At 69.9% G+C, this 56,299-nt stretch carries 52 protein-coding genes and 4 pseudogenes (2 of these 56 only partly in view); 39 read left to right on the top strand and 17 right to left on the bottom strand.

The features are described from left to right. Together OG331_RS47030 and OG331_RS47025 are read left to right on the top strand one after the other, a co-directional pair. Positions 1-389: the 3' portion of an isoprenylcysteine carboxyl methyltransferase family protein gene (locus OG331_RS47030; RefSeq protein ID WP_406209295.1), read on the top strand. 142 nt of this gene lie to the left of the window's left edge; 389 of the gene's 531 nt are visible here — the last part of the coding sequence; its start codon lies off the left edge, out of view; its stop codon occupies positions 387-389. Then, a complete protein-coding gene (locus OG331_RS47025; protein WP_406209292.1) occupies positions 386-1,399 on the top strand; it encodes an NAD(P)/FAD-dependent oxidoreductase in 1,014 nt (337 codons plus the stop codon). The genes OG331_RS47030 and OG331_RS47025 overlap by 4 nt, the downstream gene beginning before the upstream one ends. A 225-nt stretch (positions 1,400-1,624) precedes the next feature. On the opposite strand, the gene OG331_RS47020 is transcribed toward OG331_RS47025, so the two are convergent. The 3 genes from OG331_RS47020 to OG331_RS47010 all read right to left on the bottom strand — a co-directional run bounded on the left by OG331_RS47020 (position 1,625) and on the right by OG331_RS47010 (position 4,971). Beyond that, on the bottom strand, positions 1,625-2,590 hold the full coding sequence (locus OG331_RS47020; protein WP_406209289.1) for an SRPBCC family protein: 966 nt from the start codon (positions 2,588-2,590) through the stop codon (positions 1,625-1,627). A gap of 3 nt (positions 2,591-2,593) precedes the next feature. After that, positions 2,594-3,208 carry a hypothetical protein gene (locus OG331_RS47015; protein WP_406209287.1) on the bottom strand — a complete coding sequence of 205 codons (615 nt, stop codon included), beginning with the start codon at positions 3,206-3,208 and terminating at the stop codon, positions 2,594-2,596. A gap of 782 nt (positions 3,209-3,990) precedes the next feature. Further along, positions 3,991-4,971, bottom strand: a complete 981-nt coding sequence (locus OG331_RS47010) for a hypothetical protein (RefSeq protein WP_406209284.1) — start codon at positions 4,969-4,971, stop codon at positions 3,991-3,993. Positions 4,972-5,329: 358 nt separating this feature from the next. Between OG331_RS47010 and OG331_RS47005 the strand changes: the two genes are divergently transcribed. The 3 genes from OG331_RS47005 (at position 5,330) to OG331_RS46995 (ending at position 8,525) form a co-directional block, all read left to right on the top strand. After that, the gene (locus tag OG331_RS47005) at positions 5,330-6,004 is read left to right on the top strand and encodes a hypothetical protein (RefSeq protein ID WP_406209281.1); all 675 of its coding nucleotides are present in this window, start codon (positions 5,330-5,332) and stop codon (positions 6,002-6,004) included. 692 nt (positions 6,005-6,696) lie between these two features. Next, positions 6,697-7,620, top strand: a complete 924-nt coding sequence (locus OG331_RS47000) for an LLM class F420-dependent oxidoreductase (protein ID WP_406209278.1) — start codon at positions 6,697-6,699, stop codon at positions 7,618-7,620. Positions 7,621-7,700: 80 nt separating this feature from the next. Next, on the top strand, positions 7,701-8,525 hold the full coding sequence (locus tag OG331_RS46995; RefSeq protein ID WP_406209275.1) for a DUF1684 domain-containing protein: 825 nt from the start codon (positions 7,701-7,703) through the stop codon (positions 8,523-8,525). 92 nt (positions 8,526-8,617) lie between these two features. On the opposite strand, the pseudogene OG331_RS46990 reads toward OG331_RS46995, so the two are convergent. Then, positions 8,618-8,962 (bottom strand): annotated as a pseudogene (locus OG331_RS46990) (winged helix-turn-helix transcriptional regulator); the annotation flags it as partial. 7 nt (positions 8,963-8,969) lie between these two features. Here OG331_RS46990 and OG331_RS46985 point away from each other — a divergent pair. Further along, positions 8,970-9,254: pseudogene (locus tag OG331_RS46985) on the top strand (NAD(P)-binding domain-containing protein); the annotation flags it as partial. 310 nt (positions 9,255-9,564) lie between these two features. Here OG331_RS46985 and OG331_RS46980 read toward each other — a convergent pair. Next, positions 9,565-10,776 (bottom strand): RNA-guided endonuclease InsQ/TnpB family protein, encoded by a 1,212-nt coding sequence (locus OG331_RS46980; RefSeq protein ID WP_406209272.1) that lies wholly within the window; start codon positions 10,774-10,776, stop codon positions 9,565-9,567. A 67-nt stretch (positions 10,777-10,843) separates the two neighbouring features. Here OG331_RS46980 and OG331_RS46975 point away from each other — a divergent pair, with 67 nt between their 5' ends. From OG331_RS46975 to OG331_RS46965, 3 genes and pseudogenes are all read left to right on the top strand, one after another. Further along, on the top strand, positions 10,844-11,176 hold the full coding sequence (locus OG331_RS46975) for a transposase (protein ID WP_406209269.1): 333 nt from the start codon (positions 10,844-10,846) through the stop codon (positions 11,174-11,176). A 152-nt stretch (positions 11,177-11,328) separates the two neighbouring features. Beyond that, positions 11,329-11,460 (top strand): annotated as a pseudogene (locus OG331_RS46970) (NADP oxidoreductase); the annotation flags it as partial. A 159-nt stretch (positions 11,461-11,619) separates the two neighbouring features. Then, a complete protein-coding gene (locus OG331_RS46965) occupies positions 11,620-12,609 on the top strand; it encodes an ornithine cyclodeaminase family protein (RefSeq protein WP_406209266.1) in 990 nt (329 codons plus the stop codon). An 18-nt stretch (positions 12,610-12,627) separates the two neighbouring features. On the opposite strand, the gene OG331_RS46960 is transcribed toward OG331_RS46965, so the two are convergent. Then, on the bottom strand, positions 12,628-12,792 hold the full coding sequence (locus OG331_RS46960) for a hypothetical protein (RefSeq protein ID WP_406210949.1): 165 nt from the start codon (positions 12,790-12,792) through the stop codon (positions 12,628-12,630). Here OG331_RS46960 and OG331_RS46955 point away from each other — a divergent pair. Next, entirely contained in the window at positions 12,785-13,219 is a 435-nt protein-coding gene (locus OG331_RS46955; protein ID WP_406209263.1) for a hypothetical protein, read from the top strand. The two genes, OG331_RS46960 and OG331_RS46955, sit on opposite strands and share 8 nt — an antisense overlap. A gap of 241 nt (positions 13,220-13,460) precedes the next feature. Here OG331_RS46955 and OG331_RS46950 read toward each other — a convergent pair whose 3' ends face one another. Then, a complete protein-coding gene (locus tag OG331_RS46950) occupies positions 13,461-14,306 on the bottom strand; it encodes an RNA polymerase sigma factor SigF (RefSeq protein WP_406209260.1) in 846 nt (281 codons plus the stop codon). Positions 14,307-14,576: 270 nt separating this feature from the next. Between OG331_RS46950 and OG331_RS46945 the strand changes: the two genes are divergently transcribed. The 3 genes from OG331_RS46945 (at position 14,577) to OG331_RS46935 (ending at position 16,430) form a co-directional block, all read left to right on the top strand. Continuing rightward, a complete protein-coding gene (locus OG331_RS46945; RefSeq protein WP_406209258.1) occupies positions 14,577-15,011 on the top strand; it encodes an ATP-binding protein in 435 nt (144 codons plus the stop codon). A gap of 322 nt (positions 15,012-15,333) precedes the next feature. Next, a complete protein-coding gene (locus tag OG331_RS46940; protein WP_406209255.1) occupies positions 15,334-15,498 on the top strand; it encodes a hypothetical protein in 165 nt (54 codons plus the stop codon). Then, the gene (locus tag OG331_RS46935; protein ID WP_406209252.1) at positions 15,495-16,430 is read left to right on the top strand and encodes an anti-sigma factor RsbA family regulatory protein; all 936 of its coding nucleotides are present in this window, start codon (positions 15,495-15,497) and stop codon (positions 16,428-16,430) included. The genes OG331_RS46940 and OG331_RS46935 overlap by 4 nt, the downstream gene beginning before the upstream one ends. Positions 16,431-16,582: 152 nt before the next feature. Here the strand turns inward: OG331_RS46935 and OG331_RS46930 are convergent, their stop codons facing one another. Next, positions 16,583-16,753 carry a hypothetical protein gene (locus OG331_RS46930; RefSeq protein ID WP_406209250.1) on the bottom strand — a complete coding sequence of 57 codons (171 nt, stop codon included), beginning with the start codon at positions 16,751-16,753 and terminating at the stop codon, positions 16,583-16,585. A gap of 824 nt (positions 16,754-17,577) precedes the next feature. Between OG331_RS46930 and OG331_RS46925 the strand changes: the two are divergent. From OG331_RS46925 to OG331_RS46880, 10 genes and pseudogenes are all read left to right on the top strand, one after another. Beyond that, positions 17,578-19,481: pseudogene (locus tag OG331_RS46925) on the top strand (BTAD domain-containing putative transcriptional regulator). Positions 19,482-19,553: 72 nt separating this feature from the next. After that, complete coding sequence (locus OG331_RS46920; RefSeq protein WP_406209248.1) at positions 19,554-21,737, top strand: TOMM precursor leader peptide-binding protein; 2,184 nt, start codon at positions 19,554-19,556, stop codon at positions 21,735-21,737. A 43-nt stretch (positions 21,738-21,780) separates the two neighbouring features. Continuing rightward, positions 21,781-23,640: a TOMM precursor leader peptide-binding protein gene (locus tag OG331_RS46915; protein WP_406210803.1), complete on the top strand. Its 1,860-nt coding sequence runs from the start codon at positions 21,781-21,783 to the stop codon at positions 23,638-23,640. Positions 23,641-23,696: 56 nt separating this feature from the next. Continuing rightward, positions 23,697-25,280, top strand: a complete 1,584-nt coding sequence (locus OG331_RS46910) for a nitroreductase family protein (RefSeq protein ID WP_406209245.1) — start codon at positions 23,697-23,699, stop codon at positions 25,278-25,280. A 12-nt stretch (positions 25,281-25,292) separates the two neighbouring features. After that, positions 25,293-27,998, top strand: coding sequence for a lantibiotic dehydratase (locus OG331_RS46905; protein ID WP_406209242.1), 2,706 nt, complete (start codon positions 25,293-25,295; stop codon positions 27,996-27,998). After that, positions 27,995-29,050 (top strand): lantibiotic dehydratase C-terminal domain-containing protein, encoded by a 1,056-nt coding sequence (locus OG331_RS46900; protein WP_406209239.1) that lies wholly within the window; start codon positions 27,995-27,997, stop codon positions 29,048-29,050. Before OG331_RS46905 ends, OG331_RS46900 begins: the two co-directional genes overlap by 4 nt. After that, complete coding sequence (locus OG331_RS46895; RefSeq protein ID WP_406209236.1) at positions 29,047-30,150, top strand: peptidase M50; 1,104 nt, start codon at positions 29,047-29,049, stop codon at positions 30,148-30,150. The genes OG331_RS46900 and OG331_RS46895 overlap by 4 nt, the downstream gene beginning before the upstream one ends. A 24-nt stretch (positions 30,151-30,174) precedes the next feature. Then, complete coding sequence (locus tag OG331_RS46890) at positions 30,175-31,158, top strand: ABC transporter ATP-binding protein (RefSeq protein WP_406209234.1); 984 nt, start codon at positions 30,175-30,177, stop codon at positions 31,156-31,158. Continuing rightward, positions 31,155-31,910, top strand: a complete 756-nt coding sequence (locus OG331_RS46885) for an ABC transporter permease (RefSeq protein ID WP_406209231.1) — start codon at positions 31,155-31,157, stop codon at positions 31,908-31,910. The genes OG331_RS46890 and OG331_RS46885 overlap by 4 nt, the downstream gene beginning before the upstream one ends. Then, the gene (locus tag OG331_RS46880; protein ID WP_406209228.1) at positions 31,907-33,871 is read left to right on the top strand and encodes a TOMM precursor leader peptide-binding protein; all 1,965 of its coding nucleotides are present in this window, start codon (positions 31,907-31,909) and stop codon (positions 33,869-33,871) included. The genes OG331_RS46885 and OG331_RS46880 overlap by 4 nt, the downstream gene beginning before the upstream one ends. Before the next feature lie 32 nt (positions 33,872-33,903). Here OG331_RS46880 and OG331_RS46875 read toward each other — a convergent pair whose 3' ends face one another. Continuing rightward, positions 33,904-35,112, bottom strand: coding sequence for an RNA-guided endonuclease InsQ/TnpB family protein (locus tag OG331_RS46875; protein ID WP_406209225.1), 1,209 nt, complete (start codon positions 35,110-35,112; stop codon positions 33,904-33,906). A 78-nt stretch (positions 35,113-35,190) separates the two neighbouring features. Here OG331_RS46875 and OG331_RS46870 point away from each other — a divergent pair, with 78 nt between their 5' ends. Next, positions 35,191-35,523, top strand: a complete 333-nt coding sequence (locus OG331_RS46870; RefSeq protein ID WP_406209222.1) for a transposase — start codon at positions 35,191-35,193, stop codon at positions 35,521-35,523. A 42-nt stretch (positions 35,524-35,565) separates the two neighbouring features. Here the strand turns inward: OG331_RS46870 and OG331_RS46865 are convergent, their stop codons facing one another. Next, positions 35,566-35,742: a thiazolylpeptide-type bacteriocin gene (locus OG331_RS46865; RefSeq protein ID WP_053760578.1), complete on the bottom strand. Its 177-nt coding sequence runs from the start codon at positions 35,740-35,742 to the stop codon at positions 35,566-35,568. Positions 35,743-35,987: 245 nt separating this feature from the next. Here OG331_RS46865 and OG331_RS46860 point away from each other — a divergent pair, with 245 nt between their 5' ends. The 4 genes from OG331_RS46860 (at position 35,988) to OG331_RS46845 (ending at position 39,422) form a co-directional block, all read left to right on the top strand. Then, positions 35,988-37,277, top strand: coding sequence for an amidohydrolase (locus OG331_RS46860; protein ID WP_406209220.1), 1,290 nt, complete (start codon positions 35,988-35,990; stop codon positions 37,275-37,277). A gap of 80 nt (positions 37,278-37,357) precedes the next feature. Then, on the top strand, positions 37,358-37,732 hold the full coding sequence (locus tag OG331_RS46855; RefSeq protein WP_406209217.1) for a hypothetical protein: 375 nt from the start codon (positions 37,358-37,360) through the stop codon (positions 37,730-37,732). Positions 37,733-37,952: 220 nt separating this feature from the next. Next, the gene (locus OG331_RS46850; RefSeq protein ID WP_406209215.1) at positions 37,953-39,047 is read left to right on the top strand and encodes a DUF475 domain-containing protein; all 1,095 of its coding nucleotides are present in this window, start codon (positions 37,953-37,955) and stop codon (positions 39,045-39,047) included. Positions 39,048-39,221: 174 nt separating this feature from the next. Then, the gene (locus OG331_RS46845; protein WP_406209212.1) at positions 39,222-39,422 is read left to right on the top strand and encodes a hypothetical protein; all 201 of its coding nucleotides are present in this window, start codon (positions 39,222-39,224) and stop codon (positions 39,420-39,422) included. 67 nt (positions 39,423-39,489) lie between these two features. Here OG331_RS46845 and OG331_RS46840 read toward each other — a convergent pair whose 3' ends face one another. Next, complete coding sequence (locus tag OG331_RS46840) at positions 39,490-40,380, bottom strand: MBL fold metallo-hydrolase (RefSeq protein ID WP_406209210.1); 891 nt, start codon at positions 40,378-40,380, stop codon at positions 39,490-39,492. Here OG331_RS46840 and OG331_RS46835 point away from each other — a divergent pair. From OG331_RS46835 to OG331_RS46805, 7 genes are all read left to right on the top strand, one after another. Further along, a complete protein-coding gene (locus OG331_RS46835; protein ID WP_406209207.1) occupies positions 40,379-40,774 on the top strand; it encodes a hypothetical protein in 396 nt (131 codons plus the stop codon). The two genes, OG331_RS46840 and OG331_RS46835, sit on opposite strands and share 2 nt — an antisense overlap. A 431-nt stretch (positions 40,775-41,205) precedes the next feature. After that, on the top strand, positions 41,206-42,759 hold the full coding sequence (locus tag OG331_RS46830) for a GMC family oxidoreductase (protein WP_406209204.1): 1,554 nt from the start codon (positions 41,206-41,208) through the stop codon (positions 42,757-42,759). Beyond that, on the top strand, positions 42,759-42,959 hold the full coding sequence (locus OG331_RS46825; protein WP_406209202.1) for a hypothetical protein: 201 nt from the start codon (positions 42,759-42,761) through the stop codon (positions 42,957-42,959). The genes OG331_RS46830 and OG331_RS46825 overlap by 1 nt, the downstream gene beginning before the upstream one ends. 12 nt (positions 42,960-42,971) lie before the next feature. After that, a complete protein-coding gene (locus tag OG331_RS46820) occupies positions 42,972-43,652 on the top strand; it encodes a DUF1345 domain-containing protein (RefSeq protein ID WP_406209199.1) in 681 nt (226 codons plus the stop codon). Positions 43,653-43,773: 121 nt separating this feature from the next. Next, a complete protein-coding gene (locus OG331_RS46815) occupies positions 43,774-44,679 on the top strand; it encodes a LysR family transcriptional regulator (RefSeq protein ID WP_362385427.1) in 906 nt (301 codons plus the stop codon). 83 nt (positions 44,680-44,762) lie between these two features. Then, positions 44,763-45,338 carry a cysteine dioxygenase gene (locus OG331_RS46810; protein ID WP_406209196.1) on the top strand — a complete coding sequence of 192 codons (576 nt, stop codon included), beginning with the start codon at positions 44,763-44,765 and terminating at the stop codon, positions 45,336-45,338. Next, positions 45,338-46,390 carry a YeiH family protein gene (locus tag OG331_RS46805; RefSeq protein ID WP_406209193.1) on the top strand — a complete coding sequence of 351 codons (1,053 nt, stop codon included), beginning with the start codon at positions 45,338-45,340 and terminating at the stop codon, positions 46,388-46,390. Before OG331_RS46810 ends, OG331_RS46805 begins: the two co-directional genes overlap by 1 nt. A gap of 72 nt (positions 46,391-46,462) precedes the next feature. Here OG331_RS46805 and OG331_RS46800 read toward each other — a convergent pair whose 3' ends face one another. After that, on the bottom strand, positions 46,463-47,092 hold the full coding sequence (locus OG331_RS46800) for a hypothetical protein (protein ID WP_406209190.1): 630 nt from the start codon (positions 47,090-47,092) through the stop codon (positions 46,463-46,465). Between the two features lie 192 nt (positions 47,093-47,284). Here OG331_RS46800 and OG331_RS46795 point away from each other — a divergent pair, with 192 nt between their 5' ends. Beyond that, a complete protein-coding gene (locus OG331_RS46795; RefSeq protein ID WP_406209188.1) occupies positions 47,285-47,962 on the top strand; it encodes an alpha/beta hydrolase in 678 nt (225 codons plus the stop codon). A 58-nt stretch (positions 47,963-48,020) separates the two neighbouring features. Here OG331_RS46795 and OG331_RS46790 read toward each other — a convergent pair whose 3' ends face one another. Next, on the bottom strand, positions 48,021-49,487 hold the full coding sequence (locus OG331_RS46790) for a glycoside hydrolase family 43 protein (RefSeq protein ID WP_406209185.1): 1,467 nt from the start codon (positions 49,485-49,487) through the stop codon (positions 48,021-48,023). Positions 49,488-49,704: 217 nt separating this feature from the next. Here OG331_RS46790 and OG331_RS46785 point away from each other — a divergent pair, with 217 nt between their 5' ends. After that, complete coding sequence (locus OG331_RS46785; RefSeq protein ID WP_406209183.1) at positions 49,705-50,151, top strand: DUF6086 family protein; 447 nt, start codon at positions 49,705-49,707, stop codon at positions 50,149-50,151. Positions 50,152-50,476: 325 nt separating this feature from the next. On the opposite strand, the gene OG331_RS46780 is transcribed toward OG331_RS46785, so the two are convergent. The 4 genes from OG331_RS46780 to OG331_RS46765 all read right to left on the bottom strand — a co-directional run bounded on the left by OG331_RS46780 (position 50,477) and on the right by OG331_RS46765 (position 55,434). After that, a complete protein-coding gene (locus OG331_RS46780; protein WP_406209180.1) occupies positions 50,477-50,788 on the bottom strand; it encodes a hypothetical protein in 312 nt (103 codons plus the stop codon). Between the two features lie 124 nt (positions 50,789-50,912). Continuing rightward, positions 50,913-53,219, bottom strand: coding sequence for a protein translocase subunit SecD (gene secD, locus OG331_RS46775; protein WP_406209177.1), 2,307 nt, complete (start codon positions 53,217-53,219; stop codon positions 50,913-50,915). A 599-nt stretch (positions 53,220-53,818) separates the two neighbouring features. Beyond that, complete coding sequence (locus tag OG331_RS46770) at positions 53,819-54,484, bottom strand: response regulator (protein ID WP_406209175.1); 666 nt, start codon at positions 54,482-54,484, stop codon at positions 53,819-53,821. Further along, on the bottom strand, positions 54,481-55,434 hold the full coding sequence (locus tag OG331_RS46765) for a HAMP domain-containing sensor histidine kinase (RefSeq protein WP_406209172.1): 954 nt from the start codon (positions 55,432-55,434) through the stop codon (positions 54,481-54,483). The genes OG331_RS46770 and OG331_RS46765 overlap by 4 nt, the downstream gene beginning before the upstream one ends. A 355-nt stretch (positions 55,435-55,789) precedes the next feature. Here OG331_RS46765 and OG331_RS46760 point away from each other — a divergent pair, with 355 nt between their 5' ends. Both OG331_RS46760 and OG331_RS46755 read left to right on the top strand, forming a co-directional pair. Then, positions 55,790-56,116, top strand: a complete 327-nt coding sequence (locus OG331_RS46760) for a TraR/DksA C4-type zinc finger protein (protein ID WP_406209169.1) — start codon at positions 55,790-55,792, stop codon at positions 56,114-56,116. A 48-nt stretch (positions 56,117-56,164) separates the two neighbouring features. Further along, on the top strand, positions 56,165-56,299 hold the 5' end (the start) of the coding sequence (locus OG331_RS46755; RefSeq protein WP_406209166.1) for a TraR/DksA family transcriptional regulator. It continues 240 nt past the right edge of the window; 135 of the gene's 375 nt are visible here — the first part of the coding sequence; the start codon lies at positions 56,165-56,167; its stop codon lies beyond the right edge, outside the window.

The raw sequence follows: 56,299 nt of genomic DNA, 5'->3' as shown, positions 1-56,299 counted from the left end.
TGCACACCGGCCTGCTGATCGCCTGCCCGACCGAGGTATGGCTGGCCGACCGGCCCTTCGTACCCGCCCTGGCCTGGCCCATGCTGGCCGTGCTCGCGGGTGCCCAGGCACTGCGGTGGTGGTGCATCCACACCCTGGGCCCTCGATGGAACACCCGGGTGATCGTCGTACCCGGTCTACCGCTGGTGACGGGCGGCCCCTACCGGTGGCGGTGGCTGCGGCATCCGAATTACGTGGCCGTCGTCGCCGAGGGCGTGGCCCTGCCCCTCGTCCACACCGCCTGGGCCACCGCCGCCGCGTTCACGGCACTCAACGCCGCCCTGCTCACCGTGCGCATCCGCTGCGAGAACCAGGCACTGGCCACCGCGACCGTGCCCGCGTCGGCATGATCGACGTACTGGTGGCCGGCGGCGGCCCCGCCGGACTGGCTGCCGCCATCCACGCCGCGCTCGCCGGACTGGAGGCCACCGTCGTCGAACCCCGGACCACGCCTGTGGACAAGGCTTGCGGAGAAGGAGTCATGCCCGGCGGAGTCGCCGCGCTGCGAGCACTGGGCGTCGAGGTCACCGGCCGCGAACTGCGCGGCATCCGCTACGTGGACGGCACCACCCGCGCCGAAGCGTCCTTCCGCGGCCACGGTGGGCTGGGGATCCGCCGTACGACGCTGCACTCCGCGCTGCACCAGCGCGCGCTCGACCTCGGCGTACGGATACTGCCGGGCAAGGTCGGCGAGGTGCGCCAGAGCGCGGACACGGTCACCGCCGCGGGCACCACGGCCCGTTGGCTGATCGCCGCCGACGGCCTGCACTCCCCGGTGCGCCGCGGCCTGGGGCTGGAACTGCCGGCCCGCCCGCACGGCCGCTACGGACTGCGCCGCCACTACCGCATCGAACCGTGGACGGACTACGTGGAGGTCCACTGGTCCCGGCACGGCGAGGCCTACGTGACACCGATCGGCCACGACCTGGTCGGCGTCGCGGTCCTCAGCCGCAGCCGCCGGGGATACGACGCACACCTGGCCGACTTCCCGGCCCTCACCGCGTCGCTGCGCGGCCCGGCCGCGACGGAGGTACGCGGCGCCGGACCACTGCGACAGCGCGTGCGGCACAGAACCGCCGGCCGTGTCCTGCTCGTCGGCGACGCCGCGGGCTACCTGGACGCCCTCACCGGCGAAGGCATCGCCCTCGCGCTGGCAACCTCCGAGGCCGCAATCCGCTGCCTGGCCGCCGGACAACCGGCCGCATACGAGCGCGCCTGGACCCGGCTGACCCGGCGCCACCGGCTGCTGACCGGGGCCCTGTTGGCCGCGAGCCGTCGTCCTGGCACCGCCCGTCTCATCGTCCCTGCAGCATCCCGGATGCCCCCGGTGTTCTCGGCCGCGGTCCGCGCACTGCAGTAGGGGCCTGCCCTTTCACATGCCGACGGTGAACGAGGTCCGACGTATGGGCTCTCCGCGACAGTGACGGTGGGCTCGCGGCGTTCCTGGTGGTCGTCGCCCTGGGACTGGCCGGTCCGGTCATCGGCCACCTGGCGGGCCGCGACGCCCCCGGACAGGGCACCCACGCAGTGACCTCACCGCGTGTGACGTGGGCCGGTGCGGGGTGTCTCGCCGGTCCAGTTGCGTCTACCGGTTACCGGCCGCTTCGTCCTCCTCTTCGTATTCGTCTTCCTCTTCGTCTCCGTCCTCCAGTTCGTCTTCGTCTTCCTCCTCTTCCTCGTACCGGGCGTCGCCGTCGTCCACCTCACCCTCTTCGGGCTCGTCCTCCTCGGCGTCGTCCTCAAGACCTTCTTCGTGTGAACGGACCACTTCGCCGTCGCGGATCTCTCCGCGCCAGCCCTCCAGGTCCTCGTCGTCGGAAAGCGTGACGTACCGCATGAAGTGCTTGAGGTCGAGTCGCAGGCGACGTCCCTGCGCGCGCCAGATGTTGCCGGTCTTCTCGAAGAAGCCGGACGGGTAGTACTCGACCACGACGACGACGCGCGTGAGGTCCGGAGTCAGTTCGTGGAAGCTGACGGCACCGCGCGTGGTGCCCTTGGCCCCCTCGGAGTTCCAGACGATGCGCTCGTCGGGAATCTGCTCCTGCACGGTGGCTTTCCAACTACGGCTGGAAAAGGCGATCTTGGCCTTCCAGCCGCTCTCGATCTCGTCCGACTGAGAGACGCTCTCGACACCCTTGGCGAAGGAGCTGAACTCCTCGAGCTGGGTCCAGTGGTCATACACGGTGCGCAGTGGCTTGCCGACGTCGATGACCTCGACGATGTTCGTGACCTTCCCACTCCCCGCCTTGCCGCCGCCCCCGAAGGCACCCTTGACGGAGTCGACCACCTTGTCCTTCACGTTTCCTGCCTTCTCGCTGAGGAACGCCTTGACCGGTGACTCCCCGCCGCCCAGCACGCGCTTGCCGACGTTGAGCAACGTGGTGTTGCCGTCGCCGACGTCTCCCAGGCCCTGAGCGAGATCACTGATCTTGTCTCCGGCCTTGTCCACCATCCGCTGGCCCTGCGCCGCGGCGTACGCGGACAGCTGCTCCTTGAGCTGGTCCATGCCGGAGGTTCCGGTCGGAGTGCTCTTCTCCTCCGTCTTGGCCATGGCCTACCTCCTTCGGCTGCCGCGGGTGGGTGTCTTGCCGGCGGCGGCCTTCTTTCCCGTCGCCTTGGACGCGGCGGCCTTCTTCCCCGTCGGCTTCGACGCGGCGGCCTTCTTCCCAGCGGGAGCCTTCTTCCTTGGAGGTGTCTTGGCTGCGGACCGCTTTGCGGGAGTCTTCTTCTTCGCTCGGCTTCGAGGGGGCGGTGTCTCCTCCGGCTCTTCCCCTTCCTCCGGCTCCTCTTCCTCTGCTGCCTCGTCCTCGTCGTCCGGTTCCCTTTCGTCGAGCGGCTCTTCTTCCTCGTCGTCGGGCTTTTCCCCAAGAGAGCTCATGCGCTGTTGCAACGAGCCCGCCAGCGCTCCGAGGCGGCGGTCGGCGGTAGCGGACAGCGCGGTGCGGGCGGAGTCCATCAGCTCTCCGCGGACCTGGTCCAGCAGTTGGGCGGCCTGAGGGCTCTCGGACGCCATGCGCAGCGCTCGGCTGACCAACTCTTTCGGACTCAGTAGTCCTTGACCGGCGAGCACGGAGGCAACACCGATGGCGAGTTTGCCCTTCTTGGTGCGGCCCAGCACGTATCCGGTCGCGAGGGCTGCGGCCAAAGTGGCTTTTGTTTCGGTTTCCATGAATTGCCTCAAGTCAAGTCAGCGGAATCAGGCTGCTCAGGTCGCGCGCGGCCACGCCGTCCGGCCCCAGCGCCTGCCTACGCCCCCAGCTCCCCAGCGCCTGCCTTCGCCCCGGCGCCCCGTCTCGGAGGCTGCACCTCTCCCTCCACCCTCCTCCCACATTTGCGGGCGCGCATCTCCCCAGCGACCCAGCACTCGCCGCCCGTGTCGGTACGGGCACGCTGCGGAGCGGGGCTGCCCGGGTGCGTCCTCGAATACCGCGCGAGCGGTTGAGGCATTCCGCGCCAGCGGGTCGCGAAGTCCGCCATCGATACTTGAATAGCCAAGTGCTCCAGGCGCGTGGGTGAGCGCTTGGTAACTGTTCTCGGCGAACGGGATGGACTCGGGAAGGTGGTCCGGGCCGCGGCAAGGGCCACGCCGGTACCCAGGGCTTCGATGGCGGCCGCCACGGATCCGCCGGCCTCGTGAGGAACGGAGGCACCGACGGAGCGCATCCCCCCAGCGGGGCCAGTGCCCACAGCCAACGGTGAGGTCATCCCGGAGGAGCTTCTCGATCCGCTGCTGCTCGGTGTGGGATCGGAAGAGGTGATGTCGAAGTGCGACTCCCACCGCATACGTGCCAGGTCGGTCAGGCAAAGATGGTGGAGCCCCGGCCCTGCACGCGTTGAACGAGCCGTCGCAGGAGAGTCCGCCGGCCGGGTTCAGACATCCCGCACATCCAGCCCTCCCGGCTGGTGGCCACATCCCTCAGACGGCCCGACCGCGCCTTGCAGGATCATGCGTCAGACATGGATCGAGGTCAGACCCGGGTAGATCTTCTGCCAGCCATAGCGGGGGCTGCGGAAGTGCCAGTGGATGAACGCCTGCATGTAGCGGTCGAGATGACGGCGTTGCTCGTCGTCGGCCAGGGCCAGGACGCGGCGGTAGGCCGTCAGACCGCTCTCGAGGATCTCGCGGTAGACAGCCAGGTAGGGCACGTTCTCCTTGACCGAGCGGCGGTAGATCCGGCCGGCCACGAAGTCCCCGCCGTGCACCGCCTCCTTGTAGAAGGACAGGACGTCGTTGATGTCGTTGAGGAACGTGACACAGGGGCTCAGGGCCGCCGACCAGAACGCGCGCTGGGAGCATGCGTCGAGGCAGGGATCGGTGAACTGCAGTGAGGTGAACCAGAACTGGGAGAAGCCGTTGAAGATGCGGACGTAGTCGCTGTCGACGTCGTCTGAGGTCTGGGGTGTGAACTCCGCTTCCATGAGGACGCCGGTGATCGCTTGGTAGAAGAACGTCTTGTAGACCGCGAGGAACGTCGGTTCGCAGAAGGGGGCGATCTCGTTGAACATGTGCTGGATGAAGCGCGTGTTCGGCGATGATCCGGGCGGCGCGGTCAGCATGCCGGCCCGCATGATGGCTTCTGCTTCGGCGGGGTCGTGGCAGCACACGTCGTCGGTGTGGGTCGTGAACACCCAGATGCGATCGAGGGCGAGGGCGAGCGCGTCGTCGGCGATGGGCACCATCAGGGCCCGCATCAGCGTGATGTGACGCGTCGTGGCCGCGGGTACGGTGACGCCGTAGGCAGCGAATTCGGCCGCGAGCTGCTCTGCGTCGACTCGGGCCTGCTGAATGTCGACCGGCGGCTCGAAGCCTTCGGTGAAGGCGATCATCCGGTCGACGAGGCCGGAGGCCAGGACACTCGCGACCATCCTGCGGTGGCCCGGCTCGCGGATGGCCTCGAGGCCGCTGCGCGGGGTGTGGTGAAGGGTGTCCACGCCGGGCGGTCGAGGTGGCCTGACCCTGAGGCGGGATGCCTGATTCACTCCGTATCCTCCCCTTTGCCAGGTCTTCTTCCGCAAGGATGCCCGTCAGGTCTGGAGCGCATGCGGGGGGGCGTTGAGCGCCAGGGTGCACGAGCTGGAGCAGGAGAGGCCGGCATGCCGACCGCGTAGCGCCCAGGACAGCCGCACTGCTCCGCCTCGGTCAGGCCGGGGTCACCGACCGCCACGTCGGCATGCGGGTCCGGGCAGACTCCCGAAGCCAACGACATCGAGGGCTCTTCGTCGAACTCACCGCTGACACCACCGGCGGGCCCTTCGAACTCGTCGACCACTGAGGTCCCACACTCGGGGGATGAGAGAACTCAAGGGTGTTGATGCCGGGACGCCGCATGCGCAGTTTCTGGCGACCGAGCACTGGAGTCTGCTGGCGACGCGGAGCATGACGTGGCAGGAGATCTTCAGCCGGACCGGGACGTATCTGACGGTGCTGTCGGCCGTGGTGGTGGCGCTCTCGCTGGTGGCCAACGCGGCGGGGTTCGGGTCCGAGTTCACGACGTTCGCATTGCTGGTGCTGCCGGTCGTCCTGCTCGTCGGGTTCGGGACGTACTTCCGGCTGATCGAGGCGGACATCGAGGACGCCTGGCTGATCATCGGTATGAACCGGCTGCGGCACGCGTACGTCGAGCTCGCACCGGAGCTCGAGCCGTACTTCATCGCGAGCCACCATGACGACCCACCGGGGATCTGGACGACTTACAGCTTCCGCCGCCATATCGGGGTGACGCACTGGCTGTCCGGCTCACCTGTTGTCGTCGGCGTCATCAACTCCGTCGTCACCGCTGTTCTGGCCGCGGTGGTCTGCGAGGCCGCCGGCGCCGGGGACACCCTGCGGACCCTGGTCGCCTCCGCCACGGCCATCGTGACCGCGGTCGTCCTGGGGTTCCTCGGCCTGCGCAAGGTGCATGAGGTATCCCGCAGCTATCAGCCGCGCTTCCCCAGTGACAAAGCACGACGGTCGGCGGGCTGAGCCGGCCGCAGCCCTGGTCGTCGGCCGCATGGTGGATGTCCTGCAGATCGAAGCGCCGACCGTAGCGGGCGGTCAGGGACTCGACCAGCGGCTCGAGGTGCTGGTCGGCCGCCCAGGCACCTACGGCGGTGCTGAATACCACGCTGCCCGATCACGGTCCAGGAACGGGCCCTGGCCAACAGCGCATGCAGCGGCCAGCAGGATCATCACAAACAGGTGACGCGCTGCCGGCAGCCGCCGACGCGGATCGCTCAGCACCGTCAGGCGCGCGAGGCGACGGCAACGCGCGGTGCTGACGCGAAGACGAGGCCCGCGTGGCGATCCGGCCGAATGGGGCCGCCGGTTGTGCTCGGTCCCCGCACTCCTGCCCGGCGCGTCGGTAGGAGTGCGGGGCGGACGGGGTCGGCCGCGCGGGAGGAGCATCTTGACCAACGTCGACGTGCACCAGCATCGGTGGACCCCGTCGGTGGTGGCGGCCCTGCGGTCCTGCGATGAATGGGCGCTCACGCGAACTTCTCACCCACCGATCCGCGCCCGCCCGGCCTGGACGGGGGTCGGTCAAGGCGGTCCTGAAGGCTCTCCGCCGGTTTCCGGGACGTCGGTGTCCCACCCGACGCCTGTACACATGACTGACAAAAAGGTGTCACACACGGACCGGAATGCGGGTTCGGCCGGGGCCCGTTGTGACTGGCATGACTGTTGGAGTAGTGCTCAACGCGTCCGACGCGCAGAACCAGGTCGACGCCACCGTGCAGTTGGCCCAGGAGGCCGCGGCCGCTGGTCTGCGGTCGGCATGGTTCGGCCAGACCTTCGGCGCGGACTCACCCCAGCTCGCGGCGATCGTAGGGCGCGCGGTGACCGGACTTCAGGTGGGCACCTCCGCGATCCCCGTCTTCGGCCGCCACCCACTGATCGTCTCCAGCCAGGCCCAGACCGCCCAGGCGGCGACCCACGGCCGCTACCATCTCGGGCTGGCCCTGGGTACGAAACTGCTGACGGAGACCGGCTTCGGCCTGCCCTTCGAGCGCCCCATCGCCCGTCTGCGTGAATTCCTCACCGCACTACGGCAACTGACACAGACCGGCACGGCCGACTTCCACGGCGAGCTGCTCACCGCCGCCACCCCCATTTCGGCGCGCGTACCGGGCGCCGAGAGCGGCGTCCCCGTACTGGTCGCCGCAATGGGGCCGCAGGCGCTGCGGGTCAGCGGGGAGCTGGCGGACGGGATCCTGCCCTACCTGGCGGGACCGCGCGCCCTGGCGGAGCACATCGTTCCCGCCCTCACCGCCGCTGCCGAGGCCGCCGGCCGGCCCTCGCCCAGGATCGTGGCTCTGGTGCCCGGCGTGGTCACGGACGATGTGGATGCGGTACGGGCGAGGGCCACCGAGAGCCTCGCGTTCTACGAACAGATCCCGTCCTACGCAAGGGTCATCGAACTCTCCGGCGGCCGACGGGCCGCCGACCTGGCCGTGATCGGCGACGAGAAGGGGGTCGAAGCCGAGGTACGGCGATACCGCGACGCGGGTGCCACCGAGGTCGTGTTCTCGGGCACCGAGATCGCGGGAGAAGCGGACCGCCGGCGCACCTGGGCACTCCTCGGCGAACTGGCCGGCTGAGTACGCCCGTCGGGCCGAGGGCCCGACATCTTCCCGTACCCCCTGTGCGAGGCCGAACCTCGCGTGACGAAGGAGAACTCATGACCACCGGGACGACCGCGAAGGACCTCCATGCCTTCACCGTGGACTGGCTGGAGTGGCACCGCGCCCAAGAGGCGCGGCTCGCCGACCCGCACGGGTTCCTGGCGATCACGGGTCTGCACTGGCTGGACGACCGGCCGCAGCGCTTCCCCGACGCACCCGGCGCGTGGCACACCGGCCCCGACGGGGTCGTCGTGAATCTCGACGACGGCGAGGAGCTGGTCGTCGACGGAACGCCGGTGCGGGGTGAACACCGCTTCGGTGTCCTTCCCGAGCGCGACGGGGTCGACGCGGTGTGGGGAGACGCCGTCATCGAGGTCGCCAAGCGTGGCGGCAACGACATCGTGCGCCCCCGGCACCCGGACGCGCCCCTGCTCACGGCCTTCACGGGCACACCGGCCTACGCCCCTGACCCGCGCTGGGCCGTGACGGGCCGGTACATCCCCTTCGACGAGCCGCGGGCGACCACCGTGGGCGCCGCCGTCGAAGGCCTTGAGCACGTGTACGACGCTCCGGGCAGGATCGAGTTCGACGTGGAGGGGCGCCGACTGTCCCTCACCGCATTCCCCGGACATGGTGCGGGCGCGCTGACGGTTCTGTTCACCGACGCGACCTCCGGGGTCACCACCTACGCCGCAAACCGGGCCCTGGCCGTCGAGCCGCCCGCCGCCGACGGCACGGTCGTCCTGGACTTCAACCGCGCCACGAACCTGCCGTGCGCCTACACGGACCTGGCCACCTGCCCGCTGCCACCGGCCGAGAACCGGCTGCCGGTCGCGGTCGAGGCAGGTCAGAAGATCCCCCGCGAGCGCGGCGGATCCTGAGCCTGCCGGCCGGCCGCGGTGACAGTGGCCGGCCGAGAGCCCGGGAAGGTCCCCTGGTCAGCGGTGTGAAGGGACTGCTCCGTGGCGGCGACGCATTCCGCGTCCTGGGCCGCCATGACCTCGTCACCGTGCTCGAAAGCCCATGCCCCGACGGCGTCGATGGGGGCCAACAAGGTCCGTCCCAGAGCGGTGAGTTGGTACTCGACCCGAGGTGGTGCCCCGGGATGGGCGTGCCGTGCCACCAGTCCGTTGAACTGCAGGCGCCGCAACGTCTCGGTGAGGACCTTGGAGCTGATGCCCCCGATGCGCTCCCGCAGTTCGACGGGCCGCCTTGGGCCGTCGCGCAGCGCCCAGAGCACCACGGCATTCCACGTGTTGGAGAACAGGTCGAAGGCGAGACGGGCACGGCAGTCGGCGAGGAAGGCATCGGTCGTCACTTACCAAATGGTGCCCGAGAGGCTCCCTAGCGTCGTGCTGAACGGTCGAAGCAGGCGGGGAGAGGAACGCGTGATGAGAATCGGCGTGCTGGGAACAGGGAACATGGCGGACGCACTCGGCACCCAGTGGGAGCGGGCCGGGCACGAGGTGACCATCGGGGCACGGGACGCGCACAAGGCGCAGCGACTGGCGACGCGTATCGGAGGCAGCGCGGCGCCTGCCAGTCTGCGCGCGGCGGCCGAGTTCGGTGAGGTGGTGCTGGCCGCGCTGCCTTTCGGGGCTGGGGCGGTCGTGGTCCGGGAGCTGCGGGCAGCGTTGGACGGCAGGGTCCTGCTCGACTGTTCCAATCCGGTCGGGCCGGGTTTCCGACTGCTGGCGGAAGGAGGCCCCTCGGCGGCGCAGCAGCTGGCCGCGGCGGCTCCGGGAGCTCATGTGGTCAAGGCGTTCAATCTCTGTCACGAGGATGTGTGGCGCATGCGGCCGCCCGGGTTCGAGTCGCCGACCACGGGTCGTACCCGTGCGGGGATAATGAGGCAGCTCACGCGCAGGTGTGGGCTGCGAGCCCTTGACATCCTCTCACCCTGCAGGGGGAGATTCTCGCCTAGGCTGCCGTTGAAGGCTGCGGTGTCGAGTGGGTTCCTGCTTCGCTGCGCGGTGCGGGCACGGCGGCCCGTCTTACCCGCGCTCCACAGGCTGTCACGGCCAGTCCGGCCGCCTTGGCGACGTTGACCGCCGCGTTGATGTCCCGGTCCAGGACCGCCCCGCATGCCCCACATGTCCATTCCCGGACATGCAGGGGTTTGGGGCCATCCTTGGCGCCGCACTCGGAGCACACCTGAGAGGTCGGTTCGAACCGGCCGATCTTCACGAAGGTGCGCCCGTACCGGGCGGCCTTGTACTCCAACATGCCCACGAACGCCGACCATCCGGCGTCGTGCACGGACTTGGCCAGGCGCGTGCGGGCGAGAGCCTTCACCGCCAGATCCTCCACCGCGACCGCTTGGCTTTCGCGGATCAGCCTGGTGGAGAGCTGATGGTGAAACTCGCGGCGCGCGTCGGCCACGTGCGCGTGTGCACGGGCAACCTTCTGACGGGCCTTGTCGCGGTTCTTGCTGCCTTTCTCCTTGCGGGAGAGGGCGCGGTGCGCCTTCTTCAAGCGCTTCTCGGCCCGGCGCAGGAAGCGCGGGCTGTCGACCTTCGTGCCGTCCGAGAGGACCGCGAAGTGACCGAGCCCCAGGTCGATGCCCAGCTCAGACTTCGTCGGCGGCAGCACCTCTCCCGGCGGGCCGGTCTCCACGACGAAGGAGGCGAAGTACCGGCCCGCCGAGTCCTTGACCACGGTCACCGTGGACGGGGTCGAGGGCAGCGTGCGCGACCACTTCACCTTGACATCGCCGATCTTCGGCAGGCGCAGCTTCTGCCCCGGGGTGATGGACCAGCGGGCGTTCGCTGTGAACCGGACCGCCTGCCGGGTGTCCTTGCCGGACTTGTACCGGGGCGCGCCCATGCGCGGCCGCTTGCCCTTCACACCGTCGAAGAAGTTCCGGTAGGCCGCGTCCAGATCGCGCAGGGACTGCTGGAGCACGACCGCCGACACCTCGCCGAGCCAGGCCCGTGCCGGGGTCTTCTTCGCCTCGGTGATCAGCGTCTTCGACAGGTCCCCGGTCTTCAGGAAGGGCAGCCCTTGGGCACGGGCCCTCTCCCGAGCCCTGAGGGCGTCGTTGTAGACCACCCGCGCACACCCAAACACCCTCGCCAACGCTGTGCGCTGACCGGCGCTCGGGTACAGGCGGAAGCTGTACCGAAGCTGCACGCGGATCACGCTACACAATTGGGCCTTGAGGCATGGACGAAACATTCATTCAGGCCGTCACTGCATCTTGGGCGATTTCGTCACCAAGCACATACACTTCGTCATCACCAACTGGCACCTGACACACTGGGCGGAGATCACGCGGGCCGTGTACCAGGACTTTGAGGCCGAACTGGTCGAGTGCAACGGCGAGGCCAACCACGTCCACCTGCTCGTGAACTTCCCGCCGAAGATGGCCGCGTCCAAGCTCGTGAACCCCCCTCAAGAGCATGTCCTCCCTCAAGCTCGCCAGGAGTACCCCGTCCTCGTCCGCCACAACTGGCGGCACAACGACTGTGGCCCGGCTCGTACTTCGCCCGGTCCGTGGACACGGTACGCGGCGCCCCGCTCAGCATCGTGAAACAGTACATCGAGCAGCAGAACCGGCCGCCCTGGCCTGGGCCGAGGTGAACGCTGCGGATCCGTGCGCACAACCGAGGTCAGAGCGAGCCAAAGGTTCGCCTCACCACCGGACTGAAGCCCGGTCCACTGCGAATAGCCCCGGAAGCATGAGGCGGTCTCCAACGTGCGGGACTCCTGGAGGCGACCGCCGCGCTGTTCATCGCCCTGTGGGTCGGCCAAGGGGCGGATGCTCAGGCGATCGCGCCGCCGCTGGCCTTTGCCGCCGGGCCGCGTGGCCGGTGAGCAGGGGGTAGTCCCAGCATGCAGACGAACGAACCTGCCCAGTGTGTACGGATGAACATGCTCAAGGGGGACGGCGTGTCACAGCAGGGGAAGGAGCCGTAGGACAACGCTTTCACCGACCAGTCGTCGGGCGCGACTGCCCCTCAGGAGGTTTTCCGGATGCTTGTGCTCGGGCGCTCGCAGGTCGAGGCCCTCATCGATTTGGACGCGCTGATCGACGCCCTGGCCCCGGCCATGGCGGACCTCAGCTCGGGCAGCGCCTCGGCACCGGCCCGGATCGCGGCGCTCGTGCCCGAGCAGGAAGGCTTCCTGGCCGCCATGCCGGGCTACGTGCCATCGGCCGATGTGCTCATGGCCAAGTTGGTGTCCCTCTTCCCGCGGAATTCCGGAACTCCACTGCCGACCCATCAAGCGGCCATCCTTGTCTTCGATTCGGCCACCGGTGCGCCTGCCGCGCTGCTTGACGGTACGGCCATCACCGCAGCACGGACCGCTGCCTGTTCCGCTCTGTCGGCCCGATTGCTGGCGCGCGAGGACGCGACGCTACTGGCGGTCCTGGGCACCGGAGTACAGGCCCGATCCCACATCCGTGCGATGTGCCGAGTTCGCCCCATCCGCGAGGTCCGAATCGCCGGCCGAGTCCCGGCGAAAGCCGCTGACCTCGCCGCAGAGCTGTCATCCGAGCTGGACGTCGAAGTGCGGGCGGTGCCCACCTATGTCGAGGCGCTCGACGGTGCCCACATCGCCGCGGCGACCACCCACGCTCTCGAACCGGTGGTCCGCCGTCCCTGGCTGACTCCTGGCGTGCACGTCACCTCGGTGGGCTACAACCCGGACGGTCGTGAGATCGACGACGCCACGATCGCCGATGCGCTCGTGTGCGTCGAGTCGCGCCAAGCCGCTCTGGCTCCCTTCCCGGCCGGCAGCAACGACCTGCTGATGCCCATCCGGCACGGCGTGATCACGCCCGAGGACGTGCATGCCGAGTTGGGCGAACTCATCTCCGGCCACAAAGCGGGCCGCACCTCACCCACCCAGATCACCCTGTACAAGTCAGTTGGGGTGGCCGTCCAGGATGCCGTTGCCGCCGCATTGGTCGTCGCCGCCGCCCGCGTGGAGTCGGTCGGCGCCTACGTCACCTTGGAGTGATGCCGACGTTCGGCCCGGTCATTCACCGGCGGGCGGCGACCAGGCGGCGGACTCGTGACACACCGTGGGGCGCAGGTGGCACAAGCGGTGCCCGGTGAACCGGAGTCGGGCGAGGATCAGCCCGGAAACGCGACCTTGCTCGAACATGTTTGCTGCCGGAGGATACGGCAACGCGATGTCCATGAGCCCATCGAACAATGACACCAGTCAAGACTCCGTATCCGCGAAGGAAGCGGCGGCCAAGGCTCGTCGCACCGCGTCGCGGGCGACCGCTCCGGCATCGAAAGCGGCAGGCAAGGCTGCCGACAAGGCCGGTGACGCGGCGTCAGCCGCCGCGGGCACGGCGGAGCGGACGGCCGCGGCGACCACCGCGGTCGCCCACACGGCAGCCGAGCGCGTCGAAGCCGGCCGCCAGGCCGTCGTCGCCGCCTCGGGGCAGGCCGTCGCCCTCGCGAAGACGACCTGGACGCTCATCGCCAACCGCAAGATCGTCGTCGCGGGCGCCGGCGCCGGGCTGACCGCGCTGGGCGTGGCGTCGTACGCGGCGGGTCGGCGTGCGGGCCGGCGCACACTGGGGCCGATCACCCGCATGACCGGCGGCCGGATCTGACCCGACCGGCACCCCGCCCCGCCCAGCGGGCAAGGCGCTGCCGCAGTAGGGCGGCAGCGCCTTCGCGCTAACCGAGAGGCGGTGTGCGTGCGGTGTCGAGGCCTGGGCGAAGGGCCTCCCCCACACACGCGCGCCACCCCTGCGCACTAGGTGCTGGAAGGCGCGAGCGTGGGGTACGGGAGAGGCAAGTCCCTATGCAGTCCCGTAGAACCCAATTCCGGCCACACTCGGGGCGGGCAACTCACTGATTCGTGAGCATGCCTTCACGCAGACGGGCGAGGGTACGGGACAGCAGACGGGAGACGTGCATCTGCGAGACGCCCAGAAGCTCGCCAATATTGGCCTGGGTGAGTTCCTCCACGAACCGCATGTGGATGATCTGCCGGTCCCGCTCATCGAGTTCGGCAATCAGCGGGGCCAGAGCGTGGAAGTCCTCCACCAGCTCGAGAGCCTGGTCCTCGGCGCCGATGAAGTCCTGCAGCACCGCTTCGCCGTCCTCGCCGCCGCTGAGGGTGGCGTCCAGAGAAGAGGAGTTGTAGCCGTTCGCGGCGAGGCGGGCCTCGTGCACCTCTTCCTCGGGAAGGCTCATGAGCTCCGACAGCTCGTTCACCGTCGGGGTGCGCCCCAGGCGACTGCGCAGTTCCTCCGTGGCGCGCGCGAGCTGGACGCGGGCTTCCTGCAGCCGACGGGGCACGTGCACGGCCCAGGTGGTGTCGCGGAAGAACCGCTTGATCTCACCCACGATGTAGGGGATGGCGAACGAGGTGAACTCCACCTCCCGGGAGAGGTCGAAGCGGTCTATCGCCTTGATCAGCCCGATCATGCCGACCTGGACGATGTCCTCCATCTCCTCCGGCCCTCGGCTGCGGAACCGGCCGGCCGCGAAGCGGACCAGGGACATGTTCATCTCGATCAGCGTGTTCCGCGCGTACTGGTACTCCCCAGTGCCCTCCTCCAACACCGCCAGCTGATCGAAGAACACCTTGGACAGCTCTCGGGCATCCTTCGGCGCCACCTGAGAGGGATCGGCGACCTCCGGCAGCTCGCTGGTCTGCGTATGCGCTGCAGGCGTGCTCGTGATGGCCATGATGTTCCTCTCCCAGAACCGCGGCAGCCGCTGCCGCTTGAAACGGCTGACCGACAGCGCGTACCCCTTCGTTCCGCGCTCACACCCACAACCATGCGAAGCGCGGAAGCAGTGCCGAACCCGGCGCGGCGTGGAGCAGCATGCAGACGCGCCGGCTCAAGCCGCGGCTCACACGGCGCGAACCCACGCACGGGTTCGGCGTCATGAGGGTGAGGAGCTGCACTTTCCGGGCACACGGACCACGCACTCAATTGGCCCGGAGGAGAAGAAATGGCGCAGGACATGAGAGCTGCGGGATGGGCCCGTTCGCTGCCGATCAGCAGTGGAGTGAAGACGGCCAGGGACTGGACGCGCAGTCATCTGGTGGCCCTCGGGTGGGAACGGACAGCACCCGATCTGGTGGACTCAATCGTCCTGGCCGTGTCCGAGCTGGTCACCAACGCGCACATTCACGCCCACACCACAGCACAACTCATCCTCACGCGGGACGAGGAATGCCTGCACGTGACAGTGCATGACGCCTCGGCCCAGCTACCCGAACAGCGCCACGCCGGCGACGAAGCCGCCGGTGGACGTGGGTTGTTCCTGGTCGACGCCCTCGCCCATGAGGTGGCGGCACGCCGTTGCCCTCGCGGCAAGGACGTCACAGCCTGCTTCGAGCCGCCGCCCGCATCCGCCCCGCCAGATGGATGCAGCGAGGGCTGAGGGCCGGGATCGGCATGGGGGGCGTTCACTTCGCGAGATCCGAGTGACGTCCCCGAGCCTCAATAAGCCCGGACGCCCCGGACCATCGCCAGGCGCCTCCCGCGCCATTCCCGGCCTCACTCCAGAACAGATGGCACCCGCAAGTTGTGGTGAACGGTTCGCACCCTGTTATTGCGCGCGAGAGACTGGTCTCCGGCCGACATGTGACTGGAGGTGACAGAAAATGCGTGGTTCACCGGAGGCTGAGGGAACGACATCACTGCCCACCCCGCTGGACGGCGAGCTGACTGTGTCACCTCTGACCGGTGATAGGGGGTGGCGGGTGGCCAGTGAGATCACGCCGGCCACGCACCGAGACGGGGAGCAGATGCTGGACGGACTCGTTCGGAGCGATGCGCCGGAGTGTCATCTGGACCTGTCCGCAGTGAACTTCGCCGACGTTGCAGGGGTGTGGCCGAAGCTGCACGGGATCGAGGTGGTGTCATGACGACCGGATCGGCTGCCACCGAACCCTTCGTGCACCCAGCACTGTTCTACCGGGGTGAGCAGGAGTACCTCGAAGGGACCGTCCCCTTCATCCGCAATGGACTCAAAGGCGGGGAGCCGGTGGCGGTCGCCGTGCCGGGCCCGAACTTGGCCATGCTCAAGGAAGCTCTGGGCGCTGACGCAGGATCCGTACGCTTCATCGACATGACCGAAGCCGGCCGCAACCCGGGGCGGATCATCCCGAACGTGCTCCGCGCCTTCACTGACGCCCACCCAGCCACGCGGGTCCGGATCATCGGAGAGCCGATCTGGCCCGGCCGCAGCAGCCTGGAGTACCCGGCCTGCGCCCAGCACGAGGCACTGATCAACCCCGCCTTTCAAGGCCGGGAAGCGACCATCCTGTGTCCCTATGACGCTGACCGGCTCGAGGAACGCGTCCTCGCCGACGCGTATGCCACCCACCCGCTGATCGTCTCCGGCCCATCCCAGCATCCGAGCCCGTCCTTTGCCCCCGGGCACATCGTGGAGCTGTACAACCAGCCGCTGGGGCCGGTGCCCACGTCGGCCCAATCGCGGGAGTTCGGTGCACGGGAGCTGTCGGCCACGCGGCACTTCGCCGTCGAGTGCGCAGCACAACTCGGGCTGCAGGGAGTGCGTCTGGAAGACCTGGCGCTGGCGGTGGCCGAGCTCACCACCAACAGCGTCATACATGGGGGCGGTTCCGGCACCGTGCGAGTGTGGGCGCAGGACGCTCAGGTGGTGTGCGAGGTCAGCGACCGCGGGTATCTGAGCGATCCGCTGGTCGGGCGCCGTCCGCCCGCTCGTGACCAGCGGGGAGGCAGGGGCCTACTGCTGGTGCATTGCGTCGCAGACCTCGTGCGTGTGCACACTGACGCTGACGGCACGGTCATCCGGTTCTGCATCGGCTCCTAGCGGACGGGTCCACCATCGGACGATCGCGGCTGCCGGCCGGAGGCCCACAGCGACGCACGGCAGGAGGAGCGGAAGGAACTGCGGCCCCTCGGTGACTGGATGGATCGCGCCACCGCGACCGAAGCCCACGTCGCGTGAAGCCCTACGGCACGTCAGTCCTTGCCACGGTCCCCGACGACCACAAGGAACGCGTCCGACTGCAGGTCCATGACGACGGTCGCGTCGGACTCGCCCTCATCCCGTAGCCGGGCCGCACACTCCTCCGCCGGCCACGATCCACGCGGAGCTCCCGCTGGAAACCGCTCCAACACCTTCGCGCCCATGGCGTATCCACCTCCGTCGCCGCCGTAAGAAACGCGTGCTGTTCACTCGTTCCTCAACATCCGCCTGCCCGCGATTTGTCGGTGTACGCAATGCGGAAGGCGGACCGCCGTCGTGGTCGGCCGTCGGCACCGCGACGGCGGGGACCTTGTCGAGCAGAGGCAGGGTGGGGTGACATCGGCCATGCAACCCCAACAGTTGAAGGGTGCCGCAAGCGCACCCGGACGGTCAGAAGGAATTCAGGCGTCCTTATTCGACCGGTCCACTTCACATGACAGTCGGGGACCCTGAATTCGTTCGCGCGTATAGTTATACGTTACCCCAGGTAACGTGCCGAATTGGATTGAACCAATGACGGAACAATCGCTTCCGCACGGAAAGAAGAAGCCCGTTCACCTTGCGATCGCAACCGGGGCCCGACCCGACGAAGCGTCACGGCGGGACGTACAACCGCCACCTCACCGACACTGACCTGCGAGTTTATGAAAGCGTTCCGACCTGATCATCCTCACAGGGCCGACAAAGGGCCCATGTGAGACGTTCATGGAATACAGCCGAAATTCCGACACCGGGGCAATATTCTTAAACCAGGGGATCGACTTGCCGCAACCTCAGGCTTAACGTATCCGCTGGCACACGCAAGGAAGCCAACGCAATAGGCTTCCGGACATTGCTGCCACAGAAACGGCTTTCTTTCCGGTCGTCGCGCGTCCCCTAATCCGTCAACGCCGCCGACGTTTGCACCAGTATTCTTGCCGGGCCCAGGAGCGAGCTCGATCAGCCGCGCGCCAGGACCGCCAGAGGACACAACGGAGCGATAAGTAGGATGCGGTTCCAGCTGTTAGGGCTCCTGAGTATCACCGACGGTGAGCACGCCGCCGTCCTACAGCCCTCCAAGCCCACGAATCTCCTGGCCGCCCTGCTCATTCACTCCGGCGCGGTGGTCTCGACCGACTATCTGTTACGCGCCGTCTGGGACACCGAGCCCCCAGCCACGGCCAGGGCCGCCCTGCAGAGCTGCGTCCTGCGGCTGCGCAGGATCTTCGCGAAGTACGGGATAGCCAACGACACCATCGAGGCCGTACCGGGCGGTTACCGGATGCGGATGGACCACGAGACCCTCGACCTCGTCCGCTTCCGCGGCCTGGTCCAGTCGGCCGGCTCCGCCCGCGACGCCGAGACGGAGTCGTACGTACTGCGCGAGGCCCTCGCCCTGTGGCAGGGCCCCGTACTCGCCAACGTCTCCTCGCACATGCTGCACCGCGACGAGGCACCCCGACTGTCGGAGGAACGGCTCAGGGCGCTGGAGCGGCTGTGCGACATCGAACTGGCGCGCGGGCGATGTCGCGAGGTCCTGACCGACGTGTGGGACGCGGCCCGACGACACCCGGAGCGGGAACGTTTCGCTGAGCAGTTGATCGAGGCGCTGTACCGAACCGGCCGCCAGACAGAAGCCCTTGTGGAGATCCGGGCCGTCAAGGAGCGGCTGAAGGAGGAGTTCGGCATCGATCCGGGCGCGCCTCTCCAGCGGCTGGAGTTGGCCATCCTCCGTGCGAGGAGCTGGACACCGCCCCGGGCCCCAAGGTCCTCCCCGCGATCGAGGCACGGGCATCCACGCGACCGGCTGCACTGCCGGGCGGGGTCGCCAGGGCCGATCTGCCGTGTCGGGCGCCGGCCGAAACTCCGGCACAGGAACAGGCACCGGCTGTCGCGGCCCTTCCGCCTGCCGCCTCCACGGCTCACGACAAGGCACACGACCCCGCGCACGACCCGACGTCCGCCCGAACCGCAGACACCACCCCCGGCCACACCGTCACCTCCGTGCCCTCCCTCGCCCCCGTCCCCTGCTTCACCGGACGCACCACCCAACTCGCCGCGATTCAATGCGCGTTGACCGCCAATCATCCGCAGACCGGCCTGGTGGTGATCTCCGGAGCCCCCGGCATCGGCAAGACCGCCCTCGCGCTCCAGGCGGCCCACCTGGTTCAGGACGCCTTTCCCGGCGGCTGCTTCACCCTGGCCATGACCGACCCTGACGGCAGTGCGCTCAGTACGGCGGAGGCCATGGAGCGGCTCCCCTCCCCGAGCCGCCCGGGGCGTCGGCTGCTCGTCCTCGACGATGTGGCGAGCGCCGGGCGGATACGGCCCCTGCTCCCCTCCCCCGCCGAAGGTGCCGCCGTCGTGACCAGCAGACGCGGACTCGCGGGCCTGGTCGCCACGCACGGCGGCGTCGTGCATCGCCTCGATACGCTCGGCGAGCAGGAGTCCTACGACCTCCTGGTCGCGACCCTGGGCGCCGAGCGGGTCGGACAGGAACCGGACGCCGCGCGCGAACTCGCCCGCATGTGCGGGCACTTCCCCCTCAGCCTGCGGATCGCCGCCGCCCGTCTGCTGACCCGGCCCGGCCTCGGCATCGCCGACTGCGTGAGCTGGCTGGCCAAGGACCTGCCCGCACGCCTCTCCCTCGCCGACGAGCCGCTGATGTCCGTACCCCAGGTCTTCGAAGCCGCTCTGCGGCGGCTCGATCCCCATCTGTGTGAGGCCTTCCTGCTGCTCGCCGCGCAATTCGAGGGCGGCGGGAACCCGGATTCGCCGCCGCCCGACGAGGTGCTCGAACAGCTCGCGGACGCCGGATTCGTCGAGGAGGGCCCGCCCAAGCCGTACCGCATCCACGAACTGCTCAGGATCTACGCGCGTCAGCTCGCCGCGCCCGCCCGAACTCCCGGCTGACCGCCTCCCGTTGCCCCCCGCACCACCCGGTCCCCCGCCCCCACCGCCCCTCCGACCCGAGGTGACATCCGCATGCTTTCCGCACGGTACGACGCCGTCGCCGCGACGCGCCCCCGGATCCGCCGTGACGTCCTGTTCACCCAGACCCCCGACGGTGTCCTCTTCCACAACGCCGACGGCGGATTCCGGCTGACGGCCAAGTCGGCGTACCGGTTCGCCACGCTTCTCGTGCCCCACTTCGACGGCGAGCACACGGTCGCCGAGATCTGCGAGGGGTTCGGCGACCGGCAGCGCGCCATGGTCGGCGAGCTTGTCGGCACGCTGTACGAGCGAGGCTTCGCGCGTGACGTCCCGTCCGGACCCGCGGCGGACGCGTCCGCCGAGCCGGAGCCGTCCGCCGGCGTGGCCCGCCGGTTCGAGGCGCAGATCGCCTATGTCGACCACTACGCCGACGACGCGGCGCGGCGCTTCCAGCGGTTCCGTGACACGCGCGTGGCCGTCGTGGGCACCGACCTGGTGGCCCGCTGGTGTGCGCTGAGTCTGATCCGCAACGGCGGCGCGGCCGTCGGCCTACTGCCCGACCTCGACCGCGAGGCAATCGCGCAGGAGGCGGCGGCCGCCGCGGCCGAGGGCTGCCCGGTCGAGGTCCGCGACCTCGCGGACGGGCCGGTGAGCTGGGACAGCCTGGACGGGTACGACGTCGTCGTCGTGACCGGCGGGCCGGACGCGCCGCGGGTGATTCTTGCGCTGCTGCGGGCCGGCGTGCCCGCGGGCCGCACGCTCCTGCCGGCCTGGTCCTTCGGGCGGCAATCGGTCGCCGGACCGGCCATGTCGGCTCAGACAACAGGGTGTTGGGCGTGTGCGGTGCTGCGTCTCGGCGCCAACGGGGCCTCCGCTCCGGCCGCCGACGTGTGGAGTGCGCTGGCGCTGGGCCTGCCGGCCACCACGCCGGTTGCAGGCGGTCCGCTGTCCGCGATGCTCGGCAACCTGCTCGGGTTCGAGGTCTTCAAGTCGGCGACCGGCGCGTTGCCCGCCGAGACGGCCGGGCAGCTGATCGTGCAGGACACGGAGTCGCTGGATGTTGCCTCGGAGCCCCTGCTCCCGCATCCCCGCTGCCCGTTCTGCGCCGACGACACGCTCGCCGAGGTGCCCGAGGTGGATCTGGCGACCGGGGACACCGACGCTTTCGCGCTGCCCACCGTCGACACCGCCCGCGAGGCGGACGAGCTGGTGGCGGAGCTGAACCGCCGCTCGGTGCTGCTGCGGCCGCACGCCGGTGTCTTCCGCCGCTACGACGACGAGGACATCACCCAGACCCCGCTGAAGCTCAGCGTGGTCGAACTCGGCGTGGGGCACGGCCGCCCCCGGCGGATCGCCGCCGCCGACGTCCACCACGTGGCCGGCGCCCGGCTGCGCGCCCTGCACCGCGCCGCCGAGACGTACGCCGAACACGTCGTCCCGCACGCCCGCACCACCACGCCGGCACCCGCGGTCCGCCTCGCCCCGGCCGAGCTGGCCACCGCCACCGGCCTCGGGGGCACGGAGGCGGACGTACGGGAGTGGGAGGCGGCGGTCTCGCTGCTCACGAAGGAGCGGTTCCTGGTGCCGGGCGAGGCCGTGCGCCCGTTCGGTGCCGGCCATCCGGAGCGGCTCTTCGAGGCCACGAGCGCCGGGATGCGGGCCGGTGCGAGCGTGGCCGACGCCGCCGCCCAGGGCATGCTGTCGGCGCTCGCGTACGACGCGCTCCGGCGGACGGTCCGAGGTGCCGCCGTGCCCGGCGTGACCGTGCCCGCCGACGCCGATCCCGAACTCACCTTCCTGATGCGCTCCGCCGGCAACCTCGGTGTCGAGGCCGAGTTGCTCGACCTCGGTGAGCGGGAGCGGTCCGGCGTGTCGGTCGTCCTCGCCCGGGCCGGTACCCGCTGGTCGGTCGGGGCCGAGCTGTCGTACCGGGCCGCGGCCGTGGCGGCGCTGCGGGAGCTGCTGGGGCAGGTTCAGCTGGAGCAGCAGGGGCCGGCCGACGACACGTCGTTCGGGGATCCTTTGCTCAGCGATCTCGACCCGCGCGCCCTGACGGTGATCGGCACTGTGACCGCCGACCCGGACGCCGGCACATCCTGGGCAGACGTACTGCGCCGGCTCGGCGAACAGGCCCGGGACGCACTCGTCGTACCGACCGGCTCCGCGGACCTCGAACGCGCCGGCATCCACGTCGTGCGCGTACTACTGACGTCGGAGGCCCGGCGTGTCGGTTGAGACGACGGCTCCGGCGGTCAGCGTGCCGAGTGCCGTCCGTCTCATGACCGGCCTGCTGCGGGCGGCGCTCGACCGACAGGGGCAGGGCCACATCGATGTGTCGGTGCGCGCGTTGGGGTTCGACGACGCCTTCGCCGGAGAGTACGGCGCGCACGAGCCGGTGCCGGTGCCGGTGCACCTCTACGCGCGGCACGCGATCGTCGGCCCCATGGGCGACTCGCCCTGTCCGCGGTGTCTGGGCCGGCGCTGGCAGGCGGTGCGTTCCGTGCCTCTGCGTGACGCACTGGAACTCGGCGGTCCCGCCCACGAGTCGGGGGCGTGGCCCTACGCCGTCCCGTTCGCGGCCGACGCGCTCGCCGTGGTCGTGGCACAGGCGCACACGGCCCCGGCGCGCGAGCCGTTCCCGGACGTACGGGTGCTGGATCTGGAGTCGTTGTCGGTGCGTGGCTATCCGCTGGTGCCGGATCCGCAGTGCCCGGCGTGTTCCCGGCCGGTCGCCGACACGCCGGAGGGTGCCGTCGTCTCGCTCGGCTCCGCGCCCAAGCACACGCCCGGGTCCTTTCGACTGCGTCCTGTCGAGGCCTACGGCATCGACATCGCGGCCTTCGCGAACCCGGTGTGCGGCGCGCTCGGCCCGTCCCTCGTACAGGACGTGTCGTCCACGTCGACGTCGGCGACCATCGGCTGCTTCTCGATGCGCTCCGGGGAGTACCTGCGGGAGACGTTCTGGGGCGGGCACGCGGCGTCCTACGGGGCCAGCGCGCGGATCGGCGTTCTTGAGGGGCTGGAGCGGTACGCCGGCATGCGGGCGCGCGGCAAGCGGACCCGGGTGACGGGGACGCCGGCGGAGTTCGGCGCCGACGCCGTTGATCCGCGCGAAGTGGGTCTGTACTCCGAGGCCTTCCACCGCGACAACCCGCACGTCGTGCCCTTCGCCCCCGATCGGGAGATCCCCTGGGTATGGGGCTGGTCGCTGCGGGACCGGGCGCCCCGGCTGGTGCCGGAGATCCTGACGTACTATCACGCGCCCGGGCTGGAGAACCGGTTCGTGCAGGAGAGCTCCAACGGCTGCGCCTCGGGCGGCTGTGCCGAAGAGGCCGTCTACTTCGGACTGATGGAGGTCGTCGAACGGGACGCCTTCCTGCTCACCTGGTACGGGCGGCAGTCCCTGCCCGAGATCGACCCGGCGACCAGCACCCGCCCTGCCACCCGGAACATGGTCGACCGACTGGCCATGTACGGCTACCGGGCCCGCTTCTTCGACACCCGCGTCACGTTCCCGATCCCCGTCGTCACTGCCGTCGCCGAACGCGTCGACGGCGGTCCGGGCCGGATGTGCTTCGGCGCGGGTGCCGGTCTGGACCCGGAGTCCGCGCTGGACGCGGCACTGTGCGAGATCGCCACCGACGCGGTGAACCTCCAGGGACGGACCGAGCGCGACGAGGCCCGACTGCGCGCCATGGCCGGAGACTTCTCACAGGTGACGGACCTGCACGACCATCCGCTCGTCTACGGCATCCCCGAGATGGGCGCGCATGCCGACTTCCTGCTGCGCGGCCGGACGGTCACGAAACAGCTCGCGGTCTCCGATCTGGCCTGGCCGGACGCGACCGGAGCGCCCGTCTCGCCCGATCTGCGGGACGACCTGGAACGGTGTGTCGTCGCCGTGACCGGCGCCGGGTTCGACGTCGTCGTCGTGGACCAGACGCTGCCCGAACAACGACGGCTGGGACTGCGCACGTTCAGCGTCCTCGTACCCGGCCTGCTCCCGATCGACTTCGGCTGGTCGCGCCAGCGGGCTCTCGGCATGCCGCGGCTGCGTACGGCTCTGCGTGAGGCGGGCCTGCGCGACCGGGATCTGGAGGCCGCCGACCTCAATCCGGCTCCGCACCCCTTCCCCTGACGACCCGCGATCTCCCCATCCCCCACAACCCTCCACGCCCAGCAGAGGAGAGTCCCATGGGCTACGCCCATGAATACGCGACGGCCATCATGCACCGGGGCCGGATCCCGATGGAGCCGGCTGACTTCGTGCCCGACTGGGCGGACCGTCCGCGCAAGGCGAAGTACTACCCGGGCGCCGAGTCGTTCCCGCTGCCCGACGCGCCCTACCCCGCCGACGCCACGGTCACGGCCGGCCTCCTGGCCGACGACATGCCGGACGCGGGGCGTTTCTCGCTGCCCCTGCTCTCCGGCATGCTGCTGGACTCCTATGGCCTGACCGGCCGCCGTCTCGGAGTCCAGGCCAACACCGACCTCGGTGCCCTCCCGCACTACACGCAGGCCAACTGGTCCCGGGGCACCGCCTCGGGCGGCGGTCTCTACCCGGTGAGCATCTACTGGATCTCCGGCCCGTCGGGGCCGCTCACGCCGGGCGTGCACTACTACTCACCGCCTCGCCACGCCATGCAGCGGCTGCTGGCCGGCGACGTGAGCGGGGAGGTGGCCGCGGCGCTCGGATCGTACGGGGCGGCGACGGACCAGTTCTTGGTCCTCGGCGTCAAGTACTGGCAGAACGCGTTCAAATACAACAGCTTCTCCTTCCACGCCGTGAGCATGGACGTGGGCGCGCTGCTCCAGACCTGGCGCGTCTGGGCGCGTGCCCGCGGACTGAGGGTGGCCCCCGCGCTGTGGTTCGACGAGGCGGAGCTGGCCCGGCTGCTGGGGCTGGGCGAGGACGAGGAAGGGCTGTTCGCGGTCGTTCCGCTGCTGTGGGACGGTACGGAGGCGGAGGGCACCTCGCCAGGGACGCCGGGCGCGGCCGTCCGTCGGCGTGACCAGGAGCGGTCCCGGACCGTCCTCGACTTCGAGACCCTGCACCGGATCCACCGTGCCACCGCCGAGCACGCCACCGACCGGCCCGGCCCCGAGGCGCTCCGGCCCAGCGCGCCCGCCCCGCCGGCCACGACCACCGACCCCGTCGCCCTTCCTCCCGCGGGGTTCCCGGACGTCGGCGTCCGTACGGCCCTGCGCTCCCGGCGCAGCAGCTTCGGCCGCTTCGACGCGACGGTCCCGGTGACGGCCACGCAGTTGGCCACCACGCTCGCGGCCTGCGCGGGGACGCGGCTCGACAGCGACGCGGAGCCTGCCGGCACCCCGCGTCAGGCCCGGCTGTACGCGTTCGTCAACCATGTCGACGGCGTCACGCCCGGCGCGTACGCCTACGAGCCCGACACGCACACGCTGCACCTGGTGGCGCCCGGCGCGCCGGGCTCGTTCCTGCAGCGCACCTACTTCCTGTCCAACTACAACCTCGAACAGGCCGGCGCCGTCATCGTGCCGACCATGCGGACGACGGCGGTGCTGGACGCGGTCGGCGACCGGGGCTACCGGCTGGTCAACGCCACCGTCGGGGCGATCGCGCAGAGCTTCTACACCGCCTCGGCGGCCCTCGGGCTGGGCGCCGGTGTGGCGCTCGGCTTCGACAACATCTCGTACATCGAGGAGCTGGGGCTTGCGGACGCCGGCGAGGCGCCGCTGCTGATCATGCTGCTCGGCAACGAGCGTCCGTGTCCTGCCGACTTCCGCTCCGACATCGTCTGACAGGGGGCCGCCGTGACACCGAGAACCAGCTGGCAGCCCGGGCACCGCTTCCTCCTGCGGGTCGCCGGGCTGCCCGTCGAGTCCGTCCGTGCCCTGCGCTGCCCCGACACCGCCCGCTGGGCCGACGAGGTGCTGGCCGCCGAGGAGGAGCTTCTGGAGCGGGGCCGGGAGCTGAGCGACGTACTGCACGCGCTCGTCCCGGCCGCCGACCGGCTCTTCCCCGGCGACGGCCGCCGCCGGCACCTGCTGGCGCTGCGCCGGGACATCTTCAACAACCGCCTGCCCAAGGGCGACCCGCCCGCACTCGACCTCATCGAGGCGCTGGACCCGGCCGTGGCCGAGCGGACCGGGCAGTGGCTGGAGAGCAGGCGGGCGCTCGACCTGCTGCACCGCCGGGGGGCCACGCTGCTCGGCGATGAACTCGCCGGAACACGGGGCGTGTTGCGGGCGCTGCTCGACGAGGACCGGCTGCGGCACGGGCTGTTGCTCGCGTCACCGACGCTGGAAGGGCGGCTGGAGTCCTATGTGCGGCTCGGCGCGGGTGAACGGCCGGACAAGCGGCTGCGGAAGATCGAGCGTTCGGTGCTGTCCTACCTGTACCGGACGGCCTGCAAGACCAGCCCGTTCAGCACGTTCACGGGTGTCGCCCTCGGCACGTTCGGCGACGGCGACGACCCGTCGATCGCGCTGCGCGCCGAGTGGCGGGGGCGGGTGCGGCTGAACGTCGTGGTCCTTGCGCGGTTCGCGGAGCAGATCCTCGCCTCTCCCGCACTGCGCGCCGATCTGCCGGTGCGGCTCGCGTCCGGGTGGGGCGGCGACGATCAGCGGGTGCGGTACGTGCGGCGCTGGGTCACGACCGGCGACGACGACGCGGCGGTCACCTTCGACGCGGTGAAGGACCGGCTGTTCTTCCTGCGCCGCAGCGGCACACTGGACCGCCTCATCGCCCTGCTGAGCGAACGGGACCTGCGCTACGGCGAGGTGGTCGACTGGCTGCGCGCCGAGTACGACGCCGACGCCTTGCTGTGCGAAACGTATGTGTCGGCGCTGCTCCAGCTCGGCATGATCCGTGTCCCGAGCCTGGACACCGACGTGCACACCGCCGACCCGCTGCGCTCCTTCCAGGACGCACTGCGGGCACTGGACCGGCCGTGGGCTCATGACCTCGCCGGAGAGCTGAACACCGCGGCCGAGCTGATCGACGCCTACCCGCACGCGGACACAGCCAGGCGTGCGCGGCTGCTGCGCCGGCTGCGCGCCGGTCTCGGCGAGGCTCAGAAGCTGCTGGGCATCGAGGAGCCGTCCCTGCCGCAGACCCTGCTCTACGAGGACGCCGACGCCGGAGTCGACGTGTCCTGCGGGCTGGGCGCCTGGACCGGCACGGGCGGCGGCGCGCTGCGCTCGGTGGAGCGGATCCTGCCGGCCTTCGACCTGACGCTGCCTCAGCGGGTGACGTTCAAGGGGTTCTTCCTGGCCCGGTACGGCAAGGGCGGCCGCTGCGACGACCTGCTCGGTCTCGTGCACGACTTCCACGAGGACTTCTTCGACCAGTACCTCTCCTTCACCGCCAAGCGGTCCCCGTTCGACGCGCGAGGCGAGTACGTACCTGAGGAGAACTGGCTCGGTCTGGCCGACCTCAAGTCCCTGGACCGGGCCCGACGGACGTTCATCGACCGGATGCGCGCGCTGTGGGCCGGGCACTCCGGGGATACGGACGTCGTGCTGGACGACGCGCACCTCGACGAGGTGGCGGCCGAACTGGACGGCCTGCGGGCCCCGTTCACCCCGCAGAGCCACCACCTCCAGCTCACCACGGAGGGCGGTGAGCCGCTGATGGTGCTCAATCGCTCCTACGGCGGACTGTCGTTCCCGTTCAGCCGGTTCACGCACGTCTGGGACGAGCCGTCCGGCCCCGGCCTCTCGGAACCGCTCCGGGAGCAGGCCACCCGGCTGACGCCACCCGGAGCCGTGCTCGCCGAGCTGACCGGCGGGCCTGTGACGACCAACCTCAACCTGCACGGACGCCTGACCGAGTACCAGATCGTCTGCCCCGGCGAGTCGAGCAGCGTCCCCGAGGACCGCCGTATCCACCTGGAGGATCTCCGCCTCGAACACGACGAGGACGAGGACAGGCTGCTGCTGCGCTCCGAGCGGCTCGGCCGTGAGGTGATCCCGGTGTACCTCGGCTACCTGGTGCCGCTCGCCCTCCCCGAGACCCCGCGCACACTGCTTCTTCTGTCGCCCACCTCGATGGCCCCGCTCGACGTCTGGGCCGGTGTCCCGCACGGCCCTGCGCACGAGGGCGTCACCCGCCGGCCCCGTGTGCGGCACGGCAACCTCGTGCTCGCCCGGCGCGGCTGGTCCACGACCGCCGCGGCGCTGCCCACCCGGCCGGCCGGCACGCCGGACGACGAGGTGTTCCTGGCCTGGCGGCGCTGGCGCCGCACGCACGGGCTGCCCGGCCACGTCTTCGTCACCGTCTCCAGCGGCCCCCGGGGCGGAGCGGGCGCCAAGCCGCAGTACCTCGACTTCGACAGCCCGCTGTCGCTCACCGCCTTCGAGGCACTGGTCAAGTCGCCGGACGACCGGATCGAGCTGCGCGAGATGCTCCCGGCGGAGAGCGGCCTGCACGTCGTCTCCGAACGTGGCGGCCACGTGGCCGAGCTGTCGGTCGAGACCTTCACCTCACACAGCCGTTTCGAGGAGAGCCCCGCATGACCGACCCGACCCCCGACCCCGGCAAGTGGCAGGCCATGCACATCTTCTACGCCGCCAACCCGCAGCCCCTGCTGGTGAAGTGCGTGGGCCCGCTGATCCGGGACCTGACCGGCGACGGGCTGCTCGCCGGGCACTTCTTCATCAACTACTGGCTGGAGGGCCCGCACGTGCGGCTCCGGCTGCGGCCGGCGAGCAAGGAGGCAACGGCCGAGGTGCGCCGCCGGGCCGAGGAAGCCGTCGACACGTTCCTGCGCAGCCGTCCGGCGCTGTACGAGGTCGACTCGGGGTTCCTCAACGAGTTCTACAACACCCTCTTCGAGATCGAGTTCCCGGAGCGCGATCGCGGGGATTTCATGGGCGAGGACGGCCGGATGCGGCTGCGCCCGAACAACTCACGTTCCTACGAGCCGTACGAGCCGGAGTACGGCAAGTACGGCGGGCCGGCCGGAGTCGCGCTGGCGGAGTGGCACTTTGCCCACTCCAGCGATCTGGTCATCGGGGCACTGGGCTCGATGAACCTGCACCTGAGGACCGTACTGCTCGGCACCTCGGCCCAGTTGATGATGGTGATGGCGAGCTGCTTCCTGCCCGACGAGGACGACCTCGCCGATTATCTGGAGCGGTACTACGACTTCTGGCACCGCGCGTTCCCGGGCACGGGGTTCATCGGTTCCTCGGAGTACGACCGCAGCTACGCCGAGATGGCGCCGCGGCTGGGCCGCCGCTTCGACGAGATACGCCGGGCCGTCGCCGCGAACCGGCTCGACCGGCTGCCCGCGTTTCTGCGCGGCTGGGCGGCGCACTGCCTGGAGCTGCGGCACAAGGCGATCGCGCTGGCCGAGGCGGGCGACCTGGTCTTCCGGTCCTGGGACGGCACCCGCGACGAGCAGGTCACCGACCCGGCGCTCGCCCTGCCGCTGCTCCTCTCGCCATACATGCACATGACCAACAACCGGCTGCATGTGACGATCCGCGACGAGGCGTACCTCGCCCACATCCTCGGCCGGGTGCTGCGCTCGGGCACCGGAGCCGCGTCGGAGTCCCTCTCATGACACCCGACGTCTTCACACACCGGCCCCGGCTGCGGCCGGACATCCTGCTCAGCGCGCCCCTGCTGCGCGGTCCTGCCACCGTGCACCTGATCAAGGATCCGGCGGACGGCTCGTCGTTCGAGGTGGGGCCGAAGGAGTACTTCCTGATCTCCCGGCTGGACGGGGACCGCAGCCTCGAGGAGATCGGCGCCGAATACGCAGCCGCCTTCGGGCGACGCCTCGGTGAGGCCAACTGGCAGCAGCTCCTGGGCCTGTTGGGCACCAAGCGGCTCCTCGAAGGAGCGCCCGCCCGCGACGTCCCCGCGGCCCCGCCTTCCTCGCCCTTCACCGGCAACCTCTACAAGGGCAGCCTGCGACTGGTCGCCGACGCCGGGGCGACGACCGGGCGACTGCACCGGGCCCTGCGCCCGCTCCTATGCCCGCCGGTCCTGATCGCCCTGCTGACGCTCTGCCTGGTCATGGAGGTCGTCCTGGCCGCGGGCGCCGGCCCGCTCGTACGGGACACATGGTGGCTGCTCCGGCAACCGGTGGCACTGGTGGGCGTGTTCACCCTGCTGTGGCTGAGCACCGCCTGTCACGAGCTGGCGCACGGCGTGGCCGCCCGGCACCACGGCGGCACGGTGAGCGAGATCGGCCTGCGCTGGCGGCTGCCCGTGGCGATCATGTACTGCCGGGTCGACAACTACCGCTTCCTCGCGAGCCGTCGGCACCCGCTGGTGGTCGGCGTGGCCGGGGCCTTCGCGAACCTGCTGTTCCTGCTGCCCTTCGCCGCCTGGTGGGCGGCACTTGAGCCAGGCGACCCGACGCGCCGGGTGCTTTCGGGACTGCTTCTGCTGGGCAGCGTTCAGGCACTGGTCAACCTGGTGCCACTCCCGCCCCTCGACGGGTACACCATGCTCGGTCATGCCCTGGGTGTGTCCAACCTCGCCCCGGAGAGCGGGCGTTACCTGAGACTGCGCCTGCGCGACCGGCGGGCCGCGGCCGCCTACCCGCGCCGGGCGCGGGCCCTGTACACGGCATACGGGATCGGCTCGTCCGTTCTGGTCTGTCTGATCGCGGCCGGCCTGACCACGGCCGCGTTTGTCCTGCTCACCCCCTGACGGACCTGTTCCGAGGAGCTGTTCATGACGGAGACCGAAACCGTGCCGGCGGACCCCGGCAACCGCGCGGCGGACACCGCGATCCACGTCGAGGGGGTGAGCAAGCGCTACGGCAGCCGCCAGGCGCTGGACGCGGTGTCGCTGCGCATCGACCGCGGAGAGTTCTTCGGCCTGCTCGGGCCCAACGGCGCCGGCAAGACCACTCTGGTGGAGATCATGGAGGGCCTGCGCCAGGCCGACGCCGGCACCGTCGACGTGCTGGGCGGCGCACCCTGGCCCCGCAATGTCGCACTGCTGCCCCGGCTCGGTGTGCAGACCCAGTCGTCGGCCTTCTTCGTACGGCAGACGGCGCACGAGCACCTGGCGACCGTGGCCGCTCTGTACCGCGCGGACACGGCGGCCGTCGAGCGCACGCTGGCCGCCGTCGGCCTGGTGGGCCGGCGAGACACCCGTGTGGAGAACCTCTCCGGCGGCCAGCGTCAGCGGCTCGCCATCGCCTCCGCGCTCGTCCACGACCCGGAGCTGATCTTCCTCGACGAGCCCACCGCCGCCCTCGATCCGCAGGCCCGACGCGATCTGTGGGAGGTGCTGCGCGGACTGAAGGAAGCCGGCCGGACGATCGTGTACACGACCCACCACCTGGACGAGGCCGAGGCACTCTGCGACCGGGTGGCGATCCTCGTCGAGGGCCGGATCGCCGCGCTGGACTCCCCGCGCGGACTCGTCGGCGCGGCGGGCGCACCGACCTCACTGCTGCTGCCGCCCGAGCGGATGACGGTGGCGGAGGCCGAGGCGGTCCCCGGCGTCGACCGCGCGGAGGTTCGCGGCGGCAGCCTCGTCCTGGAGACGAAGGTGTCCGGGAAGGTCATGTCGGCGCTGGACGCCCTCGGCGGCCTCGACGGCGTACAGACCCGGACCGCCACCCTGGAGGACGTCTACCTCCAGCTCACGTCGGACGCGACCACCGGCGACATCCCGCACGCGCAGAACACGGAGCACCAGGCATGAGCGCATACGGCGCACTCACGGCGTCCGGCTACCGGGCCCAGGTCCGCGACACGGCCACACTCTTCTTCACCTTCGCCTTCCCGCTGGTGTTTCTGCTGGTGTTCGGGCTGATCTTCAGCGGCCAGGAGGTGGAGGAGACCGGCCGGCCGTACATCTCCTACATCGCGCCCGGCGTGATGTCGTGGGGCGTGGCCAACGCGGCGGTGTTCGGCATCGCGTTCACGCTGATGCAGTGGCGGCGCGACGATCTGCTGCGGCTGATCCGGATGACGCCGACGAGCCTGCCGACGGTCCTGGCGTCGCGGTACGTGCTGGCGCTGGCCGTGGGAGCGGTCCAGGCGGTGCTTTTCGTCGCGGTGGCGATGCTGCCGGGCTTCGGCCTGGAGCTCGACGCCCGCTGGCCGCTGGCCCTGCCCGTGCTGGTGCTCGGCATCACGGCGTTCCTGTCGATCGGCGTGATCATCGGCTCGTACGCCGACACGCCGGAGGCGGTGGCCGCGATCGCGAACTTCATGATGGTGCCGATGGCGTTCCTGTCCGGCTCCTTCTTCCCCCTGGACCTGATGCCGTCGTGGCTGCAGACGATCTCCCGGGCGCTGCCGCTGCGCTACTTCAACGACGCCGTCTCCGCCGCACTCACCGGCAACGGCAGCCTCGGCGACATCGGGATCGGGTGCGCCGCGCTCGTGGGCTTCACCGTGGTCTTCGCGGCGATCGGGCTGAAGACCTTCCGCTGGAGCAACCGCGCATGACACGCGTGCTGGAAAGCCTGCCGTTGGAGCAGGCACGGCTGCGTCTGCGGTCGGCGCTGGACGAGCGGTCCGGCTCACCGTCTCCCTCGACCCGTCGAACGCGGACGTCGCGGCCGCACGGCCCCGGACCCGAGGTGGTGCCCCTCGGAACACGTGCAGTGCGGGACGACCCGTATGCCGATGTGCGGCCCGCCGCGCTGGTGCATCTGACGTCCCGGCAGGTGCTGGTGGGCCCCTGGGGCGGCGACGCGGACGCGCGGGCGTGCGGCACCTGCCTCGCGATGCGCTGGCAGCGGCTGCGCTCACGCACCGAGCGGGACGCGCTGGAGACGGGCTCGCCGTGGAGCTTCGCCCCGGCCTGGCCGGAGCTGCCGGACTTCGTCACCACCGCCGTGCGCGCGCTGTACGAGGCGGTCATCCTCGGAAACCCGGATCCGCCCGGCGAGACGCCATCCGACCGGGCCCTGCCGCAGGTGTCCTGCCTCGACCTCGCGACGCTGGGCGTACGCACCTTCCCGCTGTACGCCGACCCGCTGTGCCCGCACTGCGGCACCGGCGGCTCGGACACCCGGGAGTCGGCCCAACTCGCCCTGGTCAGCAGGCCGAAGCCGGCCGAGGACAGCTACCGGCTGCGGCCGGTGTCCTCCTACCGGCTCGCGCCGGCGGCACTCGCCAACCCGGTCACCGGCCTGCTCGGCGCGGGCACCTGGCTCAACATCACCTCGCCCACCACGGCGCCCGTCGCCGGCAGTGTGTTCATGCGCGGGTACGCCGGTCTGACCGACGTGACCTGGAGCGGGCAGGCCAACGGCTTCTCCGCGAGCCGGAACCTGGCCTTCCTGGAGGGCCTGGAGCGGTACGCGGGGACACACCGGCGGCGCGGCACTCGGCTGCTGGCGGCGTCGTACAACAGCCTCGGTGAGGACGCGCTGGACCCGGCCGACTGCGGCTTCTACGCGCCCGGGACCTACCGCGACGATCCGCTCGTGGACCCCTTCGACCCGGACCGGCCGATCCCGTGGGTCTGGGGGTACTCCCTGCGCGACGAGCGTCCGCTCCTGGTACCGGCCCGGCTCGTCCACTACAGCGCGGGGCTCGCGGCGGACAACTTCGTCTTCGAGTGCTCCAACGGCTGTGCGATCGGCAGCTGTCTGGAGGAGGCGGTGCTCGGCGGGCTGCTCGAACTGATCGAGCGGGACGCCTTCCTCCTCGCCTGGTACGGCGGCATCCGGCTCACGGAGATCGACCTGACCACGGTCACCGACCCCATCGTCCGCGCGATGATCGATCGCGCCGCTCTGCAGGGCTACGACGTGCACGCCTTCGACAACCGGATCGACCTCGCCGTACCGGTGGTGACAGGCCTGGCGGTCCGTCGGGACGGCGGCCCCGGCATCCACTCCTTCGGCGCGGGCGCCTCCCTCGACCCGGCGGCGGCGTTGGAGGGAGCCCTCTCGGAGGTACTGACATACATTCCGCACCTGCCGGGCCAGGTGCGCGAACGGCGCACCGAACTGGAGGCCATGGCCGCCGACTTCACGAAGGTGCAGCATCTCAAGGACCACGCCCAGCTGTACGGGCTGCCCGGGACGGCGACGCACGTGACGCCGTACCACGAACCCACAGCTGTCCGTCCGATGGCGGAGGTGTACGCGTCCTGGGAGTCGGGCGGACGGCCTCGCACCGGCGATCTGCTGGACGATGTGGCGCTGTGCCGCGACGAGTTGGTACGAGCCGGCCTCGATGTCGTCGTGGTCGACCAGACCACTCCGGAGCAGGAACGCATCGGCCTGCGCACGGTCTGCGTCCTGGCGCCCGGTCTGCTGCCCATCGACTTCGGCTGGTCGCGCCAGCGGGCCCTGCGGATGCCGCGCCTGCGAACTGCCGCGCGCCGGGCAGGACTGCGGGAGACCGATCTCGCGGAGGGGGAGATCCGGCGGGTGCCGCATCCGTTTCCTTGACATCCTCTCCCCCTGAAGGGGGAGATTCTCGCCTACCGTGGCGTTGACAGCTGCGGTGTCGAGTGGGTTCCTGCTTCGATGCGCGGCGCGGGCACAGGGGCCCGTCTTACCCGCGCTCCACAGGCTGTCACGGCCAGTCCGGCCGCCTTGGCGACGTTGACCGCCGCGTTGATGTCCCGGTCCAAAACTGCCCCGCATGCCCCGCATGTCCATTCCCGGACGTGCAGGGGCTTCGGGCCGTTATTGGCGCCGCACACGGAGCACACCTGAGAGGTCGGTTCGAACCGCCCGATCTTCACGAAGGTGCGCCCGTACCGGGCGGCCTTGTACTCCAGCATGCTCACGAACGCCGACCAGCCGGCGTCGTGCACGGACTTGGCCAGGCGCGTGCGGGCGAGAGCCTTCACCGCCAGGTCCTCCACGGCGACCGCTTGGTTCTCGCGGATCAGCTGCGTGGAGAGCTGGTGATGGAACTCGCCGCGCGCGTCCGCGACACGGGCGTGTGCCCGTGCGACGCGGATCCTGGCCTTGTTCCTGTTCTTGCTGCCCTTCTCCTTGCGGGACAGAGCGCGCTGCGCCTTCCTCAAGCGCTTCCCGGCCCGGCGCAGGAAACGCGGGCTGTCGACCTTCGTACCGTCCGAGAGGACCGCGAAGTGGCCAAGACCAAGGTCGATGCCCAGCTCGGGCGTCGTCTGCGGCAGCACCTCTTCCGGGCTGGTCTCCACGACGAAGCTCGCGAAGTACCGGCCCGCCGAGTCCTTGACCACCGTCACCGTGGACGGCGTCGAGGGCAGCGTGCGGGACCACTTCACCCGCACGTCTCCGATCTTCGGCAGGCGCAGCTTCTGTCCTGGGGTGATGGACCAGCGGGCGTTCGCGGTGAACCGGACGGCCTGTCGGGGGTCCTTGCGGGATTTGTACCGAGGTGCGCCCACGCGCGGCCGCTTGCCCTTGAGGCCGTCGAAGAAGTTCCGGTAGGCCGTGTCCAGATCGCGCAGGGACTGCTGGAGAACGACGGCGGAAACCTCACCGAGCCAGGCCCGTTCCGGGGTCTTCTTCGCTTCGGTGATCAGCGCCTTCGACAGGTCCCCGGCCTTCGGGAACGGCAGCCCTTGGGCACGGGCCCTCTCCCGAGCCCTGAGGGCATCGTTGTAAACCACCCGCGCACACCCAAACGCCCTCGCCAACGCCGTGCGCTGACCAGCGCTCGGGTACAGGCGAAAGCTGTACCGAAGCTGCATGCGGATCACGCTACACAGTTGGTTTAGAGGTACGGACGAGAACACTAGTACAGGCCGTCACTGCACCTTCCGCGTTTCGTGACCACGTACCTGCACTGCGTCTTCACCGACCGGCACCTGACACACTGCGAGGAGATCAGGCGGGCCATGTGCGAAGACTGCGAGGCCGAACTGGTCGAGTTCAACGGCGAGGCCAACCGCGTCCACCTGCTCATTAACTTCCCGCCGAGCAGCAGAACGGCCGCTCTAGCTCTGGCCGAGGTGAACCCTGCGGATCCATGCGCACAGCTGAGGTCAGAGCGGGCTATGGATTCGCTTCACCACCGAGCTGAAGCCCGGTGCACCGCGAATAGACCCGGTAGGGGCCATACGCCGACGGCCGGGCGCCGCTCGCCGCTCCTGAAGGAGTGACGAGCGGCACCCGGCCGTCCGCCGCGTGCCGAATCCGTGGGATCAGGCGCTGCAGGAGGTGGTGCTGGTGGTGGAGGAGCAGGTCGAGGTGGAGGAGCAGCTGGTGGAACCGGCGAGCACGACCTCGCTGGCGTCCGAGTAGTCCGAGATCTCGAAGGTCTCCGACTCGAGTTCCAGGATCTCGTCGGCGAGGGCGGCGAGGGTCGACTTGTCAGCCATGATGACTCCTGACGTGGTCACACCACCGGGCTCCTCCCGGGGGTGCTGGGCCTCCTCATTGGACCGGGCACCACTGACGCGACCAGCTGCGAAGCACTGACAGAGCGCTGACGGCCCGTGCCAGTGCCACGCCGGGGTTCGGTCAGCGAAGTGACAGCGATCTGTCAGTGATCTGGAAGTGATCTGCCACTGTTCTGCCAGTGATGTGACGGCGGTTGGCTGCCGGTCCGCCGGATCATGCCCGGATGAGCTCAGCCGCACCAGTCCGCACCGGCCGACACGAGCCCGTCCTGCGGCAGTTGGACACCGTGCTGCGCCCACTCGTCACCTTCGCCATGGACCTGCACCAGCACCCGGAACCGTCCGGCGCCGAAATCCGGACCGCGGCCTGCCTCGCGGACGCGCTCCAGGCGGAGGGGTACACCGTGACGCGCGGCATCGGCGGACACGGTGTGGTCGGCGTCCTCACGAACGGCGAGGGCCCGCGCGTGTACCTGCGCGCCGAACTCGACGCACTGCCGGTCCGGGAACGAACCGGACTGCCGTACGCCGCCGACGGCCCCCACATGCACGCCTGCGGGCATGACCTGCACATCGCGGCGGCGCTCGGCGCGGCGACGCTGCTGGCGCGTGCGCGTCCGCAGTGGCGTGGCTCGGTGGTGGTCGTGGGCCAGCCTGCGGAGGAGATCCTGACGGGCGCGCGGGCGATGCTGGCGGACGGTCTCTACGACCGCTTCGGCCGCCCCGACGCCGTGCTCGCGCAGCACACGGCGCCGCTGCTGGGCGGAATGGTGGCCCACGGGCACGGGCAGCCGGTGCTGGCGGGCAGCGTCAGCCTCGACGTCACCCTGCACGGGCGTGGCGGTCACGCGGGGGCGCCGCAGCTGACGGTGGACCCGGTCCTGGCCGCCGCGGCGGTCGTGATGCGCTTGCAGGGCATCGTCGCCCGCGAGAGCGCGCCGGCCGAGCAGACGACCGTCACGGTCGGTTCGCTCCACGCCGGCACGCACAGCAACGTCGTACCGGAGAGCGCAGCGCTCGGCATCACCGTGCGGGCTCTCACCCCGGCGGCCCTGGACCGCGCCGTGGCGGCGGTCGAGCGGATCGTAGGGGCCGAGGCGACCGCGTCAGGCTGTCCGCGCGAACCGGAGATCACCATGGTGTCCCGCTCGCCGGTGACCCTGCCGGACGAGAAGCTCACTGCGGCGATCCGTGACGCCCACCGAGAGGCGCTGGGCGCCGAGCGGGTGGGCGCATGGCCGCCGTCGATGGCGACGGAGGACTTCGGCCTGTACGGCGATGCCGGGCGGGAGATCCACGGGTGTCCGGGGGTGCCGCTCGGCTACTGGATGGTCGGTGTGGTGGGCCCGCGGCAGTGGGCCGCGACGGCGAGCGCGGGCGGCACGGCGGAGCGCTTCGCGGCACTCCCGGCCAACCACTCCCCCGAGTTCGCCCCGCACCTGCCCCTGGCCCTGCCGTCGGCGGCCACGGCGATGACTGTGGCGGCGCTGACGGCGCTGGGTGCTCGACGCTGAACGACGTCCAGAGCGTGTAGCGGACGGCAGTGATCTGGGCAATTCCCTTGCATGCGCGGCGCGTTGAGGGCTGGCCCTCCGTGGGTGGAGACGGTCACGGGCCTGAGGCTGCGCGGCGAGAACCTCCGGCGGGAGGCGGCTCCGAAGACCTGGCCAACGGCCGACGGCCTGGCCCAGCACCACCTCGACGGCATGCCCTCAACCACTTCCAGTACCGTCTCGTCGGGGAGAAGGAGGGCGACGAGATCAAGTACATCCACGAGGACGACGCGGGCCGCGGAGCCCTCCTGAAGGAGCTGGCAAAGCCGGCCCTCTGGACCGGGCTCGCCCTCTGCATCGCCATCATCGCCTGGGTGGCTTGGGGATTCCTCCAGTTCGACCACGACATCGACAACCCCCGCGAAGGCGGCTTCTCCGGCTGGCAATGCGACGCCCGCCACGACTGCGGCTCCTGAGGACACACCCACCTCGGTCCGGCCTGCACTACACCTCCGCCGTCGACCAGGCCGTCCTCGTCCATTACCACCTCCGCAGCGCCGGGCTACGTCTTAACTCCCGAGGCAGCGACGGCAGTTGAGCAGCTCCTCTACGTAGGATGGTCCCACTTACGTAGGTCAATGTTTCGTAAAGGCAGGTACGGCGCGGGGAGCCCCGTACAAGACGATTGGGTAGCCAGTGCTTCTGAAAACGTTCGGCTGGTCGTTCGCGGTCACCGCGCTCGGCCTGGTCGCGGCGGTGTTGTACGGGGGGTGGACCGGCTTCGGGATCGTGGCGATCCTGTCCATCCTCGAGATCTCGGTGTCCTTCGACAACGCCGTGGTCAACGCCGGGATCCTGAAGAAGATGAATGCCTTCTGGCAGAAGATCTTCCTCACCGTCGGCATCCTGATCGCGGTCTTCGGCATGCGCCTGGTCTTCCCGGTCGTGATCGTCGCCGTCAGCGCCAAGATCGGCCCGATCGAAGCGGTACGGCTCGCGCTCGACGACAAGGACAAGTACCAGCAGTTGGTGACCGACGCCCACCCGTCGATCGCCGCCTTCGGTGGCATGTTCCTTTTGATGATCTTCCTCGACTTCATCTTCGAGGACCGGGACATCAAGTGGCTCGGCTGGCTGGAGCGCCCGCTCGCCAAGCTCGGCAAGGTCGACATGCTCTCCGTCTGCATCGCGCTCGTCGTGCTGCTCGTCTCCGCGATGACCTTCGCCACCAACGCCCACCAGCACGGGGGCATCTATGCGGACAAGGCCGAGACCGTCCTGATCGCCGGCATCGCGGGCTTGATCACCTACCTGATCGTCGGCGGCCTCTCCGGCTACTTCGAGAACAAGCTCGAGGAAGAGGAGCAGCGCGAGCACGAGGCCGAGGAAAAGGCCAAGAGAAGCGGCAAGAAGGTCCCGGCGATCGCGATGGCCGGCAAAGCCGCGTTCTTCATGTTCCTCTACCTGGAGGTCCTGGACGCGTCCTTCTCCTTCGACGGCGTCATCGCCGCCTTCGCGATCACCAACGACATCGTCCTGATGTCGCTCGGACTCGGCATCGGCGCGATGTACGTCCGATCCCTCACGGTCTACTTGGTCCGCCAGGGCACCCTCGACGACTACGTCTACCTGGAGCACGGCGCGCACTACGCGATCGGCGCCCTCGCCGTGATCCTGCTCGTCACCATCCGGTACGAGATCCACGAGGTCATCACGGGCCTCGTCGGCGTCGTCCTGATCGCCTGGTCCTTCTTCTCCTCGGTCCAGCGCAACCGCAGGTCGGCTGAATGAGTCCGACGCCGCGGCGCCCGTTCATCCAGGGCACGCCCGAGCATCGCGGAGGACCGCTTCGGGTGCGCCCGGCCGCAGCCGACCGCACCCGAAGCCACGCCTGTCGTTCCTCAGCCCGCCGGTATGCCGCCCGTGGTGTTCGGGGCCGGCTTGGCGCGTAGGCGTAGGAGCTTCATGAGGGTCGGGCTCAGCCCTGCCGCGTCCTTCCCCACCGCCGAGGGCGACTTGCCCGTCGACGGGGACTTTCCTGTGGTCGGGGGCCTGCCCGTCGACGGGGGCTCGATGGGGTCCGTCGGGGGTGGCTTCGGGAGGGCCACGCAGTTCGACCTGCCGGATTCCGCCGAGCCGTTGACCGCGGTGACGCAGAAGTCGTAGTTCCAGTTGCCGGGAAACAGGTAGGTGAGCCGACCAAGTCCCGCAAGGCTCTGGCGGTCACGCTCCGCTATCTCGCGCGGAATCGACCCTGCTCCACCTGCTCGACTCGCCCTAGGCTCTCCAGTCGGTCCAGGTGCTGTACGGCCGTTCTGCGCTCGACCGGCCGCACGTGTGGACCTTCGACGTGGGGTCGGTAGACCAGGCGGTGCTCGACGATTTCCTCGACCGTGCGTGGCTCGCTGAGGAAGTCCAGGAGCGCCGCTTCCCGCTTCTGGACGACAGCGGCGAAGACGTCGAGCCGGTGGCGGAACTCCGCGGGGCCCTCGATCACGCCCTTTTGGTGGGAGGTGCCGTACCAGCGGGCATCAATGTCACGGCAACGGCGCATGGAGGCCTCGTAGTCGGGGAGGTCGCTGCCGACGTCGCCGTAGTACGGGCCGAACGACGTCAGGTCGATGTCGGCGATGAACAGGAAGCCGTCCGGCTCGACCAGGAAGCCGCTGTGGCCTTCGGTGTGGCCGGGGAGGTGTACGACCGTCACCGTGCGCCCACCCAGGTCGAACACCGTGCCGTCGTCGAATGCCTTCGCGTCGGCACGTCCGTGGACGTGGAACTGGTCGCGCATCGTCCGGTCGACCTCGTCCACGTCACCGGGCGGAAGGCCGTACCCGGCGACCAAGGCGGCGCGGGAGCGCAGCGCGTCGACGTCGCCGCGATGGATGTGGACGGGTACGTCGTAGCTGCCGAGACCGGCGATGTGGTCCTCGTGCGCGTGGCTGACGAGGACCAGGTCCGCGGGCGGCGCGGCCTCGACGAGCGACAGCGACGGATCCACGACCAGCGATGCGCTCGTGCCATGTACGAGGAGTGAGTTGCCGTACGGATAGGCGCCCCGTCGCGGGCCGACGAGGACGCTGACGCCGCCGTATTCGACCGCTGTGTATCCCGTGGCTGGCATGTCCGTGTCTCACACCTTTCGATTCGGCATCCGGTCGTACGCCACCTACCGCGGCAGCGTCCTGCTCGATGACGCCCTGCACCATCATGGCCTTCGCCACCCTGAGGAACCCGGCCGCATTGGCGCCGAGGACATAGTCGTCGGGGTCGCCACCGTATGTCTCGGCCATGGCGCGGCACTGGGTGTGATGTCGCGCATGACCACGGCGGCCCACCGTCTGCCCGGCGTCGACCCGGCCCGGATCGCCCTGTGGGGCACGTCGTACGCCATGCCGGGGGCCGGACGGCTGATGAGCCTGGCCGGGCAGGGGGTGCGCGACCTGGCCCGCGCCCTCACCCAGCGACCGCCGCACCTTCTGCCGATCGTCGGGCTGCCGGGGCGCTCGCGACGATGACCACAACCGACGCCGAGGAGATCCCCTCCACGGTGACCGGTCAGACCTGGCGCAACGAGGTGTGCGCCCGCGCGGCCCTGGGAGTGGGCCTGAACCGGCCGATCACCTTCGCCGGCCGCCTGACGTGCCCGGTCTTGTTCCAGGTCGGCACCGAGGACCTGGTCGCACCGCCCGGCGCTGCGCGTCGTACCGCCAGGAAGGCCGGTCGGGGGGCGCACCTGCGCGAGTACCCCGTCGGCCACTTCGACGTCGGCCAGGGCCCTTGTCAGCGGCGCGCTCCGGCCGACCGGCTCGACTTCCTCACGCGTGCTCTCGGTCCGGCACCTCGGTCATCACGCCCGAGAAGTGCCTTCCCTCTCACAAGGGTTCTTCCCAAGAGTGTTTTTCCCGAACTGCTTTCCCGAACTGCCTTTCCCATCAAAGGGGATGAGATGAGCATGTACGACTACGTCATCGTCGGCGCCGGATCCGCGGGCTGTGTGCTCGCGGCACGGCTGTCGGAGGACCCCGGGGTCCGGGTGGCGTTGATCGAGGCGGGCGGCCCCGACGCCGCGCAGGAGATCCATGTCCCGGCCGCCTTCCCGCAGTTGTTCAAGTCCGACGTCGACTGGGACCTCGACTCCGACCCGGAGCCCGGGATCGGCGGGCGACGGGCCTACCTGCCCCGGGGCAAGGTGTTCGGCGGCTCCAGCTCGATCAACGCCATGATCTACATACGGGGCAACCGGGCAGACTACGACGGCTGGGCCGCGGCCGGGGCGACCGGCTGGTCCTACGCCGATGTGCTGCCGTACTTCCGACGCGCCGAGGACAACGAGCGCGGCGCGGACGAATTCCACGGCACGGGCGGCCCGTTGACGGTCAGCGAGGGCAGGTCCTCGCATCCGCTCACGTCGGCGTTCGTGCGGGCCGCCGAGCAGGCCGGGCACAAGGCGAACGACGACTTCAACGGCGTGACGCAGTTCGGTGTCGGGCGCTATCAGCTCACACAGCGCAACGGACTGCGCTGCAGCGCGGCGGTGGCCTATCTGCACCCGGCCCTCGAACGCCACAACCTCGCCGTGCTCTCCTCGGCCCGAGCTCACCGCGTGGTGCTGGAGGGCGGCCGGGCGACGGGTGTGGAGGTGGAGCGGGGCGGCACGGTCGAGGTGGTGCGCGCCGAACGCGAGGTGATCCTTTCCGCGGGCGCCTACGAGTCGCCGAAGCTGCTGATGCTGTCCGGGATCGGCCCGGCCGCAGCGCTGTCCGCGTTCGGCATCGGCGTCGTGCGCGATCTGCCGGTCGGTCAGGGCCTCCAGGACCACTACGTGGCGCTGCTGAACTTCCGTACCGACGCCGAGTCGTTGATCGGTGCGGCGAGTGCGGACAACGCGGCGCTGTTGCAGAGCCAGGGCCGCGGCCCGCTGACCTCGAACATCGGCGAGGCCGGCGGCTTCTTCCGCAGCCGGGACGAACTGGACGCCCCCGACCTGCAGTTCCATGCCGCGCCCGTGCTGTTCCACCAGGAGGGGCTCGGCCCGGTCGCCGAGCACGGGTTCTCCTTCGGCCCGTGCGTGCTCGCCCCGACCAGCCGCGGCGCGGTGGCCCTGCGTACACCGCGCCCGGACGTGGCGCCCCGGATCGTGCACAACTACCTGACGACGGCCAGGGACAGGGACGCGCTCGTCGCCGGCATCCGGATCGCCCTGGAGATCGCCGAGCAGCGGGCGGTGGCCGACCTCGTGACCGGGCCGTACGACGTGCCGGCCGCGGACTCCGACACCGAACTCCTGGCCTGGGCACAGCGGTCCGGGCAGACCCTGTACCACCCGACCTCGACCTGTGCCATCGGGTCGGTGGTCGACCCCGAACTGCGTGTGTACGACGTCGACGGCCTGCGGGTCGTCGACGCGTCCGTGTTCCCGGCGGTGCCGAGCGGGAACACCAACGCGCCCACGATCATGGCCGCGGAGAAGGCGGCCGACCTCGTCAAGGGAGCCGCGTGATGACGCCGCCCCTGCCCGCGACCGACCGGAGGTGGGCGCGCGACCGGGCCGTCGACGACCTGGTCCGCGGCGAGATCGCCTGGGCCGCCTGCGGGCTGCGCCGGCGGCGCGAGCTGAGGGGGCGGCTGAAAACCGACACCCGACCGCTAGGCTACGGCTCGCCCGAAAAGGGAGAAACCATGACGATTACCACGATCTAGAGGAGCTCGTCGGTGCATTCCTGGCTCTCCGAACGCCGTCGAGCGGGAGTGAGCAGCCTCGTCGCGGCCTGCGTGGCAGCGTTGTTCGGCCTCGTGCTCGTGCTTGACGACGGCACGGCGCCGTTCTCGGTGGTGGATGCGGGCGTACTCGTGCTGTTCGCCTATCTCTTCACCTACCTCGTTGTCACACTGCCCGCGTTCTCGAACGCCTCCGACGAGCGGATCCGCAGCTGGGCCGAGCGCAGCGCCCGCGGCACGGTGATGCAGCGCTACGTGCTCGGGACCGCGCCCGGGCCCGGAGTGTCGCTCTTCATCGCGACAGCCGCGCTCGTGGTGGCCGTCGTGTGGCGCCCGGGGCACATCGGTTCGCAGTTTCCCGTCCAACCCCGGGTGGTGGCGGCGCTCACCCTCGTCGTCACCGCCTGGATCTGCGTGTGCGTGTCCTTCGCGGTCACCTTCCAGGCCGACAACCTGTTGGAGAACGAACGGGGCCTGGAGTTCCCAGGCGGCCAGTCCGCCGCCTGGGCCGACTACGTCTATTTCGCGCTGTCGGTCATGACGACGTTCGGTACGACGGATGTCTCGGTGATCTCCCGCGAGATGCGACGAACGGTGGCGGCCAACTCGGCGATCGCGTTCGTCTTCAACACGGTGACGGTCGCCAGCCTGGTGGGCGCCCTCGACACCGGCTGACCGGGCCCGGACGCCTGCCGGGGGCCCGCTCGCGTCCTTCACTCCACATCGCCGCTACACGGTCACGCCAGTCGGGGCCACCACTCAAGCGCCGTGGCCCCGTATTCCCTATGATGCAGCGGTGTTCGATTCCCGGTACGTGAGAACCTTTCACGAAGTCGTGCGGACCGGCTCGTACTCGGCTGCCGCACGCGCTCTCGGCTACACCCAGCCGGCGATCACCCAGCAGATGAAGGCTCTTGAACGGGACGTCGGCATACCGCTGTTCGTCCGGGTGGGCCGCGGGATACGGCTCACCGAGGCGGGCGAGACGCTGTCGCGGCACGCCAGCGACATACTCGGTTCCTTGTCGGCGGCGCAGGAGCAGATGAACGCCCTCGCCCGGCTGCATGCAGGGCGGGTCCGTGTCTGCTCCTTCCCGAGTGCCAACTCCACGCTCCTGCCCGAGGCTCTGGCCCGTCTCGCGGCTGCCCACCCGGGTATCCGCATCGATCTACTGGAGAACGAGCCGCCCGAGTCCCTTCGCCGCCTGGCGCAGGGCGAGTGCGACATCTCCCTGGCGTTCACCTACCCGGGACTGCACGAGCACGTCCCGGACGATCTGGTGGAGACCCCGCTCCTGGAAGACCAGCTGACCGTACTGCTGCCCAGCGGACACCGGCTCGCCCGGCGCAGGGTCGTCCAGCTCACCGACCTGGAAGGGGAACGCTGGATAGCCGGGTGTCCGCGTTGCCGGGCCAACCTGCTGCACGAGTGCGAGGAGGCGGGCTTCGTACCCGACATCGCCTTCACCACGGACGACAACATGGCGGTGCAGAGCCTGGTGGCGGAAGGGCTCGGCGTGGCCATGGTTCCCGCGCTGGTGCTGGCCTTCATGCACCGCGCAAAGGTGGCCGGCCGGCCGCTTCAGCCCGCTTCCCGGCGCAAGGTCTCGGCCTACGTCCTGCGGGAGCATCTGCGCATCCCCGCCACGGCGCTCGTTCTCCAGGAACTGAAGGCCGTGGCCGCGAGCAAGATGGGTTGTTGACCGCTCAATCCATAAGCACTCCTTGGGACATGCGAAGAAACTGTCGTTGGACGTGATGGCAGGAGCGGTCGGACGCTCTGCGTATGACTTCTGCGACGACCGCTCCTGGTGCCTTCACCGCGGCCCGCACCACCGACCGTCTTGAAGCGCTTCTCGCCGGATTACGAGAAGACGTCGGGCGCGGCCTCCCGCCCGACCTGACCGCTCACCTCGTCGGTGAACGTCTCGCACCCCACCTGGGCGCGCCCGACCTGCTCACCGACGAGCAACAGCAGAGCGACCCGACCCAGTACCGGCAGCACCTGCTGCACGCGGAGCACGACGGGAGCTTCTCCGTCGTCGCGCTCGTCTGGCTGCCAGGCCAGGGAACGTCCGTCCACGACCACGTGTCCTGGTGCACCACGGGGGTGCACCAGGGCCAGGAGCGCGAGCGGCGCTACCGGCTCCTCCCGGCGGCGGACGGCGCCGCCAGGCTCGTCGCCACCACCGACGTGCTCAACAAGCAGGGTGAGGTCTGCGGCTTCGCCCCTCCCGGAGACATCCACCGGGTCTGGAACGCCGGCCCCTCCACGGCGATCTCGCTGCACGTCTACGGCGCGGACATCTCCCGCCTCGGCAGCAGCGTCCGCCGGGTCTACCAGCTGCCCGCCGACTGCTGATGGCCCTCCTCAGGGAGCGTCAAGCGCGACCCAGCCGGGAACGTGAAACGCCCGCCCTGCACCCGGGACTCCTCCTCGCGGCATGCGGCCTCGCCGTCGCCCTCGCCGTCCACCGGCTCGTTCCTGCTGTGCCGATGCTCACCGTCGCCGTGGTGCTCGGGATCATTGCCGCCCACCTCCCCCGGCTGCGAAGCGTGGTACGGGGATCCGCCCGCCCCGGACTGGGCTCCGCGGGCAGGCGGTTGATGCGTGTCGGCATCGTCCTCCTCGGGCTCCAGCTCGGCCTCGACGACGTGGCCCGGCTCGGCTGGGCGACGGTCGTCATGACCCTGGCTGTCGTCCTGGCCACGCTGTCCGGCACCTGGTGGCTGGCTCGGCGTCTGGGGCTGCCGAGGGACCAGCCCCTGCTCATCGCCGCGGGGTACGCGATTTGCGGTGCCTCAGCCATAGGCGCCGTGGGTGAGGCCAGGGGCAGCGACGAGCGAGACGCGGCCACTTCGGTGGCCCTGGTCACTCTCTGCGGGACGCTCGCCATCGCCGTACTGCCACTGCTCCAGGGGCCACTGGGACTGGGCGACGCCGAGTTCGGGCGCTGGGTCGGCGCGAGCGTGCACGATGTCGGCCAGGTCGTCGCCACGGCGCAGACAGCCGGTGACACGGCCCTCGGTGAGGCAGTGCTGGTGAAGCTGGTGCGGGTGGCGCTGCTCGCACCGCTCGTCGCCGCCGTCGCGCTGTCCTCGCGGCGCCCGAGGGGTGACGTGGTCGGGCTGGGCGAGCCGGACCGCAAACGGGCGCCGCTGATGCCGCTCTTCGTCGTCGGCTTCCTCGCGGCGGTGACTCTGCGCAGCACCGGGCTGCTGCCGGCCGAAGTCCTGAACGCCGCTCACACCGGGCAGGAACTCCTGCTTGCCGCAGCCCTGTTCGGGCTCGGCAGCGCGGTCGACCTCCCCTCCCTCGCGCGCACCGGCGCGCGGACGGCGCTGCTGGGCCTCTCGGCATGGCTGGTCGTGGCAGGCGTCTCGTACGCCGGGGTGCTGCTGGTCGCGCGGTGACGCAGATGCGTGCCGGCTGCCGCGCCCCCGGTTCGACATCGGATCATCCGGCAGCACGACACCAGGCCGCCGCTACTCCGGGAGGTTCACCGAGAACACCGGGCCGTCAGCGTTGGGATCCTCCGACCCGTTGTAGCTGACGGTCCCGCCCTCGTCGCCGACGTCGAGGATGAGATGTCCCGTCACGGACTGGCCGGGCTCGTACGCCCTGTCGAGACTCCGCCCGTCGCCGGCGCCGTCCCGCGTGGAGGCGTCCTGAGCAGCCGTGTCGGTGTCCTCCCACTCCATCCTGCCGTACGTCATGATCTCCGCCGGAGCAGCGCCCACGTTCTTCAACGTCAGCGTCAGCTTGACGTACTGGCCGTTCTCCGGCTCGTTCGACCTGTCGGCCTGCTCGGCAGTCACGTAATCCGCACTCACGACCTTGACGGACATCCTCGACGTGACCTCGTACTTCTCGCCGTCCTCGTCCGTCTCGCCAGTGGCGAACTCGCCCGTCTCCCCGACCTCCAGAACGGGGCCGGGACCGGATGAGGACGCAGACTTCGACGCCTCGACGGCCGCTTCGCCGACCGGTGCTTCGCCCGCCGGCTCCTGGCTTGCGACCGAATCCCCCGAGTCGCTCTGTGACGAACACCCCGCCAACAGAACGGCGGACAGCAACACTGCCGGCACACAGGCACGGCGAACGTAGGCGCGCATGGCGCATCCCCCCCATGAATCGGCGGCCTCCCCCGGCCACACGGAGCAGCAAGCGTAATACCCGGCGCAGGACGAGGCGAACGCATGGTCACTGTGTAAACCCTCTACGCTGCAACACGGTCGGCGACGCTCGTTGATCAGCGATCGGACTGGATCCCCCCGGGGTTCGAGCGCGGCACTTCAGGAGGATGGATGGGCAGCAACGAACGCACGTCCGCGTCCACGGCTACGCGCAAGAGCGCAGCCGCGCTGCTGGCACGGCGCAGCCCTCGCTCGGTTCGCGCAGCCGTGTTGTTCCTCCACGGCGGCCAAGCGCACAGTCGGGCCACGTCGCGCAGTTGGTATCCCTCACCGGTCCGGATGAGACCCTTCGTACGGGCAGTCGCGGCGGCCACGCCGGATGACGATGTCCTGCTGGCAGAGGTGCGCTACAGGGTGTGCGGCTGGAACGGTCACGACGCCGATCCTGTCCGCGACACCCGGCGGGCGCTCAGGGAACTTGCCGCGCTGGCCGAAGACGTACCGGTCGTCCTGGTCGGCCACTCCATGGGAGGCCGTGCGGCGTTGCGCGCGGCCGTCGCCCCGCAGGTACGGGCGGTCCTCGCGCTTGCGCCCTGGTGCCCGGAAGGGGAGCCGGTGGCACACCTGCGAGGCAAGGAGGTGATCGTGCTCCACGGTGACCGCGACCGGGTCACCGATCCACACGCGTCGGCGTCGTTCGTGAGCCGCGCGCGTGCGGCCGGCGCACGGGCCGAACTGAAGATCATGGCCGGAGGGGGCCACGCCATGCTCCGTCGGAGCGGGCACTGGCACCGCACCGCCGCGTCGACCGTGGTCGGCCTACTGGCCGACGCGGACGCGATCCGATGAGCCCTTCCCAGCAACCCCGCCTGCAGTCGGCCCGTTCGTCGCTCCGGTATGGGGAACGTCAGTCGGTGTAAACCTCGGCGCGGTCCACGCTCACGAACGCTGCCCCGGAGGAGGAATTGCGTTCCCCAGTGACGCGCACCTGTAGCGTATGCGCGCCGTACGGCAGCCGCGCACTGAGGTACTGAAGCGTCTCACCGGTGCGGATCGCTCCGTAGAAGTCGATGCGTTGTTCGGCACCCCCGTCGATGCGGATGGCCGCGATGCCGTTCCCCGTGTCCTTCACGGAGAGCAGGGCGATCCTGGTGCCGGTGAAGTTGAACGTCGCGGTATTGCCGGCCCTGTCACTCCAGTGATCGTCGCTCCAGAAACACTGCGCCGCGCAGCCCGTGCCCGAGTTCCAGGCACCCTGGTACGTCACTGTGCCGCTGCCACTGGAACGGCCGTCGTCGTTGATCCAGTAGTTGCCCGACCCGGGGTCGCCGGCGGGCAGGTCCTGCGTGGCGCCCAGGGCGAGCGGGGTACCGAGGTCCGGGCTGCCGTCGGCACGCCAGCCGATCTTCTGGGCACGGGTCGTGCGGTTGGTGTAGGTGAAGACCGACGTGGTCTTCGCGTGGTAGATGATCCAGTCCTCCGTTCCGTCGGGAGAACGGAAGAAGGCGTGGTGACCGGGACCGAACACGCCCCTGGCATCGTTGCGTGAGAAGACGGGCCCGCTGTGCTGGATCCAGTTGCCGGGCACCAACGGGTCGGCGCCATTGGGCAGGGACATCATCCACACCTGATAGTCGGGCTTGCCGGTGTCGCACGCCGAGTACGTCATCCAGGTACGGCCGTTGCGGTACAGGAACTCGGGGCCCTCACGGACCTCGGGGCATCCTCCGGCCCCGTCGAGGGCAATGGCGTTGCCGGAGACGGTGTAGGGGTTCGACATGGGCGCGATGTTCACGCCGTTGTGCTGATAGGCGTTGATGCCGCTGTAGGCGAGGTAGAGCTTGCCGTTGTGCTGGAGGATCCCTGGGTCGATGGCGAAGTCGTCCGTGTGGTTGGGCGGGGCGAGCTTCGCCTTGAAGTGGTACGGCCCCGTCGGATCGTCGGCCTGCGATTCAAGGACGTACAGCCGGTGGTGGTCGTCCACTCCGTCATCGGCCGTGTAGTACATGTACCAGCGGTTGTTGAAGCGGTAGAACTCGGCTGCCCAGATGTGCTGGTTGCGTGAGGCGTCGGTGTCCTTCCACACCGTGATCGGGTCGCCCGCGAGCAAGGTGCTCAGCGAGGAGGAGCGCCACATCTTGATGCTGTCGCCCTGGGTGGTGGTGAGGTGGTAGGCCCCGTTCGCGTACGTCATGAACGGGTCGGGCCCTGTGTTGAGCGGATTGCGGAAGGATCCCGCTGCTGCGGCTACCGGTGCCGCGTTCACCGTGCGGTCCGTGGCAGTGGCAGTGGCAGTGGCCTGCGGTACCCAGATCAGGCTGACGAGCAGGGCGGACAGGGCGGTCACCAAGGTGGTGACGGAACGAGCGCGCATCGGCGACTCCCCACATCTCTCGAAGTGGCTTGGGTTGCGGACAGCGCAACATGCGCTGGCGGTTGTCCATGGCACCACAGCTATTACATCGATGTAAAGAGCGGTGCAGGCAGAGGTAACGGTCCGTCAGCCGGCATACCGGCACCGTTTTACCCAGGTGCCCACCAACCGCCCGATCTCCTACCCTGTGCCGGGCGGCTGAGCGGGGGGATCGGCGATGAGCATGTACTTGGAGATGGGTGACGAGACTCTATGGAACCCGTCGAGCGGTGCCGGCCGCCCCTTCCTCCGGCAGGTCGAGGTCTTCGAGACGGAGCTCAAGCTGCCCTCGGGAATCGGCCAGGGCAAGTATTGCGGTGACCCGGACACACTCGAGGTCGATCCGGTCGTGTACGCGGAGTTCGCACGCGGCCTGGTCGCCTGGCACTGCCGGACGGGGCACTCCGTGATCCTCGCGCTCTCCGAGGGGTTCGTGGCGACGGCGGTCGCGCTCGCACGGCGCGCGGGAATCGAGGTGGAGATGCCCGAAGCGGGGTCCGACCACGTGGATGGTGGCGTCCGGCGCGACGTGCAGGTCCCCAGCAGTCCCTGGGCCGTGTCAGCCACGGTCGTCACCGCGCTCGACACGCGGGCGCGGGAGATGGATCGCTGGATGGCCCGCTGAGCCGGCGCAGGTCTCGGCTCGCTGCTGCCAACCGAGACAGACCTGTTCCGCCGGAACGAGGCGACGCGATCGGCCGCGGCCCCCTTTTACTGCCCCCGTACGCTGACCGAGTCGATGGCGCACAGCGACCAGTCCAACTCACCATGGACGCGGGCTCGTCCAGGCTGACACGGTGGCTCCGGGCCCGGGCCGGGGCCCGGAGCCGGACCCGGTCCCGGCTCCACTGGGCGGACGCCGGTAGACCAAGGGCCAGGCCGGGCCGAACACAGGTGCCAGCTGCTGCCAAGTGCAGCCCGAGGTGCAGTTTTGTGGTGCCGGGCTGTCATCAAGTGTGATCGCTGCCGTGACGGGCCGACGCGGGTAAGAACTGGCCGGGGCGATCCGGGCCATGAGGCGGCACGAGCAGATATGTCGCCATCCCAGCCGTGACCAGACCCGCCGCGAGGAGCAGACCCTGCGGCAGCGTCATGCCCGTGATCAGCATCGCCACGGAGAGGGTCAGCAGGGCCCAGGCCCGGCCTCGTCGTCGCCGGTCTTCGCGCAGCTGACGCCCCGCTCGCGGATTGCGGGCGGCATGAGGGCCGCTCGGCTGCGTACGGGTTTCGTAGTGCCGGGGATCGGTACCGGGGTGGGGCATGACTCCCTCCTTGCGGGAACCGGCGGCAGGTTGGGATCCATGCCACCGTCACATGCGGCCGCGCGGCTTCGCCATCGGGCGCAGTACCCATTTCTGGGTGCGTACCGACGCCATCGTGCGCAGGTCATGGGTGGCGACCTCGGTGGCCTGCCGGGGCAGTGGTCACTTCCGGCAGCGCCGGGGAACCGAGCCTTGCCTGCGTGCGTTTGTGGAGTTCGATGGCGAGGGGTGTGGCGGTGAACATGGAGGAGTAGGTGCCTACGGCGAGGCCGATGAGCAGGGCGAGGGCGAAGTCGGTGAGGGAGTCGCCGCCGAGGACGGTCAGGGCTGTGAGGATGAAGGCGGCGCCCATGCCGGTGTTGATGGTGCGGGGCAGGGTCTGTAGGAGAGCTCGGTTGGCGATGGCTGCGAAGGGTGCCTTGGGGTCGCGTCGGCTCAGGTCCCTGATGCGGTCGAATACGACGACGGAGTCGTTGACCGAGTAACCGATGACGGTGAGCAGCGCGGCGAGGAAGACGCCGTCGATGGGTTTTCCGAGCCAGGCGAAGATACCGGTGAGGATCACCACGTCGTGGGCGAGGGCAGCGACCGCAGATGTGCCGAATAGCCAGCGGAAGCGTGCCGCGAGGTACAGCAGTTGAGCGCCCAGGGCGACCGAGAGAGCGATCAGAGCGCCCTGGCGCAGTTCCTTGCCGAGACTGGGGCCGATGGCTTCGTCGCGGATCTTGTCGGCGTCGCCGGCCAGGGCGCCGATGGTTTGGGTGACGGTGGCCGCTTGTGCGTTCGTCAACTGGTCGGTGCGGACGGTGAGCTGGGTGTCGCCGGATGTCTGGACGACGGCGCGGGGGAACCCTGCGTCGGCAAGGACGGTGCGGGCGCGGTCGGGGTCGACGGGGGTGGCGGTGGTGTATTCGATGAGACGGCCTCCGGTGAATTCAACGCCGAAGTCAAGGCCGCGTGCGGCGATTCCGGAGGCGGCCAGGACCAGGACGGTGGCGGAGGCGGCCAGCCAGCGCCGGGGGCTGCGCATCACGTGGGGGTTGGTGCGGGTGAGGCGGTCGCGGACCGCGCCGGTGTGGGCGATGCCGGTGAGGCGTGGGCGGCGGCGCAGCCAACGCCGGGAGGCGGCGTACTCGGCGAGGGCACGGGTGATGACCAGGGCGCTGAACATGGAGGCGAGGACGCCGATGCCCAGGGTGACGCCGAAGCCGCGCACGGGCCCTGAAGCGAGGAGGAACAGCAGGCCGGCGGCGATGAGGGTGGTGACGTTGGAGTCGGCGATCGCGCTCAAGGCGCCGCGGAATCCCGCGGTCAGGGACGAGCGCGGGCTGGGCCGGTTGCGGGCGGCGTACTCTTCACGGGCGCGTTCGAAGACCAGGACGTTGGCGTCGACGGCCATGCCGATGGCCAGCACGAACCCGGCAAGACCCGGCAGGGTGAGGGTGGCACCCAGGGCGGCCAGCGCCGCGTAGGAGATCAGGCCGTAGCAGGCCAGCGCCATGGTGGCCAGAGCGCCCATGAGCCGGTAGATCACGATGATGAACAGCGCGGTCAGCGTGGTGCCCACGGCGGCGGCCCAGGCGCCGGCGGTTATGGCCTGCGCGCCCAGGGTGGGGCCGACGGTGCGCTGTTCGACCGTTTCGACGGGTACGGGCAGCGCGCCGCCGTTGATGAGCAGGGCCAGTTCTTTGGCTTCGTCGGCGGTGAAGGATCCGGTGATCTGAGTGGTGCCGCCGCTGATGCCGGAACCGCATCCGACCGTGGGGTCGACCTGCGGCGAGGAGATGATCTTGTTGTCCAGGACGATGGCGACGCGGCGGGATGGATCCCCTGCGGGGTGGCAGGCGGCCTGGCCGGTCAGGCGGGCCCAGCCGTCGCGGCCGGAGCCCTCGAAGTCGACGGCGACCTGCCATCCGGCAGCGCTTCGCTGGTCGAACCGGGCGGCTGCCTCCTTGACGTCCTTGCCAGTCAGCGAGGCTGCTTCAAGGCTCAGGAGCCGGCCGGACTCGTCGGCCAGAACTTGCCGGCGTGGTCGTTTGGGCAGCGGTTTGGCGGTGTCGTCGGCACCGGTGGCCGTGCCGACGACGCGGTGGAAGGTGAGCTGGGCGGTGCGGCCGAGCACGTCCGCGGCCTTGGCCGGGTCCTGTACGCCGGGCAGTTCGACGACGATCCGGTTGTCGCCGGATCGGGCGAGGGTGGGTTCGGCGACGCCGAGCGCGTCGATGCGGCCGCGTAGCACCTCCAGGGTTCGGTCGGTGGCATCGCTGCCGGCGTCGGCGGTGGCGGTGGCGGTGGGGCGGGTTTCCAGCACGATTTGTGTACCGCCGCGCAAATCGAGTCCGAGGTGGACAGGGACGGTGAGGGCGACGTACAGCGACAGGGCAAGGGCAGCGAGGGCGAGCAGCCCTCGGATGCGCAGGGCGCGGGTCAAGTGGGCCTCCGGCAGGCACACCACGGCCAGGGCAGTGGCAGCGGTGACGAGGAAGTTGGGAGAGGTTCAGGTGCCTGAGGCTGGTGGTGGTGCCCGCCCTTGGTGACGGCCTGTCAGGTGCGGAGATGCAGGCCGGTTCGCCGTCGGCAGGGACGTGTGTGCGGACTGCGGCGGGCAGTAGGCCCTGATGCACGAGGCAAGGGTGGCGGTGACCGGCGGTGAAAGACGCTCGTCCGGGATGTCGCGATGGCCTCGGACCAGCGCGTTGCGGACAGCGAAGTGCCCATCGTCCGCGTGCGGTTCGCCGGCGGCCTGTGCAACTCCGGGAGTCAGAGCCGCGCTGTCGGTGAAGTCAGGGTTGCCCTGCGCCGACGGGCTGACCACAGCGGCGAGGATGGCCAGCAGGACAACGATCACTGCGGCTGGGCCGAGGCCACCCGCGCGGGGGACGGTTTGCAAGGAGCGTGCCATGCGCCGTCCCCTTCTTGGTCTGGCGGTGGCTCGGTGAGAGCCGGGCTGTCCGGGCTGTCGGGGACCTCAAGGTCCTGGCTGGGGAGTGGCAGCCGGAACCTTGAGGCAGTTCAGAAGGGCGAACCGGGTCAGGGTTCGATGAGGCCGGCGCGGATGGCATAGCGGGTGAGTTCCAGACGGTCTCGCAGGCCGAGTTTGTGCAACAGGTTCGCCCGGTGCCGGTGGACGGTCTTGATGCTGATGAAGAGCATCTCGGCGATCTCCTTCGAGGAGTGGCCCTCGGCAACGAGCTTGAGCACCTCCTCTTCCCGGGGCGTCAGCACCTGGTCGGGAGGTTCCTCGCCCTGACGGACGCGGTCGAGGTAGTTGCGGATGAGGGCGGTGACCGCACCCGGGTAGAGGAAGGGCTCGTCACGCATGGCCGCCCGGCAGGCGGCGACCAGGTCGCGGTCGGCCACAGACTTCAGCACGTACCCGCTGGCGCCGGCCTTGAGCGCCTGGAAGAAGTACTGCTCGTTGTCGTGCATGGTCAGCATCAGCACGCGCAGGTCCGGCTTCAGCGCGATCAGTTCGCGAGCGGCCTGCAGGCCGGTCATCCGGGGCATGGCGATGTCCAGCACGACCAGGTCGACCTCGTGGGTGCGGGCCAAGCCGATCGCCTCGGCGCCATCGCCGGCCTCGGCGACGACCTGAAGGTCCGGCTCCTGGTCCAGGATGAGCCGCACGCCGCGCCGCACCAGCGCGTGGTCGTCGGCGAGGAGAATCCGGATCACGGGCGTGTCGGTTGTGGTCATGACTGCTTCCTGGAAACGGGCACGGTCAGCCGGACCTGTGTGCCGGCCGACGGTTGGGAGGTGACATCCAGCGTGGCCGCGATGAGCAGCGCCCGCTCGCGCATCCCGCGGAGCCCCGCGCCTTCCCGTGCGACTCCTGTCCCTCTGCCGTCGTCCGCGACGGCCAGCACCACCGTGTCGTCCGTGTGGGTCAGGCGCACCTCCACCCGGTCGGCCTCGGCGTGGCGGGCCACGTTCGTCAGGGCCTCCTGAGCGACGCGGTACAGCACCAGTTCGGTTTCCTGGTCCAGTTCGGGCAGGCCGACATCGAAGTGGCGCACCACGCGCAGCCCGGTGTGGGTGGCGAACTCGGTGGTCAGCGAGGTCAGGGCGCTGACCAGGCCGAGATCCTCCAGTACGCCCGGCCGTAGCCGGCGCACCAGACGGCGGACCTCGTCCAGGCTCCCCCGGGTGATCTCCTGTGCCTGCTGGAGATCACCGCGCAAGGGCTCATCCGCGTCGTCCGCTGCCCGTTTCAGCGTCAGCAGGACCGCGGTCATGCTCTGGCCGACCTCGTCGTGGAGTTCCTGGGCGATGCGGCGCCGCTCGGCCTCCTGCGCGAGCAGTGCGCGGGCGCTGCTCGCGGCCCGCTCATGCTCAAGCCTCTCCAGCATGGCGTTGAAGGTGCGGATCAGCTCGGCGGTCTCACCGCGGCCGTGCTCCGGCAGCCGCTGCCCGGGGCGCAGCAGGTCGACGGTGGTCATCAACCGGGTGAGCCGGTCCAGGGGGGCGAGCCCGATGCGCAGCAGGGCGGCGTTGGCGATCAGCATGACAGCCAGGCCGGCCACGAGGATGATCGCCTCGGTCAGCAGGACCGGTACGGAAACGGTCACCGGAGCCCACAGCAGCAGTGCGGTCGCGCCTCCCAGCACCACGGCGTTGAGAGCGAAGATCCGCCAGAACAGGGACACCGGGATGACGCCTTCCTTTTCGTGACACGGCTCTGTCTGTCTTGTCGGTCGCCGCGTTCCCCGAGCATGAGCCGCGGCCACTGCTCTGACCGGCCTGCTGCCAGCCTGCCCCGGCCGGCTGGATCCGTCGATGGGCTCCAATGCCCATTTCCGCACCTCGGCGTGCATACGGCGCGGTGGGCACCGGTAACGGCCGCAGATGGGTATCACGCCCGATGGGTTTCACGCGGCGTGTCGGACACGGTGGGGGCATGACCACCAACCGTGATCCCCCCGACGCCTCGGCTCCCAGTACCGCTTCCGTACGGCATCCGCGCCATCCGCACCATCCGTCTTTCGTAGGTAAGGACCGACCATGTCGCTCGATACGCCCCGCACCGAAACCCGTCCTGTGCGTCTGACCGCGCACGAGGCCCGCCAACGCCTGGAACACGAACGAGGCTCCCGGCTGACGCAGTTGCAGGCCATGGACGAGGCCGGGCCTGACGCGACGGAGCAGCTGATGTCGGTACAGAAGGACACGATTGAACGGGTCCTCAAGGAGATCGAGGCTGCCTTTGCCCGTGTCGACGACGGCAGCTACGGAATCTGCCTGGGCTGCTCCACGCCCGTCCCGGTCGAGCGCCTGGAGATCCTGCCCTACACACGCTTCTGCGTCTCCTGCCGGCGCAATGCCGCCTGACACAACCGCCCACCCAGTCTCCGTCTCCCGCCCTGCCCGAGGGGTGAAGTGGTGAACCAGCAGATCATCAGCGGCCGCGACACGACCCTGTCGGTCGAGGACCTTGCCGCGCTGCGCGAGAACCTGCACGAGCAGCGTCTGTTCCGCCAGGAACAGCTCCAGCAGCTCACAGTCCCCGCCACG

Source organism: Streptomyces sp. NBC_01017 (assembly GCF_045162795.1).
GTDB lineage: Bacteria > Actinomycetota > Actinomycetes > Streptomycetales > Streptomycetaceae > Streptomyces > Streptomyces machairae.
Note: the sequence above shows the minus strand (reverse complement) of the source record. Positions and strands in the feature narration are given on the sequence as shown.

Excerpts from the sequence above, each read along its gene's own strand:
- OG331_RS46760 (WP_406209169.1), top strand. The coding sequence starts at position 55,790 with ATGTCGCTCGATACGCCCCGCACCGAAACCCGTCCTGTGCGTCTGACC.
- OG331_RS46960 (WP_406210949.1), bottom strand. The coding sequence starts at position 12,792 with ATGGACATCGCGTTGCCGTATCCTCCGGCAGCAAACATGTTCGAGCAA.
- OG331_RS46785 (WP_406209183.1), top strand. The coding sequence starts at position 49,705 with ATGAGCATGTACTTGGAGATGGGTGACGAGACTCTATGGAACCCGTCG.
- OG331_RS46900 (WP_406209239.1), top strand. The coding sequence starts at position 27,995 with ATGACCGACCCGACCCCCGACCCCGGCAAGTGGCAGGCCATGCACATC.
- OG331_RS46930 (WP_406209250.1), bottom strand. The coding sequence starts at position 16,753 with ATGGGCGCGAAGGTGTTGGAGCGGTTTCCAGCGGGAGCTCCGCGTGGA.
- OG331_RS46805 (WP_406209193.1), top strand. The coding sequence starts at position 45,338 with ATGGCCCTCCTCAGGGAGCGTCAAGCGCGACCCAGCCGGGAACGTGAA.
- OG331_RS46790 (WP_406209185.1), bottom strand. The coding sequence starts at position 49,487 with ATGCGCGCTCGTTCCGTCACCACCTTGGTGACCGCCCTGTCCGCCCTG.
- OG331_RS47025 (WP_406209292.1), top strand. The coding sequence starts at position 386 with ATGATCGACGTACTGGTGGCCGGCGGCGGCCCCGCCGGACTGGCTGCC.
- OG331_RS46950 (WP_406209260.1), bottom strand. The coding sequence starts at position 14,306 with ATGGCCATCACGAGCACGCCTGCAGCGCATACGCAGACCAGCGAGCTG.
- OG331_RS46780 (WP_406209180.1), bottom strand. The coding sequence starts at position 50,788 with ATGCCCCACCCCGGTACCGATCCCCGGCACTACGAAACCCGTACGCAG.
- OG331_RS46860 (WP_406209220.1), top strand. The coding sequence starts at position 35,988 with ATGAGCTCAGCCGCACCAGTCCGCACCGGCCGACACGAGCCCGTCCTG.
- OG331_RS47000 (WP_406209278.1), top strand. The coding sequence starts at position 6,697 with ATGACTGTTGGAGTAGTGCTCAACGCGTCCGACGCGCAGAACCAGGTC.
- OG331_RS46965 (WP_406209266.1), top strand. The coding sequence starts at position 11,620 with ATGCTTGTGCTCGGGCGCTCGCAGGTCGAGGCCCTCATCGATTTGGAC.
- OG331_RS46995 (WP_406209275.1), top strand. The coding sequence starts at position 7,701 with ATGACCACCGGGACGACCGCGAAGGACCTCCATGCCTTCACCGTGGAC.
- OG331_RS46875 (WP_406209225.1), bottom strand. The coding sequence starts at position 35,112 with ATGCAGCTTCGGTACAGCTTTCGCCTGTACCCGAGCGCTGGTCAGCGC.
- OG331_RS46810 (WP_406209196.1), top strand. The coding sequence starts at position 44,763 with ATGACTTCTGCGACGACCGCTCCTGGTGCCTTCACCGCGGCCCGCACC.
- OG331_RS46825 (WP_406209202.1), top strand. The coding sequence starts at position 42,759 with ATGACGCCGCCCCTGCCCGCGACCGACCGGAGGTGGGCGCGCGACCGG.
- OG331_RS46830 (WP_406209204.1), top strand. The coding sequence starts at position 41,206 with ATGAGCATGTACGACTACGTCATCGTCGGCGCCGGATCCGCGGGCTGT.
- OG331_RS46910 (WP_406209245.1), top strand. The coding sequence starts at position 23,697 with ATGGGCTACGCCCATGAATACGCGACGGCCATCATGCACCGGGGCCGG.
- OG331_RS47015 (WP_406209287.1), bottom strand. The coding sequence starts at position 3,208 with ATGGAAACCGAAACAAAAGCCACTTTGGCCGCAGCCCTCGCGACCGGA.
- OG331_RS46845 (WP_406209212.1), top strand. The coding sequence starts at position 39,222 with ATGAGGGTCGGGCTCAGCCCTGCCGCGTCCTTCCCCACCGCCGAGGGC.
- OG331_RS46770 (WP_406209175.1), bottom strand. The coding sequence starts at position 54,484 with ATGACCACAACCGACACGCCCGTGATCCGGATTCTCCTCGCCGACGAC.
- OG331_RS46920 (WP_406209248.1), top strand. The coding sequence starts at position 19,554 with ATGCTTTCCGCACGGTACGACGCCGTCGCCGCGACGCGCCCCCGGATC.
- OG331_RS46895 (WP_406209236.1), top strand. The coding sequence starts at position 29,047 with ATGACACCCGACGTCTTCACACACCGGCCCCGGCTGCGGCCGGACATC.
- OG331_RS46945 (WP_406209258.1), top strand. The coding sequence starts at position 14,577 with ATGGCGCAGGACATGAGAGCTGCGGGATGGGCCCGTTCGCTGCCGATC.
- OG331_RS46890 (WP_406209234.1), top strand. The coding sequence starts at position 30,175 with ATGACGGAGACCGAAACCGTGCCGGCGGACCCCGGCAACCGCGCGGCG.
- OG331_RS46885 (WP_406209231.1), top strand. The coding sequence starts at position 31,155 with ATGAGCGCATACGGCGCACTCACGGCGTCCGGCTACCGGGCCCAGGTC.
- OG331_RS46835 (WP_406209207.1), top strand. The coding sequence starts at position 40,379 with ATGTCCGTGTCTCACACCTTTCGATTCGGCATCCGGTCGTACGCCACC.
- OG331_RS46840 (WP_406209210.1), bottom strand. The coding sequence starts at position 40,380 with ATGCCAGCCACGGGATACACAGCGGTCGAATACGGCGGCGTCAGCGTC.
- OG331_RS46800 (WP_406209190.1), bottom strand. The coding sequence starts at position 47,092 with ATGCGCGCCTACGTTCGCCGTGCCTGTGTGCCGGCAGTGTTGCTGTCC.
- OG331_RS47020 (WP_406209289.1), bottom strand. The coding sequence starts at position 2,590 with ATGGCCAAGACGGAGGAGAAGAGCACTCCGACCGGAACCTCCGGCATG.
- OG331_RS46935 (WP_406209252.1), top strand. The coding sequence starts at position 15,495 with ATGACGACCGGATCGGCTGCCACCGAACCCTTCGTGCACCCAGCACTG.
- OG331_RS46795 (WP_406209188.1), top strand. The coding sequence starts at position 47,285 with ATGGGCAGCAACGAACGCACGTCCGCGTCCACGGCTACGCGCAAGAGC.
- OG331_RS46955 (WP_406209263.1), top strand. The coding sequence starts at position 12,785 with ATGTCCATGAGCCCATCGAACAATGACACCAGTCAAGACTCCGTATCC.
- OG331_RS47005 (WP_406209281.1), top strand. The coding sequence starts at position 5,330 with ATGAGAGAACTCAAGGGTGTTGATGCCGGGACGCCGCATGCGCAGTTT.
- OG331_RS46880 (WP_406209228.1), top strand. The coding sequence starts at position 31,907 with ATGACACGCGTGCTGGAAAGCCTGCCGTTGGAGCAGGCACGGCTGCGT.
- OG331_RS46865 (WP_053760578.1), bottom strand. The coding sequence starts at position 35,742 with ATGGCTGACAAGTCGACCCTCGCCGCCCTCGCCGACGAGATCCTGGAA.
- OG331_RS46915 (WP_406210803.1), top strand. The coding sequence starts at position 21,781 with ATGACCGGCCTGCTGCGGGCGGCGCTCGACCGACAGGGGCAGGGCCAC.